Raw genomic sequence first — 57671 nt, forward strand, 5'->3', positions numbered from 1 at the left:
CCACTGGACCAGCCTGCTCGAGGCCCGGGTGGTGATCGGAGATTTCAAGACCGACCACAACCGGCGGCACCGGCATTCGGCGCTGGGCTACCGGACACCGGCCGAGTACGCTGCGGCCTGCACCCACACCCACCACCCGGTGGGATGCGGAACCAACTGAACACCGCACCAATATCACCTGACTCTATTCCCGGGTGGTCGCGTTATCGGGGACTGCTCACTCCCCTTCGGTCATGCGCGGAAAGTAACCGACGTAATCCCGATGCAGCGGGTCGTTAGTAATGGGCGAGTAGTAACCAAGCTTGAACCGAACAGCCATACAGGCCACTCCTCGTGTAGATCCAGTGCGGTCTCTAAAGTGTTCCATCAGTTCAAATCAGATTGCAAACGATGAATCGCAACAGCTAAAACCGGGTGCGTGCTGTTACGGTTGATTCGGCGAGAACCGGATTTGGGAGCAGGTTCGACCCGAACGACGGTTGTCGGAAAACGTTCGTTTGCCGACAACCTGATGTGAGCGGGAGAAACCCCAGGACGTGAGTGTCGGAAACCCGTGCCGGAAAACAATGTCGGCAAACCCGATTTCGGCTATTTTCGACACCATGTTGATCGGCTACGGGCGGGTGTCGACCGCCGACCAGAACCCTGCCCACCAGATCGACGCCTTGCGCCGCGCCGGCGTCGAACCCGCCGATGTCCATATCGATACTGCCAGTGGCGCCAAAGCTTCGCGACCGAAACTCGATCTCGTGCTCACCCTGGCGCGCCGCGGCGACACCATCGTCATCACCCGCCTCGACCGCCTCGGCCGGTCGGTGCTGCACCTGATCACCCTCGGCGCACAGCTGCGCGAGCGCGGGATCGGGTTGAAGGTCGTCGAGCAGGGCATCGACACCGACACCGCCGAAGGCCGCGCCATGTTCGGCATGCTCAGCGTGCTGGCGGAGTTGCAGCGGGAACTGATCCTCGCCAACACCCGCGACGGTCTCGAAGCCGCCCGCGCACGCGGCCGCACAGGCGGCCGGCGTCCGAAACTCACCGCCCACCAGGTCGAACAGGCCCAGCGGCTCTACGACGAGGGCCGCCACACGGTCCAGCAGATCGCCGACATCCTCGGCGTCAAACGCGGAACCCTCTACGGCCACCTCGACAAAACCCGTATCGGTACCCGGCCCCACTCCGGCCCCGCAACCAAAACACCAGCTGCTGCTGCGGTGGCGGTGAGCCCCGCAGGGCAGACCGCCGATGTTGTGCCGGTCCTCGATGACGCTGCGGCCTCGGTGTCGGTGATCTCCGAGCGGGAAACCCGAAGGGCCATCGGCGATCCGGACGACCTGTTCGATATCGCCCCGGCCGATCCCGAACCGGCGCCGGCCCACCCGAAACGTGCTGCCGTCACGGCCGTCGACAACGACGACGATGAACGGTACGAAACCAGCGACACCGCATCCGGTCTCGTTCGCGGGCGGCCGAATCTGGCGTGGCGGCTCAAGCAGACCGCGCACCGCAACCTGCCCGAGGCTCCGGCGGTGTGCCCGAACCCGATGTGCGGCTATACCAGCAGCGACACCTCCGAGCGGGGGCGGATGCTCGAAGACATCCAGGTCGTCTGGCTCGAACCGGCCGACGACGGTGGGTTGGTCGAGCGGCGCCACTGCCAGCGGTGCCGTCCTCGCGACGTGCCGGTCACCGACATCGAATGCGCGGCCTGCGACTGCGGCGGCCCCCTGCTGACCGGGCCCTACGCCACCGAACTCCTCGACACCGGGGAACTACCGATGCTGGTACGCCGATGGCTCGCGGTCCGCCGGTGGCGAAGCACCGCCGCCGGGGTGGTCTGCCCGGATCACCCCGGCCCCGAAGTGACCTACGCCGTAGATGTCGGTAGATGATCGGAGACCGGCTCGAACAGCCCGGGTTTGATCAGGTTCGACTCCATGTCCTTCCTCTCCTCCCAGCTGACCGATGGCGTGGAGGTGGGTGGCCGGTTTGGCGATGACCGCCGGCCGCGGCACATAGTGCGGGTCGAGGCCAACGCCGCCGAGCTACTGCGCCAGGCACACGAGCACCGTCGGTGAGTGTCACGGTCACGCTGCCGTCGAGGAATCGGGGCGCGGTGGTGGCTCCGTCGATGCCGGGCGGGCGGCGAGGCCGAGCGCGAACATCACGTCGGGATGTACCTCCAGCTCATTCACACCGGTACCGCGGTGGGTGGGGCCAGTGCGGTGGATCGCGATGCGCTGTCGGGCCAGCATGCCGGTGGGGTCGACGGTGTAGGCGTTGGTGGATTCCTCGTGCAGGCCGATGGAATCCGGGAAGGGTTCCAGGACTTTGTTGCGGACGAGTTTGACCAGCTCGACCGCCTCGTGCGGGCCCAGGGGCACCCGGCGCACGCGCTGGTCGGTGAAGGCCGCGCGCAGGTCGTCGGGCAACACTGCGGTGCGGATGAGCACGGTGAGCCGGTCGTCGGTGGCCACAACCCGCAACGCGGTCGGTTCGAGCTGGCGGGCGAGAACGGTCAGCGCCTGATCGAGGCGCCGCCGGGACCAGCCGCTGCGAGCCAGGAAATCCGCGATGCCGAGCCCGTCATGGATCACCAGCAGCGCCAGCACGCACCCCGCGTCATCGGCTTCACCGCAACCGCTGTCGGGCGGGAGCCGAACATTGGTTGGGTCGCCGTCGATGACCAGGTCGTCCAGCGGCATGTCCAGTATCCGGCGCAGCCGGTCGAGAACGGTCAGGCTCACCCCGCGCTGATCGCGGTCTTCTTCGAGTGTGTCGAGTCGGACTCCGAGGGCGGTGTCGAGTTCTTTCGCGGTCAGTCCCAGGTGCGCGGCCTTGCTGCGGATGGCGTCGTAGTGCAGCCGTGGCCCGCTTGCCGGAACACGGTGCTGGCCAGGTGCAGTCGGTGACCGGTCCGGGCGGGTCACTGCGGGTTCACCCATGGCTGCGGCCAACGGGTCTTCACGGTCCAGTCGGTCTCGCGGTGCAGGCTCGGCCCGACCCACCAGCCTTGAATTGTGATGTGCCAGTGGCGGTCGGCCGGCGCCGGTGGCGGCAGCGCGGTCCCACATGCCGCCGCGGTTCCGTTCAGATGCCGCGCCGCCGCGCCGACACCGGCGCTGAGCAGAGCACGATCCGGTGCGCCACCGCGCAGCTGGAGAAAGGTGCGGGCCGCGACCAGCAGCGCCCGGGCCGGCTCGGGGACGGCGAAAGCATGGCGTGTGCGGGCGCTGTCACCCCACTTCCGTGGTGCGCTATCCGTACCCAGGGCAAGTAGTGCGCCGTCATCGGACAGGGCACCGGTCGGGATCTGGGACAGATAGGCGGCCGGAAACCCGGTGAACAAGGCGGTTGCCAGTGCGGCAGCATGGACCGGGCTGGCAGTGCCCGACCGAATGCGGGCGATGACCGATTGCGTGACCGGGGCGCCGGTGAGCCCGGGACCGGCGGCGGTGAACAGGTCGCGGGGTAATTCGATCAGCAGTCCGTGCAGTAGGCATCCGGCTTGGGCTCCGCGCAGTAGCGTGATGGTGTGGCGGCGGGTGGGGCTGTCGCTCACCAGTTCGGTGAGAAATCGCTGCAATTCGAAGGTGTCGTCGAACCGTTGCGGTAGTCTCACCCGCTCTCGTCGGCGGCCCACGCACAGCAGCCCAGCGGCCAGTGTGCGCAGGTCATGAGCGGAGTAGCCGTTGACCAGCAGCTGTGTACCCAGCTTGGTTTCGTTCGCGGACAATCCGATGGGCAGCAGCGACCGCAGATACTCCGCCGGTTCCTCGTCCGCGGTGATCGGCCCGGGATCGGGCATCGCGTGCATCCACCGGCACGCGGCAGCCATCCCGGTCGTATAGACCGCATCCACGCGGGCGAACTCCGCGGCCGCCAGACTCCGATACGCCTCGGCCCGGAATCCTGTGACCTCACCATCAGGAATCGGCGGGAGCTCGGTCGGCGAATCCGGCGCCGCCCGCGCAGGCTTGGTGCGGCTCGTGGAACCGATCACTTCACCGACGTCTCTGATCACCTGATGCGCGGTCCCGGCCGGCAACCGCCGGACCAGCCGATACGGACCCTCACCGTGAATGACCAGCACCAGCCGGATTCCCGCGTAGAGTCGCAGATCGACCAGGCGCTCCAGGCCCGCCGCCGAGAGCCGGTGCGCGCGCGGCACGATCACCTGATCGATATGCAGCGCGGTGACCCAGGCTTTGACCGCCTGCCACGACGGAATCACTCCGGAAACCCGCTCCTGCGACGGCCGCTGCACCGCACACCCCAGCGCTGCCAGCAGATCATGGGCCAGCGGCGCGGCACCGGTGGTGGCCGGGGTCGGATGCACCGTGATCCGGCCCGCCACCGGGTCACTGAACTCCAGCAGGACCCGGGTCACTGCGGCATCGTCGTCGTGGTCGGACACGATCATCACCGGCGGCACCAGCCGGTCGGCCGTATATCCCACCGGAGGGTCGTCCCAATCGTCGACCGGCACACCCGCGTCCGCATCCGAGGCGCCGGTCATCCGGTGCGTCCGCTGAGCTTGGTGAACACCCAACCGAGCACATCATGGTCGACGGTGTCACGCTCCAGCCGCTGCAACGCCCGGTCCGCATGCCGATCTGCCCACCGAGATCCAGAATCTTTCCGGTACTGCGCCCGGCGTGCACAGACGTTACCGAGACTGGGTCGGGGAACGACTGGTGGCGGAGACATTGCTGGACGTCATGCGCTTCTTCGATCGCTGCGACCCGTCACTGACGCGCCGTTCCGAATCGGGAGACCTCCAGGGCTTTCCGCTCATCGACTTGGGGGCTCGGGATTATGACTGTCGCCACCCGTACTGGCTGCGGGAAAAAGAGCTCAGCGAGCAGTTGCTGGATCGCTTCATGACCATGGCGCCGACCGGGCTCGGCCGTCGTATTCACCGGGTGGTACCCCACGCTGGTACAGCCTTGCTCGTGGGTGTCACAGAACTGGGCCACTACGGAATGTCGTTCATCGAGTCGGCCGAGCAGATAGCCCGCGATATCGTGGGCGGGTACGTCTACACCGCAGTGACAAAGGACGGCGACATCGTTGTGACACACCGCGACGGCGTGCTGATGCTGGGGGGCAACGCACTTGCCGAGGTTGAGCTGACCGCAGGCCGCGATCAAGAGGCACTAGCGCAAGACGGCACCGACGATCACATCGGCGCCTGCTGGGAGGCACAGATGTCCGACGCATTCTGGTACCGCGAGCATCGACGCCCGGGTCCCTGAGCATGTCACCAGCGATGCCTCGCACACCGAGCGTTCGCCGCGTCGAGCGTATGAATCGAGTCGTGTTCGAGCAGTGCGGCTCCCGCCCATCTCGGGAGTGGAGTGGGCATCGGCATCATTCCCACCGGCAACAGGCCGCCCTTCCGGCAGGGGCAGCTTAGCGGCGAATTATTGCCCTACCGAGAGGCGGGCTTTTCCGCGAGCCATTCAGTTACTGCGTGCAGCAGGGGGGTCTCGCGTAGGCGGTGTGGAGTTCGATTCAGCGGTCTGTGTTGGTGGTGGCCTCGCGGTGATGACAGGTGATGACGCCGTCATCACCTGGATGGGATCCTGACGCGTTCTGCCTGGTAATGACGATGTCATCAGTTCGGTGGTAGATTCTGTAGCGAAATGTAACGACGTGTCGTGAAATAGCTGTTGATCAGCAGCGATGCAACAAGGCCAGCTTGCTGACCTGGGCGTTTAGGAGAAACTTTCCGGGGGTTCGATTCCCCTGAACCTCGCAACGATTGATTCGTTTTGCAATACTCGGCTTGCGCAGTCGTCAGTTTTGGCTGATTGGTTATCTAGGTTACATCGTGGAGATCGTGCGTAGGTTCGAACGCAAGCGATCTTGCTGGGCGCACTAGTCACCTACTATCTAGACCGTAAGAGTGGCTGTCCGTCAGCCGATCCGGTTCATGCAAGATATGGGCGGCATTGACCGGAATTGAGTGAAGCGCGTGTGTACCGCGCCGAACTCAAGTAGGAAGCTCAGCGGCCGTTGGGGTCCATCCGCACTGGTGAACCTTGCTCGCGCACAAATTCGTCCAGTGAAACTGGACCGGGCTGGACAGTTCGCCAGCCACGCTGTACCAAGCCGACGTCCGCCAGTCGAGTCAGCGCGCGGTAGCCAGCGGTACTACCGATCCCGATCGTCGCGAATATGTCGATCGGAGTGGTCATCCCGTGATCTACCACCTGCTGATGTACCAGTCGGCAGGAACGACCGAGGATTCGCCACGCATCGTGCACTGACGTGATCGATTCGGGGGCGGAGGGCGGATTCGTGGCGAAATCATCAAGGCTGACGGGTCCTACTTCTACGTACCCCGGCGCCCTGTTGATTAGACCGGCAGCGGCAAGCTTTGCCAGGGCTTCGTAGCCCCGACTACTCGTCAGACCCGCTGCCGCGATGGCAACGAGAGGGACGTTGAACCGATTCTCGGCGACTTGCGTGTAGACGGCTTTGCATCGTGGTCCCAGAACCTTCCATGCCGCGTGCTGCTCAGACGCGGGTGAACGCATCGGACGTCCTTGCGTGAAGAAGCGGGGGAGAGCCAGTTCGGCCGAAATATGGAGCGATGAAGCGCGTTTGTGCTGTTCACCGCTGCTTACGGACTGTTGCCTTTGCCGTCGCGAATCCTTACTTGCAGATGCGGTATGCGATGCAGCACCAGCTCGCTCACCAGGTGCGGATCGGCGACCACATCGTCGGCGAGGATGACCAGATCAGCTCGCCACGCCGCGCTCGCCGCGTCCGGTACCGCTCCCCGTGAGCGCGCCGGACGGATCGCCAGGCGGCGCAGGCCCGTGTTCAGGGCGTCGGAGAGCGGACCCAGTCCGTGTAGCCGCACCGATCTGACCTGCCGTTCGCGGGTTCGCGGGTGCACGAGCAGTCCGGCCTCATCGATTTCGGTGAGCAGCGCCACCGCGCGATCGGCGGCGATGCCGTTCTCCCCGGCCTGCCAGATGATCTGCGGGCGCGTCTGCAAGCCGTCCAGTAGTCGGATGAAGGCGAGTACCGTCGCGGTGTCGAGACCGGGCGGGTCGATCAGCAGAGCTTTTTCCGGATCCCAGCCCAACTGCACCACCCCCGACGGGCGGACGAGGACCGTCACCCGCGGATTCAGCATCGGTCCCCGCACAGGATTCGTTGTCATGCCGGAAGTATGCGGGTGCCCGGGTAGCGCGAAGGGGGTGAATCCTGGGGTTATCCACAGGAATTCGCGTTGTTCACAGGGCAATTCTCGGACGAGCGATTGTCCAGGTCGGTGTCCGCGATCCACACCGGCGATCCGACCGCGGCGACTACTCCTGGTAGAGCCGCTGGCACGGCAGCGGGCGCATTTCCCGGGTCACGCGATTGTCGACGCGCACCGCGCGGGCGGGCAGCAGTCTGCGCATCTCCGCGACGAAGGCGGCCGCCGCGGATTCCTCGGCCCGATAGTGCATCGTGGGTAGCCCCTCGATACCGGACTCGACAGCTATGTGGCGTTCCATCACTTCGACCTCTGACCGTCGTACGGGGTCCGTCGAGCCGGGCCGGTCGGGCATCGGTCGTCTCCGAGCGCCGTGGCTGAACGTGTCAGCGAGAGGTTCGGCATCACGCCTCCACATCGTCTGGTAGCTGGCTGGCTCTTACTTGTTCGCTACTGACGGTAACACGGTTACCAAACTCATGGGTAGCTTAAGCCTCGACAACCTGAAATGGACCACTGACCAGCACTTGGATCGAAATCCCGACTCGAAGCCGATCGAGCGGACTCCATGTGACGTGGTTGCCTGTTGGTTAGCTGGATTCGGTCACTCGCCGTCGTCGTCCTTCTTCTCGCGTGCCGCCCGCTCGGCGGCCTCGCGCGCCTCGGTCGCCGCCAACTGCGCCATCGGATCGTCGAAAGCGGTTGTGCCGCCGCCGATCACCGAATCGATGAAACCCGCGGGCGAATCGAGGTCGTCGGAGTTGGGCAGCAGGTCGGGATGTGCCCACACGCCGTCGCGGGCTTCCATTCCGGCGTCGGTGCTCAGACGCCGCCACAGCGCGGCGGCCTCACGCAATTTGCGTGGACGCAGTTCGAGACCGACGAGGGTGGCGAAGGTCTGTTCGGCGGGGCCGCCGGTGGCGCGGCGACGGCGCAGGGTTTCGGCGAGCGCGCCCGCGCCGGGCAGGCGTTCGCCGACGGCCTCGGTGACCACCACCTGCACCCAGCCCTCGATCAGTGCCAGCAGGGTCTCCAGCCGTTCGAGTGCCTGCTTCTGCTCTGGGGTGGTCTGCGGCTCGAAGGTGCCCTTGGACAGCAGTTCCTCGAGTTTCGACGGGTCGCCGAGCGTCATCGGGTCGATGCCCTGGGCCGCTTCCTCCAGCGCGGAGAAATCCATCTTGATTCCGCGCGCGTAGTCCTCCACCGCGCCGAGCACCTGCTGGCGCAGCCACGGCACATGCTGGAACAAGCGCTGGTGGGCGGCCTCACGGGCGGCCAGGAACACCATGATCTCGCTCTCCGGCTGTTCCAGGCCCGCGCTGAACTCGGAGATCGCGGCGGGCAGCAGCGCGGCGGTGCTGCTAGGACCGAGCGGCAGGCCGATATCGGTCGAGGTCAACACCTCTTTGGCGAGTTGGCCGAGCGCCTGGCCGAGTTGCGAACCGAAGGCGAGTCCGCCCATCTGGCCAAGCATCCCGACCATCGGTGCCGCGAATTCGCGTGCCTCCTCCGGCAACTGCGAGGTCCACATACCCGAGATCTGTTCGGCGACCGGATCGCACAGCCGTTTCCAGGTCGGCAGCGTCTCCTCGATCCAGTCGTTGGGCGTCCAGGCGACAGTTCGACCCGCGCCGGCGGGCAGGGTGGTCGCACCGTCGAGCCAGAGTTCGGCCAGGTGCGCGGCGTCCGCGATCGCCTTGGCCGTGGTCTCCGAGACGGGAGCCACCGACGAACCGAGCTGCTGGCGGGCCAATCTCTTGGCGACGTCGTAATTGACCGGACCGGCCTGCGCCGACCCCGGCTGGCCCATCCCGCTGAGCATCTGTCCCAGCTGGGTCAGCATTTGTCCCAGCTGCGACGGATCGAACCCGCCCGCACCACCCGTCGCGAACCCGAACGGGTTGTTCGGATCGGCACCGCTCGGCTCCTCGCCACGCTTGCGCGCGTCGTCGTCATCGCGGTTCGAGAATCCGAATGGGAGGTCAGTCATACAGCTAACGTTACGCGGGCGACAGGCACGAACAAGGGATGGTGGCGTGGCTCGCGCCGGTGTGAGCGCGATGTTCGCGAGGGGCGAACGGGCGGACGCGCGGAGGCCGGAAAATCTGCCTGGGCGGCCTGTACGCGCGGCCGATCACTATGGTGGGCCTGGTGAATCGTCGGATCATGACCCTGGTGGCCGCCCTCGTCCCGGTGCTGATACTCGGTGTGATCGGCACCGTGGTCACCGTGCCGTATGTCGCGCTCGGTCCAGGACCCACCTTCAACACACTCGGCGAGGTCGACGGCAAACAGGTCGTCGATGTGCAGGGCGCGGCCGTCGATCCGACGACGGGTCACCTCAATATGACGACGGTCTCGGTGCGCGACGGCCTGAACCTGTTCGAGGCCTTCGGGTTCTGGGCCAGCGGCCAGCACGGACTGGTGCCGCGCGCCGAGGTCTATCCGCCCGGGGTGCCGCGCGAGGAGATCGACAAGTCCAACCAGCAGGATTTCAAGGATTCCGAGGGCAACGCCGAGGTCGCCGCCCTGCATTTCCTGAATCTGCCGACGGTGGTGCTCATCCGCAAGGTCGGTGACGGACCGGCCGCGGGTGTACTCGAACCGGGTGACGAACTGATCAGCATCAACGGCGCGCCGATCGCCGCGCCCAAGGATGTGGTGACGGCGGTCTCGTCGCAGCCGCCGGGCAGTGAACTCACCGTGGCGTTCCGTCGCGGCGCGGGGGAGCAGACCGCCGAGATCGTGCTCGCCGCGCGCCCGGACGATCCGGCCAAGGGCTACCTGGGCGTCACCCCCGGCGAGGGCGCGCGCCCGCCGATGGAGGTCACCTTCAACCTCGCCGATATCGGCGGTCCGTCGGCGGGGCTCATGTTCAGCCTCGCGCTGATCGACAAACTCAGCCCGGGGGAACTGGACGGCGGCAAATTCGTGGCCGGTACCGGAACCATCGATCAGGACGGCAAGGTCGGGCCGATCGGCGGCATCCAGTACAAGATGATGGCCGCGCGCGAGGTCGGCGCGGAGACGTTCCTGGTCCCCGCCGCGAACTGCAACGAGGCCAGGCAGCGAACGCCGGAGGGATTGCGGCTGGTCAAGGTCGAGAATCTGGACGGCGCGGTGAAATCCCTCGACGACATCAGCGCGGGCCGCGAGACCGTGAGCTGCGGCTGAGGAACCCGGGCCGTCAGTCGAAGGTGTTGTGCAGCGCCTCGACCAGGTTGGGCGCGAGGTTGGGATAGGTGAGCAGGTCGAGGTCGGCGAATTCCTCGTCGTCCTCGGGACGCAGTTGCAGCAGGCACAGCGACGCGCCCTCGCGCAGTACCGCCGCGAGCAGTCGCGCCTCCCTGCGTTCGGGATGTGATTCGGCCGCCGCGCGGGCCGCGGCGTCGGCGGCGTCGTGATCGGCGAGCAGCGGGGCGAGCGCGTCGTCGAGGGTGCTCTCGGCGTCCGGTGGCAGCACGACGATCTCCTGGACCAGCACACAGCCCTGCACCGCGGGCGGCCATGTCGTGGTCGCGAGGAATTCGTCCAACGCCATCGATCCGCCCGTGATGTCCTCGGGGAACGCTTCCTGAGCGATCGGGGTGAGTTCGTTGCCCTGATCGAGCTGATCGATCAGACCGGGTTCGGCGGCGACCAGATCGGTCGTCGGTACCAGCGCGAACATCTGCGGGGGGTTGCCCCAGCCTTCGGCGTCGGCGAATTCCGCCACCTCACGGACGGAGCGGGCGAGGACGAGTTCGGCGTGCAGGTCAGCGGTCACGCAAACATCCTCGCATCACCTCGGGACCGGCCGTGGCGGGACTCGGTGACTCGGCCGCCCGCCGCCCCGATGACGCGCGCGGAATCGTATTTCCGATGCTGAACAAGGTCACCGAGCCCATTCGATGTCCGTTTCCGTAGAGTGGGCGCCAGATGGTCCGAACAGGATCACCCGCATCAATCGGACTGCGGTGCATCGCCCGGCAACGGAGCGGACGCCGCCGGACCTTGGAGAGTGGCATCGTGGGCATGCGGCCCCCCACCGGCTTACCTTCGTTGTCCCGCCGCAGCCGAGTGCTGCTCGTGGCAGCCGTCGTCATCGCGGCATTGCTGCTGCTGGGACCGCGGCTGACCGACGCCTATACCAATTGGTTGTGGTTCGGCGAGGTCGGCTTTCGAAATGTCTATCTGACGGTCGTGCGCAGTCGCGTCATCCTGTTCGCGGCGGTGGCGATCTTCGTCGGCCTCGTGGTGTGGCTGGCGTTGCTGCTCGCCTACCGGACCCGGCCGGTCTTCATCCCGGTCGCCGGGCCGAACGATCCGATCGCCCGCTACCGGACCACCGTCATGAGCAGGCTGCGCCTGTTCGGCATCGGTATCCCGGTGGTCATCGGCGTGCTGTCCGGCCTGGTCGCGCAGTCGAACTGGGTCGTACTGCAACTGTTCCTCAACGGCGGGGATTTCGGCCAGCAGGATCCGCAGTTCCACCTCGACGTCGGCTTCTACGCCTTCGACCTGCCGTTCTACCGCATGGTGCTGAACTGGCTGTTCGTTTCGATCGTCATCGCGTTCTTCGCGAATCTGGTCACCCACTACATCTTCGGCGGACTGCGCCTGAGCGGTCGCGAGGGCACGCTGACCCGGCCAGCGCGCATCCAGCTCGCGGTGCTCGCCGGGACGTTCGTGCTGCTCAAGGCGGTCGCCTACTGGTTCGACCGCTACGACCTGCTGATGAGCAGCCGCAAGGAGCCGACCTTCACCGGTGGTTCGTTCACCGATATCAACGCGGTGCTCCCGGGCAAGCTGATCCTGCTGTCCATCGCGGTCATCTGCGCCATCGCGTTCTTCGCGGGCATCGTGCTGCGTGATCTGCGGGTGCCCGCCATGGCGGCGGCGCTGCTGGTGCTCTCCTCGATCCTGGTCGGCGCGGTGTATCCGCTGATCGTCGAACAGTTCTCGGTGCGCCCGAACGCCGCGGACAAGGAAAGCGACTACATCGAGCGCAATATCGCCGCGACCAGGCAGGCGTACGGGATCACCGACGACAAGATCGAATACAAGGACTACCGGGGCGAGAGCCGCAAATCCCCGCTGGAGATCCCGGTCGACGCGGCCACCATCGGCAACGCCAGGCTGCTCGACCCGAATATCCTGTCGCCGACGTTCACCCAGTTGCAGCAGCTGAAGAACTTCTACGGCTTCCCCGAGTCGCTCGACATCGACCGCTACACCCTCAACGGCGACGTGCAGGATTTCATCGTCGCGGCGCGCGAACTGCATCCCGCGGCGTTGAGCGGCAACCAGACCGACTGGATCAACAAGCACACCGTCTACACCCACGGCAACGGTTTCGTCGCCGCGCCCGCCAACCGCGTCAACAAGCCGCAGTCGGAAGATCCGAACGCGACCGGCGGCAGCAGTGACAGCGGCTACCCGATCTTCATGGTCAGCGATCTGTCGACCGCCGCGGACCGGCAGCGGATCAAGGTCGAACAGCCGCGCGTCTACTACGGCGAGCTGATCTCGCAGTCGAATCCCGACTACGCGATCGTCGGCGCCGTCGACGGCCAGAACCCCCGCGAGTACGACTCCGACACCGCGTCCTACACCTACGAGGGTGCGGGCGGCGTCTCGATCGGCAACTGGTTCAACCGGCTCGCCTTCGCCGCGAAGTACGCCGAGCGCAACATTCTGTTCTCCTCGGCCATCGGTGACGATTCCAAGATCATCTTCAATCGCAGCCCGAAGGAGCGCGTGGAGAAGGTGGCGCCGTGGCTGACCACCGACGGCAATGCCTACCCCGCAGTGGTCAGCGGGCGGATCGTCTGGATCGTGGACGCCTACACCACGCTGGACAACTACCCGTACGCGCAGACCACCTCGCTCGACAACACCGTCGAGGACAGCATCGACAAGAAGACCGGCAGGCTGCTGCCGCGCAAGGAAGTCAGCTACATCCGCAACTCGGTCAAGGCCACGGTCGACGCCTACGACGGCACGGTGACCCTCTACGAGACCGATTCCTCCGATCCGGTGTTGCAGGCGTGGCGCGGGGTGTTCCCCGGAGCGGTCAAGCCCGAAAGCGACATCTCGCCCGAGTTGCGCGCGCACTTCCGGTATCCGGAGGATCTGTTCAAGGTCCAGCGCGAGATGTTGACGAAGTACCACGTGGACAACCCGCGCGAGTTCTTCACCAACAACGCGTTCTGGTCGGTGCCCGCCGATCCCACCGTCGAGGCCCAGGGCGGCGGCACGTTCAACCAGCCGCCGTACTACGTGCTGCTCGGCGACGCCGCGACGAACAAACCGGTGTTCAACCTGACCAGCGCGATGGTCGGCTACAACCGGCAGTTCCTCTCCGCGTACATCTCGGTGCGGTCCGACCCCGACGGGTACGGCAAGTTCACGATTCTGCAATTGCCGACCGACACCCAGACCCAGGGGCCACAGCAGACGCAGAACAGTATGACGACCGCGGATCAGGTGTCCCGCGAGAAAACCCTGCTGTCCAATTCCAACAAGATCAAATACGGCAATCTGCTGACCCTGCCGATCGCCGACGGCGGCATCCTCTATGTGGAGCCGTTCTACAACGAACGCAATACCGGCCCGACCACGTCCACCTTCCCGCAGTTGCTTCGCGTGCTCGTCAGCTATCGCGACGAGGCGGGCAGTGTGAAGGTCGGCTATGCTGCGACACTCGCCGAGGCGCTGAACCAGTTGCTCCCCGGTGCGGGGGCGTTGGCGACTCCGTTCGGCGGCGATCCGGCGACCAGGCCGAAACCGGGGACCGTGCCGCAGGTCACCGAACCCACCCAGCCGCCACAGTCGGGCGGTACCCCGCCGACGGCCGGTACCGTCACTCCGCCGACCGGTTCGTCACCGGCGAAGGACGCGGCGGCGGCCGAGCTGAACAGGAAACTGGAGGCGGTGCGCACCGCGATGCGCACCGGTAACTTCCAGGACTTCGGTAAGGCGCTCGACGAGCTGGAGGCCGCGGTCAAGGCCTACCAGGAGGCCGGTCGCTGATCCGGAGGATCCTCTAGGAGACACAGAACGGCGCCGCTATCTCCCAGTGATAGCGGCGCCGTTCTGTAGACGCTGTGTCGCTGACGGGGTCGGCGTCAGCGGCCCAGCGAGTCGATGAGCGCGCTGTTCTGCTCGAGGACGTCCTGGTACTGCGATTCGAGGCCGTACTGCTTCGCCAGGTCGGCGCCGGCGCTCTTGGCCTGGTCGACGGCGGAGACCGCGCTGCTCGGGAGTTCGGCGGGCAGTTCGGACAGGATCTCCGGTTCGGGCTCCGGGGTGGGCTCCGCGGTGCGCAGGTACTGTCCGCAGACCGGCCAGGCGCCGACGCCCTGCGTGGCGAGCACGTTCTCCGCGACGCGGATCTGCTCTTCCTTGCTGGCGCCGTGGGCCGAGCCCTGTCCACCGTTGGCCGACCACGTGCTCGGCGAGAACTGCAGGCCGCCGTAGTAGCCGTTACCGGTGTTGATCCCCCAGTTGCCGCCGCTCTCGCACTGCGCGACGCCGTCCCAGTTGTGGGCGGGCGCGGCCGATGCGGTCGCGGTGGAGAGTGCGAACGGGACGGCAACAAGGGCGCCGGTGACGGCTGCGAAGCCGAGGGCGCGCGCGCTGAACTTCCGGTTCTCAGACATATGATTTTCCCTCCCTGTACACACCGACTCGGCGTGGATTTCGCCGGTCCCTGTCCCCAGGAAGTCGGGGTTCTCGCACCACGGGACAGGGTTTCCGGTGGTCGACGGTGCGAGCTGGAGCCCATCCGCGGATTGCCTCCGGGCCTGATTCGACGGTAACGAAGAAAACTCGGCAGATCACATCTTGATAACTCACGCATTGTCTGAAGCGAATAGCGAGTATATGTGTATTCATGCAGGTGGGAAACGCCCTGGGAAGCGTTTTCTGTAGTGCAGTTATAGAGCCGTGATGTGACCGAGATTACCATGAAATAGTGTTCCGGGTCACGTTTCGGTATCGCTCCCGGGGTGTAAGCGCGTCGGTATCCCGATGGGTGGGAATTTGAAACATCATTCCGTCGAATCATGTGCATCGCTGGGGCAGTCGTCGGGTGCCGGGTGCGTCACGTCACGGTGGGCCCTCGATGTGCAACGCGCCTCATATCGGGCCCGATCCGCCGCCTACAGCAGACTTTCGGTGGCGCTGACCTCGTCCGATGACATGCGACGGCGGTGATTTGCCTTCTGTGCGCCGACGTGTGTAATGTTGTGTTTACCGACGCGGGGTGGAGCAGCTCGGTAGCTCGCTGGGCTCATAACCCAGAGGTCGCAGGTTCAAATCCTGTCCCCGCTACAGAGGCTCAGGCCCGAGAGATTACGATCTCCCGGGCCTGAGCCATTTCTTCGTCTACACAACTCGTCGGATCGACGGTCTCGCATAATTCCGGGATCGGCGCGGGGGTCACGCGCGGATCGCCGGGTGCATCTTCCCGAGTGCATGACCGGCGGTCACCCTCCCGGCGTCACCAGTCCGTGTGTATGCGCGTACACGACGGCGTGAATCCGGTCGCGCACACCGAGTTTCGCCAGCACGCGGGAGACGTGCGTTTTGACCGTTTCCTCACCGACGCATAATTCGGCTGCGATTTCGGCGTTGCTGCGCGCGTCGGCGAGCAGCAGGAGGACCTGGCGTTCGCGGGCGGTCAGATGATCGACTTCGGGCGGGATCCGCGGGGGTGTCAGGGTGCCCGCGAAATTCGCGATGAGACGGCGGGTCATCGACGGGTCGATGAGGGCGTCGCCGCGGGCGGCGATACGGATGGCGGCCACCAGTTCCTCCGGTGGCAGGCTCTTCAACAGGAATCCGCTGGCACCGGCGCGCAGCGCGCGGTAGAGGTTGGCGTCGCTGTCGTAGGTGGTGAGAACCAGTACCCGGGTGCCGCCCGCGGCCACGATCGACTCGGTGGCGGCGAGGCCGTCCAGTTTGGGCATCCGCACATCCAGGATCGCGACATCCGGGTGCAGGCGGGCCGTTTCGGCGATGGCGCTGCGCCCGTCGCCGACCTCGGCCACGCATTCCAGATCCGCTTGGCTGTCGACCACGGCCCGCAGCCCGGACCGGAACATGCTGTGGTCGTCCGCGATCAGGACGCGCAGGGGGCTGGTCACGATTCTCCGATCGGTATCTCGACGTCGACGTGCCATTCGCGTCCGGTGGAATCGAGACCGTATCGCACCGTCCCGCCGAACAATTCGGCGCGGCGGCGAATACCGCCGAGACCTCGCGGTACCTCCGGCGACGAGACGGTCACGGCGGGAACGGGATTCGACGCGGCGATGGTCACTCGATCCCGCCGGTAGCCGATCACCAGACGCGCGTGACCGGGATCGCCGTGCCGCAGGGCGTTGGTGAGGATCTCCTGCACGATGCGGTAAAGGGTCAGGTCGAGGGAATCGGGCAGCGTCACGGGCGTGCCGTCGACGACGACCTCGACCTCGAGCCCGGCCGCCCCGACGTGATCGATCAGCCCGTCGATATCGGACAGGCCCGGCTGACGTTGGCTGTCGTCCTCGCGGCCGTGCAGCATGTCCAACTGCCTGCGCAGATCGACCATCGCCGCGCGACTGCTCGATTCGACCGCGCTCAGCGAGCGGGTCGCGGCGGTGTCGCCCGCGTCGGCCAGCGCGAGCCGCGCCGCACCCGCGTGGATCCCGATGGCGCTGACGTGGTGGGAGATGACGTCGTGCAGATCGCGGGCGATGGCGGCGCGTTCATCGGCGACGGCCCGCGCCAGCGCGGTGCGCTGTTCCTGCTCACGCAGGCTCGCCTGCTGTTCCAGATCGGCGATATAGGCGCCACGAGCCGCCGTGTAGCGCCCGACCAGCCACGGAACCACGCCGACGCTGACCGTGGTGGCGATCAGCAGTCGCCAATCGCCCGCGGTGGCGCTTCCGACCAGCAGATGCCCGGTGACGAAACCCGCGCACAGGATCGCGACGGTGAGAAACGAGCGAAGGCCGGTCAGCCACGCACCCGCGCGGTACCCGGCCACCAGATAGCCGACGTCGGCGAAACGCACGGTGAGTCCGTGCCGCATCATCAGCACCGACTCCGCCAGTCGGACCACGACCTGCGCGACGGCGACCACCGCGGCGGTGCGCGGGGGAGCGGCGAGGGCCAGATCGGCCGCCACGATGCCCGCCATGACCGCCAGGGTCTGCCACGGAGCTGTCGAGAACACCCCGCACAGCGCCAGAATCGTGGTGTCGACCACCGCCGCGGTGATCGCGACCACGAGGGATTGCCTGGCCAGCGATCTGGTCACGTCGAACAGTTCGCCACCACCTTTCGCACCGTCGGGCCGCCGCCGAGCCTACCCAGCGCGGCGCGCGCCACCGCGGACCCGCCGATGCCACCGTGTCCGTTGGGCGGCGCGGGCGCATCCCCCGCGTGGGGGATCGCGAATCCCCCGGCGGCGCGATGTATTGCCAGGTCAGCGGCCATAGTGTGAGAGGCGAACCCATTGGAGGGAGACCCCGTGAATAGTTCCCAGCTGTTCATCTACGCCGTACCCGCGTTCGCCGTGCTCATGCTCGTGGAGTGGATCGCCTACCGCCGTGATCCCGACCGCGCCGCCAACGGACAGTCCGGGCGTGACACGGCGTCCAATATCGCCACGTACACCATCGGCCGCGTGCTGCGGCCGCTGGCGCAGAATCTGGTGCCGTTCTCGGCGGTGATCGTCGTCGCCGCGCTGACGCCGCTGCACCTGTCACCGCAGCACTGGTGGGTGTGGGTGCTCGGATTCGTCGTCACCGACTTCTGCTACTACTGGGCCCATCGGGCCGACCATCGGATCCGGCTGATGTGGACCGCGCACAGCGTCCACCACTCCAGCCAGTACTTCAACCTCTCCACCGCGATCAGGTTGTCGTGGGTGCATCCGGTCGCCTCGACCATGCGCGGATTCGCGTGGGTGCCCGCCGCGCTGATCGGCCTGCCGCCGTGGATGATCTTCCTGCTCCAGGCCATCGGCCTGCTGTACCAGTTCCCGATCCACACCCAGCGCGTCGACACCCTGCCGCGCCCGATCGAATTCCTGTTCAACACCCCCGCCCACCACCGGATCCACCACGCCTCGAACCAGCCGTACATCGACAAGAACTACGGCGGCATCTTCATCGTCTGGGATCGCCTGTTCGGCAGCTTCGCCGAGAAGTCCGAGCCGATCCGCTACGGACTCACCAAGAACATCGAGACCGACAATCCGCTGAAGGTGAACTACCACGAGCTCGCCGCGATGATTCGCGATGTGCGCCATGCGAATTCGTGGCGGGGCAGGTTCGGGTACGTCTTCGGTCCGCCCGGATGGAGCGAGCGGACACCGGTTCCCTCCGAAACCGTTTCCGACGCCACGGCCACACTGTCGGCGGACGCGGACGCCACGCGCCAGTTGGTCGACGCCGTCGGCGCGCATCGGTCGGCGGACGTCATGAATACGTATCGGTCGGTGGAGGCCACGGCAGGGCGCCAGTCGGTGGACGCCGTCGGCGCGGACCGGGTGGGGGCCGTGAACGCGTACCGGTCGGTGCAGGCTACGGCAGAGCGCCAGTTGGTGGACGCCACGACCGCACCCCGGTCGGTGGAGACCACGACCGCACCCCGGTCGGCGGACGCTGCGACAGCAGCATGGTCCGTCCCGACGACGAAGCGGGGTGGCGCCGCGTCGGAACGACAGTCGGCGGAGGGCCCCAAGTCCCGACAGTCGGCCGCACCGCAACCGGTGCCCTGACAACCACGAACCACCGTGCGGCCGTGTGTGATCCGATCAGTACAGGGTCACCCCGGCCGCACGGTTGCAGTCCAGCCACAGTCGCCAGACCTCCCCGGAGGAATAGCGGGTGCGGCGCAGTCGGTGTTCGGGACGTTGCCGTCGGTCGTGCCAGAAATGTCCGGACGGCGGCGGCGGTTGCGTCGCGGCCAGCCAGACGGCGGTATCGGCGCCCTCTGCGGGAGTTCGCAGCAGCGGTCCGACGAGACGATGGAAGCCTGGCAGCGCGTCGGTGATGCCGGGGGTGTCGACCCAGCCCGGATGCATGGAGTGCGCCGAAATTCCCTGCGGCGCATATCGTTCGGCGATGATCGGGGTGAACGCCACCTGCATGCGTTTGGTCCGCGCGTACGCCGTCGCGCCGCGATATCCGCCGCGCAGGTATTCGGGATCGTCGACGGCCAGCGGCTGGGTGTACATCCCGCCCGACGACACGAAGATCACCCGGCCCGCCCCGGTGGCGGCGAGCAGCGGCGCGAGCCGGTCGGTAAGGCGCAGCGGCCCGAGTATGTGGGTGGCCAGACTCAGTTCGTGTCCGTCGGACGATTCGGTGCGTTTCGGCGGCAGCACGCCCGCGTTGTGGATCAGCACGTTCAGCCTGGTCAGTTGGTCGGCGAGCCGGTCCGCGCAGGCGGTGACCGAATCCGGATCGGCGATATCGCATTCGGTGACGAGTACGTCGGCGCCCGGACGCGCGGCCAGTATCCGGTCGCGTGCCCGTTCGCCGCGTTCCCGGTTGCGTACCGCCAGCACCACCGACGCGTCGAGTGCGGCCAGCGCGTCCGCGATCGCCAGGCCGATACCGGAATTGGATCCCGTCACCAGTGCCGTCGCGCCGCGCAGCGCGTGCGGCGCCGGATCGGCGGGCCAGTGTTTGCGGCGTAGCGCGATGCCGAGGCGGGTGAAGCCGGGAACGATGGTCCGGTCGAGGAGGGTGTCCAGTCGAGGCGTGGCACCGGGTGCATCGGTCATCGGCCCATTCTTCTAGAGATTCCGGCGAATCGCGACGGAACGATGCATGAACGTTGCGCGAGAGTGAATCGTGGTTAGAGTCGGGGGATGGGCATCGAGTGTTCGAGTGTCGTCGCCGCACCCCGATCCGAGGTGTTCGCGTGGTATTCCCGCCCCGGTGCGTTCGCCCGGCTCGCGCCGCCGTGGCAGCCGGTGACCCCGGTCGCCGAGGCGGATTCGTTGCGTGACGGCCGCGCGGTCCTCGGTCTGCCCGGTGGACTGCGCTGGGTGGCGCGCCACGATCCGGCCGAATACGACCCGCCGCACCGGTTCGTCGACGATCTGGTCGTCGACGGACTCGCTTCGATGCCCGCCGGATTGCTGTTGCGCTGGCGGCACACCCACGAATTCGAGGTCGTCGACGAGGCGGGTACCCGCGTGGTGGATCGGGTGGACTCCCCGGTTCCCGCCTTCGCGTTGCGTCCGATGTTCGACTACCGCTATCGGCAGTTGGCCGACGATCTGGCCGCGCACGGTCGGGCGTCCGCGCACGGCTACGCGCCCTCGACGATCGCCGTCACCGGGAGTTCGGGTCTGATCGGGTCGGCGTTGACCGCGTTCCTGACCACCGGCGGACACCGGGTGTTGCGCCTGGTCAGGCATCAGCCGGTCGGTGCGGACGAAAGGCAGTGGCACCCCGACGATCCCGCGCCGGATCTGCTCGACGGCGTCGACGCGGTCGTCCATCTGGCGGGCGCGTCGATCGCCGGACGTTTCACCGCGGGCCACAAGCGCGCGATGACCGAGAGCAGGATCGGTCCGACCCGCAGGCTCGCCGAACGCGCGGCCGCCACCGGGATCGGCGCGTTCGTCTGCGCCTCGGCCATCGGCTACTACGGATACGACCGCGGCGACGAGGTGCTGGACGAGAACGCGACGCGCGGTGACGGTTTCCTCGCCGATCTCGTCTCCGACTGGGAGGCGGCCACACTCGTCGCGGCCGAAGCCGGAGTGCGGGTGGCCCGGATTCGCACCGGTATCGTGCAATCGCCGCGCGGTGGCACGCTGAAACTGTTGCGCCCGCTGTTCACGACCGGGCTCGGCGGCCGGATCGGTGACGGCAGCCAATGGCTGTCCTGGATCGGGATCGACGATCTCGTCGATGTGTACCATCGCGCGCTGTGGGACAGCGATCTCGTCGGACCGGTGAACGCCGTTGCCCCGCAACCGGTTCGGAATACCGATTACACCAAGACATTGGCCGGGGTGCTGAATCGGCCCGCGTTATTGCCCGTTCCGGAATTCGGTCCGGGACTGCTGCTCGGTGCGCAGGGGTCCAAGGAATTGGCCGCGGCGAGCCAGCGTGTCGCCCCGGCGCGACTGTTACGCGCCGGGCACACGTTCCGCCGACCCGAACTGGAATCGACGCTGCGTCACCTGCTCGGCCGGACCGGCTGATCCGCTCTGGTCAGCAGGAACTGACGCACATCGAGGTAGCCGCACCGGAATCCGGCCTCGGAATAGGCCAGGTACAGCCGCCACATCTCGATGAAGACCGGATCGAACCCGAGCGCGGCCACTTCCTCGAGTCGCGCCTCGAAGCGCTGACGCCACAACCGGAGGGTATGGGCGTAGTGCGGCCCCATCGAGAAGTCGTCGCGGACGACGAGTGAGCTGTCGCTGCGCACGGTTCGCTCGATCAAGCGGGTCGATGGCAGGAAACCTCCGGGAAAGATGTATTTGTGCACCCAGGTGTAGGTGTCGCGGGTGGCGAGCATCCGCTCGTGCGGCATGGTGATGGATTGCACGACCACGCGCCCGTCGTCCGCCAGGACACCGTCGATGGTCGCGAAGAACGTCCCGAGATATTCGTAGCCGACGGCCTCGATCATCTCGACCGACACCACCGCGTCGTAGGTGCCCTCCACCTTGCGGTAGTCGAGCAGATCGACGCGCACCCGGTCGCCGAGTCCGGCCGCGGCGATCCGGTCCACGGCGAGCGCGCGCTGTTCGGTGGACAGCGTCACCGACCGCACCACCGCGCCCCTCGCGGCCGCGCGCAGGGCCAATTCGCCCCAGCCGGTGCCGATTTCGAGAACGCGGGTACCCGGCCCGACCCGTGCGGCGTCCAACATCCGATCGATCTTGGCGTGCTGGGCCGCGGCGAGATCCTCCCAGCGCGGCGGCGGGGAGAGCTGTCCGAACAGCGCGCTGGAATAGGTGAGCGTCTGGTCGAGGAAGAGCGCGAAGAACTCGTTGGACAGGTCGTAGTGCCTGGCGATGTTGTCCCTGGTGTTGTCCGGGCTGTTGCGTTCGTCCGCGGGATGGGTGGCGACATACAGTCGGCGCAACCGTTGCAGGGACGCGGGGATCAGCGTCTCGATGCGGGCGGCGAAGACCTCGAGGGTCGCCGCGAGATCGGGTGCCGACCAGTCACCGGCCATATACGACTCGCCGAAACCGATCAGCCCGCCCGCCCCGATGCGGGCGAAGAAGTCACGCGGGCGGCGCAGGATCATTCGCGGATCGTCGCGATCGCCGTCGCCGTACCTCGTGCCGTCGGGCAGTTCGACCAGTACCGGCAGGTCGCGGACCGCGCGCCGGAACAGGTATTCGGCCACCGGCGCCGCGACGGCGGTTCGGATGCCCGTGGGGACTGTGTCGACGTCGGGCCACGCCGCTCTGCTCGGGGTGGGACGGGTGCCGGGTTCGGCGTGGAATTCGATACTCACCGCAGCGGCTCCTGGGGCGAAACGGAGGGTCGGGCGACGACGGGCAGGCGGCGGGCCCACAGGCGCACGCCCTGCCAGCGGATACGCGCCGAGACCAGTAGTGGAGCGAGGGGTACGGCAATGATCGCGCGCAGAATCGTCGGGAGGGTGGCCGTTCGGCAACGACCTGTCATCGAAGCGGCGAAGATCGGCGCTCCGTATTCGAGCACGATGGATACCCGCAGCTCGTCGTCCGGTTCGGGGACTCGCATCCGGTATTCGCCGCTGACCTCGTTGAACGGTGACACGTAGAACTGCTTCTCGGTGCGCGCCCGCCCGTTCTCGTCGGGGCGGAGCAGATAGCGGTGCCTGCCGCCGTAGGTGTTGTGCACCTCGGCGATCACGCAGACCGGGGTGTCGGTCTCGTCGCGGCACCAGTACAGCGTGAGCGGATTGAAGACATGCCCGAGGACACGGGCATTGGCGAGCATCAGCACCCGGCCGCCACGCAGGCCGATGCCGTGTTCGGCCAGGTAATCGTCGACATTGCGGCGCAGCGACAGGCCGGGATCGCCGAGATGGTCGGCGGCGCGGAAATCGGCGAACGGACGCAGCCACCCGGGCAGCCTCGGCATATCGTCGAGATCGACCAGCCAGCTGTAGCTGCGATATCGGAACTCGTGGCGCAGCGGGGCCATTCGCGCGTGATGGATACGGGTACGGACGATTCGCGCGTTCATGACGCGTGCACGACCCGTGGCTCGTCCGCCCATCGAGAGCCGAGCCGTCGCGCCGCGCGCAGACCGGACGCCGCCCCGTCCTCGTGAAAACCCCAGCCGTGATAGGCGCCCGCGAATGCCACGCGATCGTCGCCGATCTCGCCGAGCCTGCGCTGCGCGGCGACCGAATCCGGTGTGTAGATCGGATGCTCGTAGACCATTCGATCCAGAATCCGCTCCGCCGCGACCCGGTCGCCGTCGCCGAGGGTGACGAGGAAACGGCGGTCGTCGGTGCGGTCGAGGCGCTGCAATCGGGTCAGGTCGTAGCTGACGAGCACCCGGTCGGCGCGGGTATCGCACGCGGGTAGCCGATAGTTCCACGAGGCGCGGGCCCGCGTGGCCTTCGGGAGTACGGATTCGTCGGTGTGCAGGACGGTGTGGTTCACCGAATACGGCATCGCCGACAGGATCGAGCGTTCGGCGTCGGTGGGTTCGGCGAGTAGGGCAAGGGCCTGGTCGGGGTGGGTAGCGACCACGACGGCGTCGAAACGCGCGACCGCGTCGGCGTCGTCCCGTACGGCGACGCCGTCGGCGGTCCGGTGCACCGCGCGCACGGGGGTGGCCACGCGCACGGCGTCCAATCGCTCGGCGACCGCGCCGACGTAATTCGCGGACCCGCCGACCACGGTGCGCCAGGTCGGCGAGCCGAATACCGTCAGCATGCCGTGATGGTGCAGGAAGGTGAACAGGTACCTGGCCGGGTAGCGCAGCGCGGTGGTCGGATCACACGACCACACCGCCGATACCAGCGGCGTCACGAAATGCGTGACGAAGTAGTCGGAAAACGCCGCCGCCCTGACGAATTCGCCCAACGTCCGGCCCTCGGACCCGGCATTGTCGAGTTCCGCGCGGGCGAGGCGGTGGAAACGCGGTACTTCGGTGAGCAGTCGCAGGTAGCGTCCGCGGGTCACCGATCGCGGTGTGGCGAACAGTCCGGCGAGACCGCGGGCTCCCGCGTACTCGAGTCCGCAGCCGTCACATCGCACCGACATGCTCATATCGGATTCCTGTGTCGCGACGCCGAGTTCGTCGAACAGGCGCAGCAGCGTCGGGTACGTGCGGTCGTTGTGGACGATGAAACCGGTGTCGACGCCGATCGACGCGCCCGTCGTCGCGGTGATGCGGTGGGTGTCGGCGTGTCCGCCGAGCCTGGCCTGCGCCTCGTACAGGGTGACCTCCGACGAATGGGCCAGGGCCAACGCCGCGGTCAGTCCGGACACTCCGCCGCCGATGACGGCGACGTGCCGGGTGCGGTCCTGCGTGCGGTCGACCATAACTCTCCTTCGGACTCACTGTGCATCAATTATGCATCGTTTCGCGTGAGTGAGCCACTCGTGCCGGGAGGTATTCGCCGTGCGCGCCGTGTCGGATCGGTCGATTCGGGTTCCGACCGGGGTGAATCCGAACACCGAGAGTTTCGGGGTATGTGATCCGAGGGCCGTTTCGGCCGGGAGCGACGGGTCGGGATGGACCGCACTATCGTCGGCGCCGACATCCCCTGTCCGCGGCCCATGTCGATGAACGCGGGATCGACCCGCTGATAGCCGAGGATCGTATTCCGCGGGAGACCGTCGCACGGTCTCGGCAACACGTTCGGGACATGCGTGCCGGACGTGTTCGCGTGGGTGCCGACCGTTCCGTTCGCGCGGGACGCGAAGCCGTTTCAGGCCAGCAGGTCGACGGCGTCGGTCAGGCTGCGCACCCGGTGCACCGTGTCGGGCAGGATGACCTCTTCCCAGCCCGGGCCGCCGACGAAGATCCCCGCGCCCGCGTGCGCGCAGGCGCGGACCGCGGAGGTCAGCGCCGTGGATTCCTGCTGCGACCACAGCACCACCGACGCCGGAACGTCGTGCCGGGCGATCGCGTCGGTCAGTGCGGTCGTCGGCACATCGGCGCCGAGCATCCTGGCCCCGACGCCGCGTTCGGCGAGTGCGGCCCGCAGCACCTCGAGGGGGAGCGCGTGTGTCTCACCGCTGGTGCAGGCCAACAGGATCGATCGCGCCGCTGTATTCGAGGCCGTATTCGGCGCGGCCTTCTTCTCCGGTGGGGGATTGGTGCGGTGCATGATCGAGGTGATGCACCAGGAGAGCAGGTGTTCGACGTCGATGCAGCCCTCGCCGTCGTCTTGGCGGGCGATGATGTCGGCGAAGGCGGGACGGCACAGTTCGTCCCAGGTCGCGATCACCCCGTAATCGCGCATGTGGACGCCGAGCAGGCCGGACACCGCCGTGGCGTCGAGTGCGAAGGCCGCGTCCAGCAGGGTGATCCGGTCGCCGCGTACCGGGAGCGGCCCGCGTACCGAGGCGGCCGCGCCCGCGGGCGTCGCGCCGTCGCGGATGAGCGCGACCATCTGGCCGAGCAGTGCGATATCCCGCTCCGAGTACAGACGGTGCTTACCCGGGCGATCCTGCGGGGGCCCGATGTCGTACCGGCGATTCCAGCTTCGCAGCGTCGCGGTCGGAATGCCGAGACGCTCGGCGACCGCGCGCACCGTGTATCCGGCCGCGTCGGAGACTGGAGCTGAACCGGCGGGCATCGCCTCATTCTGCCCTTTCCGGTCTCGGCGTGTCGTCACGGCCCGGCGCCCCGGTGTCCGGGGCGGTGCGCGAAACCCGGCTGTGGCCTCACGGGCTTGATGTTCGCGTCGTCGCGATCGCGGTGGCGGCGCACAGCAGGCCCCAGCCCGCCGTGACCGCGACGGCCTTGGCGCGCTGTGGTCTACCGCGCAGCGCGAGCCCGAGTACCGCCGTGTCGCCGAGGTCCGAGCACACCCTGACAGCGATGGCGAGGCGCATGGATCGGGCATCGGGCGCCGCGATCATGGCGAGTCCGGAGGCGGTGTCGCGTAATCCGACCATCCTGGTCAGCGCGCGCACGGCCGGGGGCTCGTCGGACCAGCCGCACGGCCCGAGCAGGATCGCGGGGCGCGCGGCGACCGCGATGCCGTAGGCGGCGGTCGCGATTCCGGCCGCGCGGGGGAGCCAGTCGTACCGCATTCGACCTCCTGCGTGATCCGTGCCGGTCGCGAACCGCACCGACGCATCAATTATGCATCGTTCTGGGTTAAGGTGGAAGAGTCGTCGACCCGAGGAGTTCCCGTGTTCCCCCATCGAATGGTTCATCGTTGCGCGGCCGTTCTCGCCGCCGCCCTCATCGTCGCCCCGTTGAGCGCGGGTATCGCGTCCGCCGCGCCGCGACCGGTCGCCGCACCCGCCCCGGTGCCGTCGCTCGAACTCGACCGATACCTCGGCACCTGGTACCAACTCGCCGCGGTGCCGCAGTTCTTCAATCTGGTCTGCGCGCGCGACACCACCGCCACCTACGCCCTCGACCCGCAGGGCAATGTCTCGGTCCGCAACCGCTGCACCACCTGGTCGAACACCCTCAACGAGATCAGCGGCACCGCGACGGTGAACGACCGGGCGACCGGCGCCCAACTGCACGTCAGTTTTCCCGGCGTTCCCACCCAGGAAAGCCTGGAAGGGCCGACCAACTACATCGTCACCGCCCTCGGCGCGGATTACTCCTGGGCGCTGGTCACCGACCCGACCCGGGTGTCCGGATTCGTCCTGTCGCGCACGCCCGCGTTGGACGCCGCGCAGTGGCAGCAGGTCGGGACGGCGATCGACGCGGTCGGGCAGAGCCGGTGCGTGTACCTGACCTCGCCCACGACCGGCGGTCTGTCGCAGATCGCACCGCTGTGCACGGTGTGAGGACGGCGGTAGTGCGCCCAGTAAGCTGACGGCTCCACATCGGCTCGGGAAAGAGATCATGTCGCAGTTCGAGAACGTCAGCGTGACGAAGAAGGCCAACGTCTACTTCGACGGCAAATGCGTCAGCCACAACATCGTGCTGGCCGACGGCACGGCCAAATCGGTCGGCGTCATCCTGCCCTCGGCGCTCACCTTCAGCACCGGCGCACCGGAGATCATGGAATTGATCGAGGGTGAATGCAAGGTCACCCTCCCCGGCGCGTCCGAGGCCGTCACCTTCCGCGGCGGCGAATCGTTCAGCGTGCCCGGCGACAGTTCGTTCGATATCGAGGTCGTCGAAACCCTGCACTACGTCTGCCATTTCGGCTGAGACCGGCTTCGCGCGATCCCGGGCCCGCCGCGTCGCGCGGTGATCGGACGTCCGGTCAGCACGCGGGCGACCAGTGCCGCGAAGCGAAGATGGCCGACGATTTCGCGCGTCGTCCAGGCGATCGACCAGACCGTCTCCGTGCGGTCGGGTGGCAGGTCGAGACCGTCGAATCGGTCCGCCACCCAGTTCATCGTTGCCGGGACGCCCAGGTAGAGCAGCGCCAGGTGCAGGCTGAGACGGTCGCGCAGGTAGCGCACGTGGGCCCCCGCTTCGCGATAGCGCCGCACGTGCCCGTCGACGTCGGCGACGGCGATCAGTTCGTCGTGCACGCCCTGGATGACGAGCAGGGGCATCGCGGGCGCGCACTGTCCCGGCCGGATGTCGTCGAGTACGCGCCGCACCGCCGGTCGAGCCAGGATGTCGGCGAATCCGGTGGTGCTGTAGCGGTCCATGTTCTTACCCGCGAAACGGGCCAGCAGCGCCAGCGTGGTGCGTGATTCCGCGTCGGCGAGCAGCGTGTGGAATTCCGCGGTCCCGAATTCGCACAATGCCCGGTCCAGTGCCGGATACGCCCGTCGCAACGCCGCGACGCAGACCGTCGAGAACCCCGACATCAGCGATCCGTTGAGCCGGATGAAGGCCGCCGCCGGATCGCCGACCGGCGATCCGGCCACCGCGCCGACGATATCGAGTTCCGGCGCGTATTCGGCGGCGACCTCGGCCGCCCACGCCGTCGCGAGCCCGCCCCCCGAATAGCCCCAGAGCGCCACCGAGGTCCCGGGGCGCAGCCCGAGCGGCGCGAAATCCAGTGCGGCCCTTATTGCGTCGAGCGCGCGATACCCGGGTTCGCGCGCCACTCCGAAATGACCGCCCATGCCGCCGTGATCGGGTACCGTCACCGCCCAGCCGCGGGCGAGCGCCTCGGCGATCACCGGCAGTTCCAGTTGCGGTATCGCGCCGAGCGCGCGAGCGCCCCTGCGCAGCGCGTAGGAGGGGAAACAGCGCGAGCTCACACCGTCGATGGCGCATTGGAACGCGACAAGTCGCCGATCGGCGCCCGGTTCGGCGCCCAGGGGCAGCGCGACGGTGGTCACCGCCGCCTCCGCGACGCCGTCGATGCCGTTGGTGCGGTAGAGCAACTGCCACGCCGTCACCCGCTGTGGAATCCGGCCGAACAGCGCGAGTTCGACGCTGCGGGCACGCAGGATCGTTCCGGCCGGGAGCAGTGCGAAATCATCGGGTGGGCAGTAGAATTCGTCGTCCTCGGGAAGTCGCGCGGCGGTGGAAACCGCAAGGGGCACCGCGTTCGGTGCGACCGGCGCCGATTCGGCGGGCATGCTCACTGCTGTCCATCCTCTCGAATCGCGCCGCGGGCGCGTCACGCCGTGGCGGGCGCGGGAAGCCGGTCGTCGGATTCGGAGAACGGCGAACTGGTCCGTCGAATCTAACAATTCCGGACCCCCGAATTAATTGTCGGCGAGCACAAGTGATGTCCGGGATTTTCTCCCATGGGTGCAGTGACCGACGGCCGTGTCGGAGGGTGGTGATCCGGTCGGACGATCCGGCCAAATTTGATACTTGCGTTGCCCTGTGTATCAGGCATAACCTTGTCGAAACTTGCACTGCTAGTTTCGGAGGTTCCCATGGGCTGCGAGTCGCGGACGGCGCATATCGCACGCTCCAGGAGGGAATCGGCCGGTCGTTCGCGCGATCCGCGACGTCACGGATCCGGTGACCAGCACCATTCGGCCACCTCGTCGATGACGTCGCCCGTGTCGCCGTCGCGTGCGGTGGCGAACCCCCGCGGCGTCCGGTGCGCCGGACCCCTCCGACGAACCCGGTAGCCCGTCGGCGGGCGCACCGCGTCCGCGGACCCGATCGAGCCGACCGGAGATCGCGGCCGGGCGACGGCACGTGTCGCTCGTGACAGCGCGGTCATCGATAGAACAGGAGTACTCCCCATGAATGCGACACTGTCGCTCGCCAGCGTCCTCGCCGAGCAGGCCAAGCGTCGGCCGGATCGGGTCGCGCTGATCGAGGGCGAGCACCGGATCACCTTCGGCGAACTGTGGGAACAGGCGCGAGGTCAGGCCGCGGCGCTGATCGCGCTCGGAATCCGCCCCGGTGATCGGGTCGCGCTCATGTGCCCCAACACGGCCGAATTCCCGCGCGCCTACTACGCGACCCTCGCGGCAGGCGCGGTGGTGGTGCCGGTGCACCTGCTGCTGACCGCGCGCGAGGCCGCGCACGTCCTGCGTGACAGCGGGGTCACCCTGATGGTGTGCCACCCGATGTTCGCCCCGGTCGGCGAGGCGGCGGCCTCGATCGCCGAGATTCCCTGCGTCGCACCGGATTCGCTGTCGGGAGAACCGATTCCGGCGTTCGTGTCGCGGGCTCCGGAGGATCCGGCGGTGATCTTCTACACCAGCGGCACCACGGGAACGCCGAAGGGGGCCGAGCTGAGCCACCTGAATCTGGTCATGAACGCGACGGTCAACGCCTTCGACGCGAACGACGTCCGTCCCGAACACGTGACCCTCGGCGCGTTGCCACTGTTCCACGTCTTCGGCCAGACGGTGTCGATGAATTCGACCTGGCGTGCGGGCGCGGCACTGGTATTGCAGCCCAGATTCGATGCGGCCGAAGCGATTCGGTTGATGGTCGCCGAGAACGTCGACACCTTCCACGGCGTGCCGACCATGTACATCGGCCTGATCGAGGCCGCGGCGAAGGCCGAGCGGCTACCCGCGCTGCGCCTGTGCGTCTCCGGTGGCGCGGCGCTGCCCGGCGCGGTGCTCGAAGCCTTCGAGGCGACCTTCGGCGCGCAGATCCTCGAGGGGTACGGCCTGTCGGAGACCTCGCCGTCGGCCGCGGTCAACCAACCCGATTTCGGTTCGCGCGCGGGCACCGTCGGCCATCCGGTCTGGGGTGTCGACGTGGAGATCGCCGATCCGGACCTGGGCCGCGCGATCTCGCTGCTGCCGACCGGGGAACTGGGCGAGGTCGTGGTTCGCGGACACAATGTGTTCAACGGGTATATCGGCAATCCGGCGGCGACCGCGGAGACCGTCGTCGACGGCTGGTTCCGCACCGGTGATCTCGGCGTCAAGGACGAGGACGGTTTCATCCGGATCGTCGACCGCACCAAGGATCTGATCATCCGCGGCGGTTTCAACGTGTATCCGACCGAGGTCGAAGCCGCGCTGTTGCGTCATCCCGGTATCGCGCAGGTGGCGGTGATCGGGGTTCCCGACCCCACCTACGGCGAGGAGATCTGCGCGGTGGTCGTGCCGACGGAATCCACACTCCCCGACGCCGATACCGCCGCGGGCATCATCGAATACGGTCGCGAACAACTGGCCAAGCACAAGTACCCGCGCCGGGTGGAATTCCTGAACGAACTGCCACTGGGTCCGAGCCACAAGGTGCTCAAGCGAGAGTTGCGGCTGCGATACGCGGTCGCACGCAGCGATTCCTGATCTTTATTGCGCCCGACCGGCGTGCGGGGGTGCCCCACCCACCTACCTCCCTCGCACGCCGGTCGATGACTTCGGCTGCGTGCTCGCCGCGCGGAAAATATGATCGGGGACGACACTGTCGGTGGACCGCCGACGCGGTCGATGCCGAGGAGGAGCCGTGCAGACGATCAACGGTCTACCCGCCCACGTCCTGTTGGTCCACGCCGTGGTGGTACTCGTTCCGCTGACCGCGTCGCTGGCGGTGCTCGCCGCCGTATGGCCGTCGGCGCGGCGTGCGCTGATCTGGCTGGCCACCGTGCTCGCCGCGGTCACGATGGTGCTGACCCCGATCACGGTGGACGCGGGCGAGACGTTCGCCCGGAACTTCGGCCCCTCCGAGACATTGCGAACCCACGCCGATCTCGGCTCGACGATGACGTGGTTCGTCGTTCCGCTCGTTGTGCTGACGGTGGCGCTGCTCGTCGTCCACCTGCGCGAACGGCGCGGCAAGCCACTCGCGCGGGTCTTCGTCGCGGGCCTGGCTCTACTCGTGATCGTCGCCGGGGTCGCGGCCACCGTTCAGGTCTTCCGGGTCGGCGAATCCGGTGCGCGCGCCGTGTGGGGCGCGTCGTCCGAGCCGTAGCGTGCTTGCTCAGATCACATAGGGAATTAAGGCTTTTCGCTCGGCCGGGTAGTCGGCGAACCGTTCGCGGTACCACCGGTGGGTCGCGAACGCGCGCGGCACCAGATTGCCCGCGGTGATCAGCAAGATCACCACTCCGGCCAGTGACCAGCTGAGCAGTGCGAAACCCGCCCACGCGATCAGTTCGCCGAGATAGGCGGGGCTGGTGACGTACCGGAACCCGAAGCCGTACGGAATCCGGTATTCCGTCGACTGCGCGGAACTCGGATCGGCCTTGTCGCGCAGGTTGCGCACGATGGACTCCGAGCGGACGAGCAGGGTGAACCCGCACAGGTAGATCACCACGCCGACGAGGAAGCGCGGATCGGTGAACCAGTCGGTGTCGTACTGATTCCGGTAGTCGTGACTGAAGAACGCCCCGTTCAGGTAGCCGTGCACGGCGGTCACGAACATGCCCATCGCCAGGACCGAGATATTGAAGCTGCCGCGTTTACCGGGCACCTGCCGGATGGACAGCGGGAAGAACCAGCCGCGGTTTCCGTAGTGCAGCAGCCAGATCGCCGCGAGTACCAGCGGAACGGGCTCGAATCGCTGCGGGCCGCCGAGGTAGAACACCGCGAACACCACCGTCGCCGGAATCTCCATCAGCCACCAGCCGAGTTTCGGCGGAAGGTTGAATCCGAGTTTCGCCGTCGCGAACCGCCCGTAGGGACTCTGCGTGAACAGGCCTCCTACCAGCACGAACGCGGCGAATGCGAAGGCGACAGCGAGTACGGTGTCATAGGCGGAATCGCCGGTGTACCAATCCATCGAGGTCCTTTGTCGAGCGGGTGCGCGGCCGACGGCCTGCGCCAAAATTAGAACATGTTCTAACATAGGCGTACCCGTCGTTCGACCGTGACCATGGAGGAACCCGTCATGCCGCTGGATTCGACCGCGGACGATCTGCTCGCCGCCGTACTCGCGTCACCGCGTGCCGTCGCGGCGCACGACAAGGCTGCGTGGGTCGATCTGTTCGGCGAGGACGCCGCGGTCAACGATCCGGTCGGCTCCCGTCCGCACGTCGGCAAGGTCGCGATCGGGCGCTTCTACGACACCTTCATCGGGCCCAACACCATCGCCTTCGACGTGCGGCGCGATCTCGTCGCGGGTCCGACGGTGGTGCGCGATCTGTCGATCTCCATCACCATGTCGACCGGGGCGACGGTCACCGTGCCGATGCACCTGCGCTACGACCTGGCCGAGGTCGGCGCGACGTGGAAGATCGCCCGGCTGGCGGCGCATTGGGAACTGGCCCCGATGATCGGGCAACTGCTGCGCACCGGCCCGCGCGGTATCGGTGCGGCTGTGCGGCTGGGCCCGCAGTTGGTCCGCAACCAGGGTGTCGGCGGCGCCATCGGCATGATGCGGGCGCTGTCCAGCATCGGACGCGCGGGTAAGCGCCGCGTCGACGCGCTGTTCACCGCCGCCGCTGCCGGCGACATCACCGGGGTGGGCGATCTGCTCGGCGGACACGCCGAACTCGAACTGCGGACCGGCACGCCGGTCTCGGTGGCCGATTTCGTCGGTCGCGCGCGAAATATGCGCTGGGACAAGGTGATCGCGGCCGGACGCGCGGTCACCGTCTCGGTCGATCTCGGCGACGCGCGTGGCGTGGCGATCATCGACTTCGATCGGCACGACGTCGCTATCCGGCGGATCGTTCTGTTCCTCGACACCGACGTGTAGCGGCATCGGGTTCCGGGTCCGCGTCCGCGCCGCGCTGTCTAGGATCCGGAGGGGAGCGCCCGGGCGCCCCCGTGACCTGCCGCCGACGAAAGGGCCGGACGATGGCGTTCGCCGACTACCAGAACGAGATCTACTTCGCCGCGCTCGGCGGCAACCTGCCCGAGTTCCCGATGGACTACGCCACGCTGGAGGCCAAGGCCGCGGCGGCGCTGCCCACCTCGTTGCATTCCTATATCGCGGGCGGCGCGGGCGACGAACTGACCCAGCGGCGCAATGCCGAGGCATTCGAGGACTGGGGGCTGATACCGCGCATGCTCGTCGGCGCGACCGAGCGCGATCTGTCGGTGACCGCGTGGGGCCAGACCTTCGCGAGTCCGGTGTTCATGGCACCGGTCGGCGTCATCGGATTGGTCACCGGCGACAAACACGGTGATATCGCGGTCGCGCAGGCCTCCGCGGCCACCGGCGTCCCCGCGATCTTCTCCACGCTGATGGAGGATCCGCTCGAGGACGTCATCCCGCACGCCGGGAGTACGCCGGGCTTCTTCCAGCTCTACACGCCCAAGAACCGCGATCTCGCCGCGAGCCTGGTGAGCCGGGCCGAACGCGCGGGTTATCGGGGTATCGCGGTCACGCTCGACACCTGGATTCCGGGATGGCGTCCGCGCGACCTGTCGACCGGCAACTTCCCGCAGCTGCGCGGACATGTGCTGAAGAACTACACCAGCGATCCGGTCTTTCGGCAGATGGCGGGCACCGATGACCCCAAGATGATCGTGCTGCACTGGATCGGCACCTTCGGCAACGCCCTGACCTGGGACGACCTGGAATGGCTTCGTTCGCTGACCGATCTGCCGATCATGCTCAAGGGGATCTCCCATCCCGAGGATGCCCGCCGCGCGCTCGACCACGGCGTCGACGGCATCTACTGCTCCAATCACGGTGGACGACAGGCCAACGGCGGACTCAGCGCCCTGGAGACGCTGCCGGACATCGTCGCCGCGGTCGACGACCGGGTGCCGGTGCTCTTCGACTCGGGGGTGCGGTCGGGTTCGGATGTGATCAAGGCCATCGGTCTCGGCGCGACCATGGTCGGTCTCGGCCGCCCCTATGTCTACGGGCTGGCACTCGGTGGGGTGCCCGGCCTGGTGCACCTGCTGCGCATGATCCTGGCCGAGGCCGACCTGCTGATGGCGGTCAACGGCTACCGCGATATCGCCGCGATCCGCGAGAACATCCGCCCGACGACGAAAGGCCGTGCGGCACACTAGATCATGGCGGGGTCCGGCAGCGCGCCCTCGGCCGTTCGCAGCCGTTCGCTGAGCTGGGTGAGCAACTCGATCGACTCGTCCGACAGTCCGACGGTGGTCCGCACCAATCGGCGCAACTGTTTACCGGAGATCTGGCACGCCAGCACATCGTCGGTGGCGCGGTATCGGACGAGATCGAGATCCACTGCGGTACTCACAATCTGACAACTCGGGGCCCTGGACATACAGGCAAGAGGCAGACCTTCGCGGGTCCACCGTCGCACACAGGTTCCTTCGCTGCGATGTCGCTGAATATCTCACACGGCCCGCCTGAGCGGGTCGCGCGGCGATTCGATCACGGGTCGGACTCCGGCGCTACGTGTCTGTTGTACCGGAAGACAGCGTCGAATTGTCGCAAGACCCCGTATTCGCGGTCCCGTGGTGTCGAGCCGCTATGGAAATCCGCGAGGGTAGCGGGGAGTCCGCTGGTTCGGAAACCAGTTAGGGCGCGTCCATCCGGAAGCGAACGGGCCGACCGGTATGTGTCGGAATCCACTTCCGACACATACCCGCCGACCCGGTCCGTCAGTACTCGCCGCGCGCGGACGAGACGATCAGCGTCGCCACGCCTCGCCGCGCTCGCGCGCCGCTTCGGCCAGCAGTGCCCGGCGCTCACGCGCGGTCGCCGCGATCTCTGGTGCGCGATGCTTGGCGGTCTCGGTGAACTCGGTGCCGCGCTCGCGTGCCGTCTCCGCCAGCTCCGCGCCGCGGTCGCGGGCAACCTCCGCCAGTTCCGCGCCGCGCTCGCGCGCGACCTCGGCCAGTTCGGCCGCGCGGACCCGTGCCGCACCGGCCAGTTCGGCCCCACGTCCACGGGCGACCTCGGCGAAATCGGTGCCACGTTCGCGGGCCACCTCGGCGAAATCGCTTCCGCGTTCCCGAGCGACGCCTGCCAGTTCGGCACCGCGCTCGCGGGCGACCTCGGCGGCGTCGGCCCCGCGATGACGGGCGATCTCGGCGGCGTCCGACCCGCGCTCCCGCGCTGCCTCGGCGAGTACCGCGCCACGAACTCTGGCGACTTCCGCGATCTCGGCGCCGTGCTCCTTGGCGGCCTTGGTGAAGCGCGATTTGCGAACCTTGGTCGCCACCTCGGGGGCCTTTTCCTTGGCGAGATCGACCAACTCCGCGCCGTGCGTCTGCGCCGATCCGGCCAGTTCGGCGCCCTTGCTCGCGGCGACCCCGCCCAGTTCACGGGCACGCAGCGCCGCGTCGTGGGCCTGTCCGCGCAGTGCGGACGCGGTGGAGGAATCCGACGAACCGATCGGCAGGGCGGCCGAGACCGCCGCTGCCGCGCCCTGCGCCGCGCGCCGACCACGCCAGCCCAGCGACGGCTTGCCCGCGGTGTCGGCGCTGGCGATCATCAGGCCGCCGAGCAGGCTGATGTCCTTGAGGAAGGCATTGCGCTTGGCGATCTTGCGGTCCGGATCCGATTCGGCCCAGAAATCCTGTTCGGTGACCGTCGCGGGGATGACGGTGGCGGCCAGCACCAGCGAGGCCAGACGCGGTGCGCGGCCGAGCGCCAGCAGCGTTCCGGCCGAGACCTGCGCGATCGCGTTGACCCGGACGATCGTGCCGGGATCGGCGGGCAGTTTGGCGGCGACATTGTTCGGCAGAGATCGTTCACCCTGCTGGACCAGCGCGGCGGCCGCCTTGGCGCGAGGCTGTGGATGAATCAGCGTATCGACACCGTCGGCGATGAACGCGGTCGCGAGCAGTGGTCGGGCAAGCCGGCGCAGCAACATGGTGACAACCCTTTCTCGGTGGCTTATGGGTCGGATTCCCGGGAACCTCGTGGTCAAACACCAAGATCAGCTGAGCACCGCCGAAGCGATGACCTGGGCAATCGTATCGGTCGAGTCGGGAAGGCGGGGTTGTCGGCGCGGCGGGCTATCCGGTCGGCGCGTCGGTGGCCAGCGCGTCGACGATCCCGGCGCGCATCACCTTGCCGGTGGCATTGCGGGTCAACGCGGTGGTGGTGATCCGCCATCGGACGGGCACCTTGTAGTACGCCAGCCGCGCGCGGGTGAACTCGGTGAGATCCTCGGAGCTGACCGCCGTCGCGTCGTCGACGACGACGACGAGCGCGGCCACCCGCTGACCGAGATCGGCGTCCGGGATACCGACCACGGCGCATTCGCGGACGGCGGGATGTTCTTCGAGGCACTGCTCGACCTCGGTGGGGTAGATGTTCTCGCCGCCGCGCAGGATGAGATCCGAACGTCTGCCCGACAGTCGCAATCTGCCCTGTTCCAGGACACCGATATCACCGGTGCGCAGCCAGCGGTCCGGGGTGATGGCCGCGGCGGTGGCGGCCTCGTCCCGCCAGTAGCCGAGCATGACGTACGGGCCGCGCACCCAGATCTCGCCTTCGGCCCCGTCGCCGACCGGTTCGCCCGCCTCGTCGCGGATCTCCAGCGCGACCCCGATGACCGGCCTGCCGACGGTGTCGGGGAACGCGGCGAGTTCGGCCGGTGCGGCCAGTGTGGCCGCGGTACTGCATTCGGTCATGCCGTAACTGGTCGCCAGCACCGTGCGGGTGACCGGAAGGCGTTGTCGCAGTTGCTCTTGCAGCGTGTGGGAGGACGGCGCGGAATTGAGGGAGAACGCGGCGAGGGAGGACAGGTCGTAGCGCGACAGGTCGGCCGCGAGCAGGCGCGAGGCCATCGTCGGCATCGCGCCCCAGTTGGTGACCCGCTCGCGCTCGATGAGCGAGAGGACGCGGTCGGCGTCGAAACCGCCCTGGTGGATGATCGCGGTGTCGCCGGTGACCATGCGCGGAATCACCAGGTTGTGCAGGCTCGCGATGTGGAACAGCGGGGAGGTCAACAGGAATCGCCTGCCCTTGGGCGCGCCGTCGTCGTCCTCGCCACGGAAGGCGGCGGCGAGCGCGTCGTTGAATCGGTGATAGTCGATGACGGCCAGCAGGTTTCGCTGTGTGTGCACCGCGCCCTTCGGTCGACCGCTGGTCCCGCTGGTGTAGAGGATGATCGCCGGATCGTCCTCGTCGACGGGGGCCCGGGGGAGTTCACCGCCGCCGAATTCCGCGATCAGGGCGGGCAGGTCGGTTTCCATCGTCAGCACCGGGACGTCGAGGTCGAGTTCGGCCAGTCGCGCCGCCCGTTCGGCATCGGCGATCAGCACCGACGGCGTGGTGTGTCCGATGCCGAAGGCGATTTCCCTCGGCACCCACCAGGCGTTGTAGCCGACGGCGATCGCTCCCAGACATTGCGCCGCCCAGAACGTCATCACCCACTCCGGCGTGTTCGCCGCCAGAATGCCGACCCGATCGCCTTTGCCGATGCCGTAGCGGTCCCGCAGCGCGCGAGCCAGCGCGCCGACCGCCGCGGCGTGCTCGGCGTAGGTGATCCGCCGGTCCGCGGTGACCAGGTACTCGCGTTCGCCGAGCGCGACCGAGCCCGCGAGGATCTCGCTCAGTGCGCGGGCGCGATGGCGGACCACCGGAATCGGCGTGCCGAGCACGTCTTCGACGGCCATCTCGAACGGGCCGCCCGGCCCGGTCAGCCGTCCCGCCACTTCCGCGGCGCGTGCGCGAGGGTCGACGGATTGCGTCATATGTGGTGTCCTCGGTGCCGGATCCGACGGGATGGAACGGTTGTCGTTCAGGGCACCAGTACCGCGCGGCCCTGGATCAGACCGCGGTCGAGGCGATCCAATGCCTCGCGCCCATCGGCGAGATCGAAACGTTCCACTTCGACGCGCAATTTACCCGATTTGGCCAATTCCACCGAGTTGATCAGATCGGATCTGTTGCCGCCGTACGACTTTCGCACCGAGGCGCCCCATGGCCAGCCCGGGCCGCCCGAGGGCGCCGCCGTGATCTCCGGCGCGCCGCCGCCGAGTCCGATCATCCGGTAGGCCCCGTTGGGAGCCACCGATTCGACCGCGAGGCGGGCCGTGCTGTCGATGCCGACGAAATCGAAGACGGCGTCCGCGCCGCGACCGTCGGTGCGGTCGAGGATGACGCGCGCGGTGTCGGCGTCGCCGATCAGTCCGGTGTCCGCGCCGCAGCGCGCGGCGAGCGCCAACTTCTCCTCGCTGACGTCGACCGCGATGATCCGGGTCGCTGTGGTGGCGGCGAGGATCTGCACCGCCACGTGACCGAGTCCGCCGACCCCGATGACCACCGAGGTCGATCCCGGTCGCAGCCGCGACCGCGTGCCCTCGATGGCGTGATAGCTCGACAGCGCGGCGTCGGCGAGCGGTGCCGCCTCCAGGAAGTCCAGGTCACCGATGGGCACGAACGAACTCGCGGGGATACGCACGTATTCCGCCATGCCGCCGTCGGGACCGAGGCCGGGACAGGGCGGCATGGCGGTACGGCCCGCCGCGAGACAGACGTTCTCGTTGCCGCTCACGCATTCCCGGCACACCCCGCAGGACCAGCAGAGGTAGACGACGCCGCGTTCGCCGGTGACGCGACCGTCCACCTCCGATCCCAGCGCCTCGATGGTGCCGGAGATCTCGTGTCCCATGGTGAGCGGATCGTCGCGCATCTTGAACGGTATGTGCAGCACGTGCAGGTCGGAGTGGCAGATGCCTGCCGCCGCGACCTTCAGCAGCAGGTCGGTCGGCCCGATCTCGGGGACGGGGACCTCGCGCAGTTCGAGGGTTTCCGGCCCGGTCAGTTGCAGTGCTCGCATCGTTGGACTCCTGTGTGACGTGGACAACAAATTAACACTGGCTGGACTGGGTGTCCAGTGAATGACATGATGTCCAGCAAGGGTGCGTCCGCCACGGTGGACCGCCGGGTCCGTTCGCGGGAAGTCGCGCGTGAGAACAGTTTTCGAGGAGGTGGCCCGAATGTCGACCGAGTCGTCCCGCGTGCCACCCGAGGCGAACGTCGCCGCGCGGAGTCTGCGCGACGAGCAGAAGCGCCGCACGCGGGCCGCGCTGGTCGACGGCGCGAGGCGGTTGTTCGGCGACCGGGGTTACGCCTCGGTGCGGGTGGACGATATCGCCGCCGCCGTCGGGTGCAGCCGCGCGACGTTCTACCTGCATTTCGCCTCCAAATCGGCGGTGCTGCGCGCGGTCGCCGAGGCGGCGGGCACCGAGCCCACCGCGGTGCGGTTCTACGAGGATCTGGATCGCGTGCTCGACACCGGTTCGCGCGCCGAGTTCGTCGGCTGGGTGGCCCGCGCGATCGAGTGGTTCGACGAGTATCGGGACCTGCTGTCGGCGTGGGACGAGGCCACCGCGCTGGAGCCGGAGTTCCGCGAGGTCGCCAGGCAGGGCATACTCGCGCTCCCCAACGCCATGCCGTCGTATCTGTCGCGCTGGCCGCGGGATCGGCGCGACGAGGCGGTGCTGCGCGTGGAACTGCTTGTCGCCCAGTTGGAACGCTTCTTCACCCGGTGGGCGATGCAGCGCACCATCGACGTCTCGGCGGAGCGGGCGGCGGAGGTTCTCGCCGAGATCTGGTACCCCGCGCTGCGGGCGCCGCGATGACGACGGTCCGTGCGTTGCTGGTTGTTCGCTGAAATCTCGGAACCGGGCGAGGGCGCCCCGATTCGGTGACGCGGTGTGAATCTGTCGGTGCGGTGCGGCATCATCTGTGCACGCAGCCATCCACGAAGACCGCTCGGAGTGCACCATGCCGTCGCCAAGAAGCAGACCCAAACCATTGTCGGACACAGAGATCGAGCAGATAGCTACCGAGATCGCGGGTGGCCGCCCGCCGATGGTGTGGTTCACCGCCGCCGCCGTCGGCGTCGCGGAGGGCAGGTCCGGGAAGGTGGTCGCGCTCGGCGACCCGACCGACGGTGATTTCCTGCAGGTCCGGCCCACCGGGTCCAAGGATGTACTGTCCTTCTCTCCGACCGAAGTGACATTGACCAAGCCGCCGCGCCCGGCGCCCCCCGCTCAGAAGAGCGCCGCCGCGCCGAAGACGACTACCAGGAAGGATCCACCCGTGACCCAGCCGTCGACCGTGACGAGCGTTGCGACACCGTCCACCCCGCCGAGCGTCGTCACCGCGAACGCCGCGGCCGACAGCGCCGATTCGGCCGCCAAGGCCGCCGCGGCGAAACCGGCGGGCCCAGCGGGAACGGCGGGGACGGCCGGGACGGCGGCGCCCAAACCGGCCAAGGCGCCCGCCGCGCGCAAGCGGACCGCGCCGGAGGTCACCGTGACACTCACGGGAACCCCCGACGGCGAATGGGCGGTCGACGTCGTCAACGGCAAGAAGCGCACGATCCGCGGCCTGCCGGTCACCAGCGCGGCCGTCGCGCAGGCGGCCAAGGTGCTGCATCCGGAGGTGGCCGAGGTGGTCGCGGGCATACTCGAAGCCGCTCGCGGTGTGCAGCAGGCCAAGGTCGCCCAGTTGCAGGCCGAACTCGAGGAGGCACGCAAACTGCTCGAGGAGCTGTCCGAATAGTGGGAGGCTCTGCGTAGTGGTCGAAGATTCGGCGGTGCCCGCCGAGGGACGTGTCCTGGTGCGCTGGAACGATTTCGCCGAAAGACACAGGTTGACGCGCGATGCCGTCCTCGGCTCGTCGCGGGGCAGGCTGCTCGAGGCGATCGTGGCCTCGGTCGAGGACAAGGGTTACGCGGCGACGACGCTGGCCGATATCGTCGGCCGCGCGCGGGTGTCGCGCAGCACGTTCTACGAGCATTTCGACACCAAACAGCAGTGCTTCCTCGAAGCGCTGCGGGTGGCGCAGGCCATGCTGGCGCGCCGGGTCGTGGATGAACTGGCGGCGCTCGGCGAGGCGAACGCGCGGGCGAGAATCGCGACGATGGTCACCACCTTCTGCGAGGTGGTCGCCGCCGAGCCCGGTTTCGCGCGGGTGATGATCGTGGAATCGCTGTGCGTCGACCGGGCGGCCGTGATGATCCGCGACTACGCGGTCGATCTCTCGGGGGAGATGTATCGCGAGTTCTACGAACAGGCCGGACGCGAGAACCCGGGGTTACCGCGGCGGTCGGAGGCGTTGATCGCCTGGATTCCCGACGCGATCGTCGAGCGCGCCAGGCGGGTGATCGTCGAGGAAGGCGCCCCGGCGCTGCCCGCGCACGCGCCGCGGATCATCGAGTTCGTGCACGCGGTACTCGGGCTGCCCGGCCCCGAATGAGGTGAGCGCGCCCGATCCCGCTCAGACGGCGGTCTCGCGACGGCGGCCCAACCGTGACGCGGGGCATTCGGGCGCGCTCGGCGCCGGAGGACGGGTTCCGCTCAGCGGACCGTGGCGCAACTCGTCGTGGAACGCGTAGCCGAGCGCGTACTCCTTGGCGTTGTACATGGCCGAATCGGCATCGCGGATCAGGTCGTAGATGCTGGCCTCGCAGTCGCGTGGACCGACGCAGGCGATGCCGACGCTGGCCGTGATGGGCACCTCGCCCGCGCTCAGTTCGAACGGGCGCACGAACGCGTTCAGTAGTCGTTCGGCCAGCGTCGCCGCCTCCTGCCTGCCCAGCGGCGCGAGGACGACGAATTCGTCGCCGCCGTAGCGGGCGACCGCGTCGTCGCGGCGCACCATCCGCCGGATGCGGGCGGCGGCGTTGGCGATGAGTTCGTCGCCGACGGCGTGGCCGTAGCTGTCGTTGACCATCTTGAAGCCGTCGAGATCGATGAAGAGCAGCGTCAGCGGTTTTCCGGTCCAGTGGTCGCTGTCGCGGTTGGGCGCGCGCAGCAGGGCCGAGCGGTTCAGCAGGCCGGTGAGCATGTCGTGATCGGCCTGGTACTGCGCCCGCCGCTCACTGCGACCCGAGCGCTGGATCGCGCGTTCGCTGCGCACGAGTACTCCGATCAGCAACAGCGCGAACAGCGACGAGACCACCACGCGGTCGACGGTGTCCAGAGTCGAGCCGACCACCGGCACCAGGGACGCGACGATCAGGGCCACCGCGATGAAACTCGCGCGCTGGCGGGATCGGTGCGGGTGGATGCGCCGGGGTGTGCCCAGCGCCGTCATCGTCGGATGCAGCGCGGCGATGCCGACGGTCGCGTAGGCGACGAGCAGCGGGGTCAGCAGCAGTTCGTGCTCGATCGTGGTGGTGCCCGCGCTCTCCAGGCTGTAGCCGAGATCGCCGAGCAGTACCGCGATCAGTCCGAGATGCACCAGTCGCAGCGAGGTCTCCGAACGCGCCGAGGTCGCCACCGAATGCGCGAGCAGGGTCAGCAGGAGGGCGTCGAGCACCGGGTAGGTCGCGGCGAGCACCGTCCTCGGTGTGGTGGCCCCGGTCTGGAGTATCGGGGAGATGAGGAAGGTCCACGAGGCGAGCAGCGCGCCGAGCCCGATGAGCCCCGAATCGAGGAGCAGGTCGTAGTCGCGCCCGACACGGCGCGGGCGCAGCCACAGCGTCGCGGCCAGTCCGAGCGCCAAATATCCTGCGACAGTGAAGATGTCGTCCCACGGACAGGTGTGCGCCGGGGTGAAATCGCGGAGCACGGTGCCGGTGGCGAACGACACCGCCGAGGCCGAGAGCAGATACCAGGGCAGCGGTTGGGCGGGCCGGTGCCTGCGCAGCCCGGTGCCGATCATGACGAGCGCGCCGCTGACCACCGTGAGCATGACCCCGAGGGCGAGCGAGTGGGAGTGGATGAGCAGCGGTAGGGAGATCAGTACCGCCCACCCGGTGAGAAGCAGTACGCACCAGATATTTCCGGTGCAGGACCACCGTCGCGTCGACTGCTCTTCGCTGACTGCCATCAGCCCCCCTTGGTCGCTCCGTCCTCGGTGAACTGTGCGGTGTAGTACGTCTGTGAATCCTCCACCGCGACTTCGACATTCGCCTGCTCATCGAGCACCGCGCGGATACTGTCGGCGAACGAGAGCTGAGTGTTGTTGTACGAGCAGATGTCCCAACCGACCGCAGCGCGTTCGGCCACCAAAACCTGGACAACTGATTTGATCATGGCATGGAACGCCGCCCCCTGTCGCGCACTTGGGGCAACAAGGGTGAATCCCGCATAGTAGATGGCGTTGCGGGCCGCGTGCTCGGGATATCGCGCGGCGAAGTAGTGCGGGCTTATCCACGGCACCGTTTCCAGATGCCTGGTCAGTGTGGTCACGCCGATCGGTTCGCCGTCCGAGGTCCGCGCGACGTATTTCAGGACGCGCGGATCGATCATCTCCTCGCGGAATTCCGCACGATGCAGAACCTGTCGGGCGATCGCCTTCGTGCGCAACGGACCGAAGGCCTCCTCGTAGAGCCGATGGAAGACCTCGATCCCGGCATCGGGGATCGAGGTCTCGACGGTCACGCTGACCTCGGGTTCGCCGCTCACGGCGGATGTCGTCCGCGCACGCGATGTCTCGGTCACGGGCACCGCCCCCACGGGGTGGTGTGGAACGCGGCGAGCACGAGGGCGCAGGTCGGGTCGCCCTCGCATTCGGTCGCGGCCACCATCGAATGCACGGGGCCGAACCCCGCGGGACGATTCCGGGTCATATCGGTCAGGCTGGATCGGATGAGGTGTTCGACGTGCTCCGCGTCCTCGCCGTCGTGCTCGACGAAAAGTCCTGCGCCGGAATCGTCGTCGCGCAGGACCCAGCCGACGCCCGCCGCGGCCGTATCGCCCGGATCGGTCGCACAGCCCTTCGCGTAGACGCAGTAGAGCCGATCACCCCAGGGAATCTGCTTGCGCACCCGTTCGCCGCGCTCCAGAACGGCGCGCGGCGGGATCACCGAAGAAAGGCGAATCAAGTTGGCATCACCCACTCCCAGTTCGCGCAGCGCCGCGTCGAAAGCCGAAACGGCGGTCGGGCCCACCCCGGTAGCGGCGCCGATCTCGATCGTCAATGGTGCGCCGGCGTCATGTCTCGAACTCGCGACGCGCGGTCGGCCCAGCGGTGGGCGAAGTCGATCGATCCACTGCAGCCCGAGTAGGCCGCCGTATGGGGTGCTGTGAATCATAATGCCCTCCCGAAACCACCGACCCGATTTGTAGGCCGTATTTGCCTCAAATTCGACTGTGCGTCAGGATCTTCGATCGCGCACGCCCGGCACGCGTATGCCGAGTTCGGTCGGCGTGTCTCGGACGGCTGTCCGAAGCGGTGCCGACGAGGGTGCGCGGTGCGTGCTCTCGCGCGGCGATCGAACTCGCGGTGCATGCCGGGCGGGAGAACCGATCCCGGCGTTCGTGTCGCGGCTCGGGGGATCCGGCGGCGATCTTCTCCACCGCGCGACGCCGTCGGTGACGGAATTCGGCCGCGTAGGTCGGGTGTCGGCGCGCCGGGCATCGAATGATCCGCCGCCATCCGGAAAGAATTGCTGAAAAGTTGCGACAGGGCGGGGAATCGAGCGCGGCGAGCCTATCCACGTACTGACCCGTCGGGCTGATCCGGGTGCGGCAGGGGGTGCCGTCGACCAGGGCCGTGATGGACCTCGGCGAACTCCCCTTGCGCGCTCAGCGACCGCGTAGCTCCGCGTCAGCGGGTCGGACCCGTCGACGTTCACGGGCGAGTCCGCCACGTGCCCGCGGTCGGCTCACCCGATGCCAGCGGATCATCGCCCGGGGATGCGCCGCGTCGAGCGAGTTCGCGGCACGGCCGAGCAGTCGGGTGGCCGGATCCCTGCGGCCGGTGCCGAGCGCGTCGGCGGCCAACCCGGGTCGTGCGGTAGGAGTCCGACGCCCGCCGCCACGGCGCGCGCGTGGCCGCGACCGGATTCGGCGGCAGCGCGACCCCGCCGATCCGCGGGGGTCGGCCCCGGCGGAGCATCCGATCCACGCGAGATCGTCGCGCACGCTCGGTATTCGCGCCGACGCGCGCGGTCCTCGCCGCGCCGTGGCCCGTCGCGCACGAGCCGGACTGAGCAACTGTCCAGGTTTTATGCGTGATTGTGCCGCGAGGTTGGGGCACAATCACGCACAGTAGAGGTGGGCGATGGTTGGTCGCCGCCACGCACGACCAAGCTCGACGCCCGGTTTCACCGCCTGGAGGGACGACGCTGTGCCGCTTGCCGATTCACTCGTTCTGACCTCGACGCTGCCGCTCGCGCAGGTGCGCGTCGAGGCGGCGTCGACCCTGCGCCTGGACGCCGAGCCGGTCGACTTCGCGCTGGTCGCGCTGTATTTCGTGTTCGTGATGGGCATCGGGATCATGGCGCGCCAGCGGGTTTCGTCGAGTATCGACTTCTTCCTGTCCGGGCGATCGCTACCCGCTTGGGTGACGGGTCTGGCGTTCATCTCCGCCAACCTCGGCGCGGTCGAGATCATGGGGATGTCGGCCAACGGCGCCGAATACGGATTCCCGACCTTCCACTACTTCTGGATCGGCGCCGTACCGGCCATGCTGTTCCTCGGCGTGGTGATGATGCCGTTCTACTACGGCTCCAAGGTGCGCAGTGTGCCGGAATTCATGCGCAGGCGTTTCGGCACCGGCGCGCATCTGGTCAACGCGTTGAGTTTCGCGGTGGCGCAGGTGCTGATCGCCGGGGTGAACCTCTATCTACTCGGCTCCATCCTCAATGTGCTGCTCGGCTGGCCGCTGTGGGTGTCGGTGATCGTGGCCGCGGTGATCGTGCTGTCCTACATCACCCTCGGCGGACTCTCGGCCGCGATCTACAACGAGGTGCTCCAGTTCTTCGTCATCGTCGCCGCGCTGCTGCCGCTCACGCTGGTCGGCCTGCACAAGGTCGGCGGCTGGGACGGCTTCCGCGACAAGGTGACCGCGTCGCCCGGCGGCGCGGAACAACTGGAATCCTGGCCAGGTAACGCGCTCAGCGGTTTCACCAACAACTTCGCCTCGGTCCTCGGTATCGTGTTCGGCCTCGGATTCGTGCTGTCGTTCGGTTACTGGACCACCAATTTCGTGGAAGTCCAGCGCGCGTTGGCGACCCATTCCATCTCCGCGGCCAGGCGCACCCCGATCATCGGCGCGTACCCGAAGATGTTCATTCCGCTGATCGTCGTGATCCCCGGCATGATCAGCGCGGTACTCGTACCGGAGATGATCGAATACAAACAGGCGGTGACCGCCGATCCCGACTACTCCGGCGACACCACCTACAACCAGGCCCTGCTGTATCTGATGAAGGACGTGCTGCCCAACGGTCTGCTCGGCGTCGGCCTCGCCGGTCTGCTCGCCGCGTTCATGGCCGGTATGGCGGCCAATATCTCGGCGTTCAACACCGTGTTCAGCTACGACCTGTGGCAGCAGTACGCGGTCAAGGATCGCGGCGACGACTACTACCTCAAGATCGGGCGTCTCGCCACCGTCGGCGCGACGGTCGGGGCGATATTCACCGCGTTCATCGCGGGCAATTTCAGCAACATCATGGACTACCTGCAAACCCTGTTCAGTTTCTTCAACGCGCCGCTGTTCGCGACATTCATTCTCGGCATGTTCTGGAAGCGGATGACCCCGACCGCGGGTTGGCTGGGCCTGGTCTGCGGAACCGCCTCGGCCATCTTCGTTTTCATCCTGCACGAGACCGAGGTCTTCCAGCTCTCCGGCCAGGGCGCCAGCTTCGTCGCCGCCGGTGCGGCTTTCGTGGTCGATATCGTCGTCAGCGTCGCCGTGACCCAGGTGACCCAGCCCAAACCCGCCGCCGAACTCGTCGGCCTCGTCTACTCCGAGACCCCGAGGGAAATGCGCACCGACCCCGAGGAGGCGACGCTGCCCTGGTACCAGCGTCCGGTCCTGCTCGCCGGTATCGCCCTGGTCATGGTCATCGCCCTCAATATCGTCTTCGGATAAGGAAGCCGCCCATGCTTTTCGACATCCGCACCATTGTCGGCACCCTGCTCGGCTGCTACGGCGTCGTCCTCGTCATCACCGGCCTGGTCAACGACACCGCCGCCGAACAAGCCAAGACCGGCGGTATCAACGTCAACATCTGGGCCGGAATCGGCATGGTCGCCGTGAGCATCGCCTTCCTCTCCTGGGCTCGTTTGCGCCCGGTGGTGCCGCCCGCCGCGGACACACCGGTCATCGACGGCGACGCGCCTACCGAATAGTCTTTCGCACGAATCGAATCCTCATCCACCGACAGCGCCGCCTCCTGCGCGGGCCGGTCGGCGACAGCTCCGCTCACCGAGTGAGTGGAGCTGTCGCGTCCTCGGGGTGAACTACTTGGCCGGGGCCACGAAAGGCTGGTTGGTGGTGACGGCGTACTGGATGGCCGCGCCGATGGCGACGGGGGCGGTCACGAGGATCTGGCCGAGCAGGGTGCCCAGTGCGCCCACGGCGACGATGCCGCCGACACATCCGACGAGCGCGGCGGGGATGAAGGGGCCGAACAGGCCGACGATGGTGGCCGAGGCGACCGTCGCGCCCGCGATTCCGCCGAGGACGCAACCCAGCGCGCCGCCGCCCAGGCCACCGACGAGGGTGCCGAGGGTCGCGCCCATGCCGATGGTGCTGGTCATCCGGCTCCACGCCGCCTGTTCGCGGTCGTACTCGGATTTCCAGGGCGCCTTGTCCTCGTAGGGCAGGGCGACGGGTTTGTACACCGCCCGGTCCATGGACAGCTGCGGGGTGAGTGTCGCCTCGCGGCCGGAGATCTCGGCGGCGATGGGGAATTCGAAATCCTCGATGCGCAGGGTCAGTGGTGTGCCCGCGACCACCACACCGTCGGCGGATTCGATCTTCAGCGCGCCGTCCTGCACGACGAGCGATCCGGAGTCGATCGAGATGATCGATCGGGCTTCGGTGGCGTGCGCGGAGAACCCGATGCTCTCGGGTGCCGACTCCGCCGCGTGACTCGCACCCGACGCGACGGCAACGGCCGTGGTCATGAACGCGGTGGTCAGGGCGAATTTGGTGATCTTCATTATGGAGAAATCCGTTCGAATCGACGAGGTTGATGAAAGTCGCGCGACCGATCGCGGGCGCGACTGTGAGACAGCCGTGCCGCCGGTGTATGTCGTTGCGGCACAGCGTTATCGGCTGGTGCTCGGGCTGTAGTGGAGGTCGGTCGGATGTCGTTGGCGCATGGGTCGGCAGCGCTCGAGGTAGAGCCCGAACCGCACTGAGGCGGACCCGGGGCGAACCGAAGCGATGTTGCCGACCCGGTTGCGGCTCGGTTCCACGACGCGGGGTTGCCCGGTTCACCGGCCCGACACGCCTGCCGACCAGGCCAAGCCGCCTGCCGACTACGTTGCCGACCGGCTTGCGGCTCGGTTCCCCGCCGCCGGACTGCCCGGGTGCCCCGGTTGCCCGACTACGCCTGTCGTGAAGACCGGTTGCCCGACAACGCCTGTCGTAGAAGGCTATGCAGGTCGCCCAGCATCGCCTGCCGCCAGGCTCGGCCGGTTGCCCGACCGCGCTACCGACCGGCTTGCCGAATGTTCCGCGTCGCCGAAGTCCACCCGAGCGAGCACACCGAGTACCGAGGTCAGGTGCCCGGCGGTCCACACGGTGCCGAGGGGTCAGGTGACCGGCGCGTCCTCCACTTCGACCGTATTTCGGAACAATCCGGCGACCACGTCGATCACGAGGAAGGCGAGCAGGCTGAGTCCGACCAGCGGCGCGAACCATCCGACCACCAGTGCGGCGGCCAGCAACGGCACCGCCACGAGCCAGGAGCTCTTGCGCAGCGCGCCGCGCCGCGGTGCCCGGCCGGGAACGAACCGCGAGCCCGCGCGGACCGGTCGCCGCTGCCACCACATGCGATAGCCGAGCACGATCACCACGATCAGACCGATCATGGCGGCGAGCAGCAGCAACTGGTTGAGCAGACCGAACATCAGACCCATGTGGAACTGGATTCCCCAGTTCGTCATTTTGGCCATGAGCGGCCAGTCGGCGTAGTCCAGCTGCGCGGTGACCGAACCGGACGCGCCGTCGACGGCGACCGCGTCCACGGTGTACGTGCCGGACATCCGCCGTTCCTTCACCAGGAATGCCTGATCGGCGTCGGCCGGAACGGTGATCTCCACCGCCTGGGTGACACCCGTCTCGCGGGCCGCGTCGTAGACGCGATCGAGCGACGCGATCTGCGTCGTCGGATCCGCGGGCCTGGTCTCGGCCGCGTGGCCGCCGTGGTGATCACCGGTGGGCGCCGGCGCCGGTGACTCGGCACCGGGCAGGGCGGTGCTCACCGACGGCGTGGTCCAACTGAGTTGGGTGCGCAGGTCGGCGATATTCGCGCCCGCGTAGGCGGACCAGGTCATCCCGGTCACCGAGAGCAGCAACAGCAGCGGAAGTACCCAGATGCCGATGGCGCCGTGCCAGTTCATGTTCCGCAGACGACCCGGGCGGGACCGGTCGGCCGCGAGCAGCCAGCCCGCCGAATTCCTGGCACGACGGCTGCGGACCCGGCGCACCCACAGCACCAGCCCGGCGAGTCCGATGATCCACAGCCAGGACGCGGCGAGTTCACTGTAGAGCCGGCCGGTCTCACCGAGGTGCAGATCGCGGTGCAAGCGGTCGATCCAGGTACGCATCGGCAGTGCGCCGGAGCTGCCGTAGATCACGGACTCGCCGACCGGCCGCGCGGTGTACGGGTCGACGAAGACCGCGCGCCGTTCGTCGGAGAGCGAGGGATCGTCGAAGATCACCCGGGTGGTGTCGTCGGCTTCCTGCGCCGGTGCGACGGCGACCAGTGCCAGTTCGGGGCGGGTGGCCACGGCGGCGTCGACCTGTTCGGACAGCGGTCGCCGCGCGTCGCCTGCTTCGACCGTCAGCAGATCGTGCGAGACGATCCGCTCCAGCGTCGGTGAGATCGCGTACAGCGCGCCGGTGACGGCCGCGATCAGGATGAACGGGGCGACGAAGACGCCCGCGTAGAAGTGCAGGCGCATGGCGAGTGCCTGGAGGCCGCTGTCGGATCTACGCCGTGGCGGTTGTGGTGACGGCGTGGCGTCCACGACGTCGGGAGTGATGGATTCTGTTGTGCTCACGATCGTTTCGATTCTGAGGTTCGGAACCCGGGCACGGCCGTCGGCCGACGGGTCGACGCCACATGGGCGCGCGCGTGACTGTCGAGCGCGGGCGGCGAACGTGACGCGATGCGTTCACGAAAGCGGCCTTCGCGCGTGGATCCCCGCGCTCCGACAGAGCGCGGCGGCAGCTCACGACGACGCGCGAACCGTGCGGTTCGAGCACCGGGTAGAGGATGAGATCAGAAGGAAACGGCGAGCGGTGGCCCGCGCGTGCGCAGTGTCGCGGCCGCGAGAATCCGCAGGATGACCCGGTCGCGATACGCGGTGCGCAGCGGCGCGGGCTCGGCGATGACGGGCGCGCGATGACGAATCGGAAGAACACGGGCCAGGACGGTGGTCCCGATCCGGTACGCGGCCTCCGCGCCGCGAATGAGCGCGGCGGCCACGAACGCGGCGACGATATGCGCGGCGATCATCCGAGGTGTCGGCGTGAGGTCATCGTGATGCATCCGCGCGGAATCGAGCCCCAAGGTGAGGTGGCCGAGCAGTTGGCCGCCGATCAGCGCGGCGACCAGTCCGTGGGAGGTGTCGCGCAGTGGCGCGAGCCCGGCGACCAGCGCGCCGATCACGGCCGACGCGGCGACGAGCAGTACGAGTGTGGCGCTCTCCGGCGCCATGCCGTCGGAGGCCCAGCCGTGCGCGGCCAGCGAGAGAGCCCCCGAGATCGCCCCGGCCGAGCCACCGCGCAACTGCGCGACGGCGCCGCGGAACCCCGCGGCAGGCCGGACGAACTCGATACTCACCCGCTGATGATAGCCGAGCCGTATGCGGTGTGCTCCCGGCCTTACCGGGCCGCCGCGGCGATCGTCCTGGTGGGTGGCCGAGGCGGATTCGAATCGGGCCGACCCGAATGGGCGGGCCCGAATTCGTCGAACGCGGTGCGGCGGTTCAGCCGTCGATATCCATCTCGATCAGCGGTTTGCGCAGCAGTTTGCCGGTCGCGTTGCGCGGCAGTTCGTCGAGGAAGATCACCTCGCGTGGCACCTTGTACCTGGCGAGATTCGCCTTGACGTATTCCTTGATCTCCTGTGGATCACGCGCGGATTCCGGTCCCGGGACGACGAAGGCGCGCAGGCGTTTGCCGAATTCACGGTCGTCGACGCCGACGACGGCGGCCTCGAACACGTCGTCGCGGCCCGCGATCAGGTTCTCCACCTCGAGGGGGAAGACGTTCTCGCCGCCGGAGACGATCATGTCGTCGTCGCGCCCGTCGATGTAGAGCAGGCCGTCGGCGTCGAAATGCCCGACGTCGCCGCTGGACATCATGCCGTCGACCATTTCCTTGGTGCGCCCGTCGGTGTAACCGGTGAAGGCGAAACCGTTGTCGACGAAGATGGTGCCGGTGATGTTCGGCTCGGTGATCCGCTTGCGGTCCTCGTCCAGCAGCACGATCCTGATGCCGACCGGGGCCTTACCCGCCGTGGTCGGCGCCTTGCGCAGATCCTCGGGTGTCGCGACGGTCATGACCGCGCATTCGGTGGAGCCGTAGAGGTTGTAGAGGCTGTCGTTGAAGTAGTCCAGGGTCCGGGTGACGACGTCGGGTGCGATGGCCGATCCCGCGGCGAAGATCACCTTGATACCGCTGGGGTCGTATTTCGCGAGCACGTCCTGGCCCAGGTCGAGAATGCGTTGCAGCATCGTCGGCACCACGACGAGCGAATCCGCCTTGTACCGTTCGATATTCACCAGCGTCAGTTCCGGATCGAAGCGGCGCTGCTGGAAGACCACGCGATTGCCGAGGGCGAGACCGAGGGTGAACTGCGACAGCCCGGTGCCGTGGAAGATCGGGGCGGCCATGATCATGGTCCCGTTGTTGGGAAGCGGCACCCGGTCGACGAACTGCGCGGAGGCGAACGGGCTCACCCGGTCGCGCGGGGCGCCCTTGGGGGTGCCGGTAGTGCCGCTGGTCAGAATGACGAGCCCGCCCGGCTTGTCGGGGGCGTGCAGCGGCGAGGTCGAGTGACCCTCCGATACCGATTCCAGGGCCGGAATCGACGGGTCCGCGCCGTCCTTCTCGTCGACCCAGGTGAGAATTCGGGGGATATCGGCGGGGATCGCGCTCATCAGGTCGAGGAATTCGCTGTCGTGCAGCACCGCCTTGACCTTCTCGCGCGTGGCGACGTCGGCGAACTGCGGTTTCGCGAACCCGGTGTTCATCAGTACCGCGCGCACCCCGAGTTTGCCTGCCGCGAGCAGACTCAGCACCATGCCGCGGTGATCGCGAGCGAGCAGCGCGATCACGTCGCCCGGCTCGATTCCGCGCGCTTGGAGTCCGCGCGCGAGCGCGCTGGATTGTTCGTTGAGTTCGCCGAAGGTCAGCTCACCGCGTTCGTCCACGATGGCCGCCGCGTGCGGCCTGGTCTGCGCGGCGTGCATGACCACGCCGGCGAAAGGGCCGAATTTCAGCACGTTGAACGCCGACCGGGCGGCGTGGTCGGGGCGCAACGGATTGAACAGCCGCCGTTTCACCATGACATTCACGCCTAGGGCGGCATCGGCGGCTTTGCGCGCGGTGCCACCCAGGGCAGGGAAGGAAAGAGACGCCATCGACAACAACCTTCCGCGATCCACCCACGAAAGACTGGGGGTGAAGTGAACCGCAACCTCGGGATCCAGTGTGGTGCCGACAATAGCAAGCGACTCTGGAGCCCGGCGGTCGTCGTCTCAGACACCGGGTTGTTTTCTACGCCTTCACCTCGTATTCGACGAGTACGCGCCGCAGCAGTTTCCCGGTCGTGTTGCGGGGGAGGTCATCGAGGAAGACGACCTCGCGTGGCACCTTGTAGCGGGCCAGAGTCTCCTTGACGTAGGCCTTGATCTCGTCGGCGTCGGGCGAGTGGCCCGGTTCGGCGACGACGAACGCGCGCAGGCGTTTTCCGAATTCGGCGTCGTCGACCCCGACGACCGCCGCGTCGAAGACATCGGGCCGTTCCAGCAGCAGGTTCTCGACCTCCTGCGGGAAGACGTTCTCGCCGCCGGAGACGATCATGTCGTCGTCACGGCCGTCGACCATGAGCAGGCCGTGCTCTTCGAAATGGCCGACATCGCCGCTGGACATGTAGCCGTCGATGATCTGCTTGTGGCGGCCGTCGGTGTAGCCCTCGAAGGGCGCGCCGCTGCGAATGAAGATCCGCGCCGTCACGCCCACGTCGGTGACGCGTTTGCCGTTGTCGTCGTAGAGTCGCACCTCGCAGGTGATGGGCGCGCGCCCGACCGTTCCGGGCGCCAGCGCCAGATCCCGCGGCGAGGCGACGGTGGCGACCGCGCATTCGGTCGACCCGTACAGGTTGTAGACGACCGGCCCGAACACCTCCGCGGCCTTGGTGCTGAGTTCGGGGGACAGCGCCGAACCGGCGAGCACGATCGATGTCAGCGAAGACAGGTCGTAGGCGGCGCGGACCTCGGCGGGCAGTTCGGTCATCCGGTGCAGCATCGTCGGCACCGCGACCAGCATCTCGGCCTTGTTGTCGGCGATCATCTTCAGCGTCGCCTCGGCGTCGAAGCGGCGGCGCAGCACCACCTTGTTGCCGAGCGTCGCGCCGACGAGCCAGGTCGCCAGCCCGGTGCTGTGGAAGATCGGCGACACGATGACCTGGGTTCCGCCCTTCGGGAAGGGGAGCAGGTCGACCAGTTGCGCGGTCGCCAGCGGAGAGGTCTTGCTGCGCGGCGCGCCCTTGGGCAGTCCGGTGGTGCCGCTGGTCAGAATGATGAAACCGCCCGGCTTGGACGGGTTGGGCAGCGGTTCGGTGGAATTGGCCGCGATCAGATCGTCGAGGGACTGCTCGCCCTCGGGGATGTCGGCGCCCTCGTCCACCCAGGTCAGATAGCGCGGTAGCTCCGGGGGTAGCGCGTCGAGCAGGCCGAGGAATTCGCTGTCGTGCAGCATCGCCTCGACATGTTCGCGCTCGCACACCGCGGCGAACTGCGGTTTGGCGAAGCCGGTGTTCATCAGGGCGACCCGCACGCCGAGTTTTCCCGCGGCGACCATCGTCAGGATCAGGCCGCGATGGTCGCGGCACAGCACGCCGATCACGGTGCCCTGGGTGATGCCCGCCGCGCGCAACCCGCGGGCGATCGCGGTGGACTGTTCGTCCAGTTGGCGATAGGTCAGCTCGCCGCGTTCGTCGACGAGTGCGGGAGCGTCCGGGGTGACCCTGGCCGAATGCCGGACCGAGGTCGCCTGCGGGCCGAAGACCTGGGACTCCTTGATGGTGCGCAATGTCTCCAGTGGTTTACGAGGATCGGTGACCCCCCGGGTGCGAAGTAGTCCTATGGCCTTGACGGCCTCGACCGCGTGCGCAACCTTCATTGGCGGAAACCTCCACAGCGAACTCACCGAGCCTTCGGCCGAGCGAGACCGAACGGCATGTTCGCTCACGGTAGCAAGGTGTGTCCCGGGTCACAGTAGAAGCGACAATATGGGATATCGAAGCGTTGTGAATTGTCCGGAATCGTGAGCCCGGAAGGTGGATCCGCGGGTTCTCCGGGCAGGATTACAGTCGGCGACAAGAGTGTTCGGCCGGGTATTCGACCTGGTCGAGGCCGAAATCGGGTCGGCCGGGTCGCGGTCAGCGTCTGGCGCTGGCCAACGCCACCATCAGCGGAACGACGCGGCCCTTCGGCACCTCGAATCGTCCGCGGCCCGCCGTCTGCAACCAGCCGACAGCGGCCAGTTGCCGCAAGTGGTGGTAGATCTGCGCCGAGGTGCCGACGCCGTCGAGTTCCGCGAGATCGGAGGCGGTGCGACGTCCGGCGAGGATCGCTCGCAGCAACCGCAGTCGCACCGGACTGCTCAGTGCGGCAAGACATTCCGCCGCGCCGTCGGCGTCGTCGAGCAGCAGGTCGTCGGTGGTGAACGCCATCTGCCACCCGTACTCGTCCCCGGCCCGGCGGGCAACCGCCCCGAGCCGGTCACCAGCACGCCGCCGTTGGTCACACCGGAACCGGAGAATTCGGCGCGCAACCGGTTCACCGCCCAGAGTTCGTCCCCGGGTGCGGTGGTATCGGCCTGCGCGGGTGTCGCACGGCCGCCTTCGAGCGCCGCGATTCTGCGCTCCAGTTCCGCGACGCGTCCTTCCAGATCCACGCGACCGAGACTAGGGAGTGTCGCCTCCGCCTGCAACGGCTGGCGGCCGTCGACCGCGCCGGCCGTCCCCGATGTCGTCAATTCTTCGCGCCCCCTTACCTATTCGTGACCGGATCGGGATGTGCCGCCACCTGTCGTGACGTCGCGCCGGGGAAGCTAGGGTGCACGCATGCGTATCGCGGCCTTGGCGGCTCTGGTTCTTCTCGCGGCGGCCTGCTCGTCGTCGACCGATCATTCCTCGCACGAAACGCCCACGTCGACGCCCGCGGCGACCGTCGCGCCGTCCACGTCGGCGGCGGCGAAAGCCGCACCCGGCAGCGGCGCTCCGATCAAGGAAGTGGTGTCGTGGGTGAACGAGGGTTCCGAGGTCAGCGGTACGAAATACGCGGCAGCGACCACCGATGACGGTGTGAGCACCGAACTCGACAGCGGCGACCGGGCATTCACCAGCCCGACCGGCAAGATCAAATGCATGAGCGACGGTCACGAGGGCCGACACAGCCTGGTCTGCCTGGTCGACCTGAAGAATCCGCCCGCGCAGCCGTCGGATCGTCAGGGCAACTGGGTCGGCGGCTGGGTGGAATTCTCCGGACAGACCTTGACGGTGGGCGGATTGCACGGCGACCCCGGACCGTTCCTGCGCGGATACGGCAGCCAACTGCCCTACGGCTCCCGGATCAGCCTGCACGGCAACCGGTGCCGGATGGATTCGAGCGGCCTGCTGTGCGTGAACGCCGACGCCGGAACAGGTTTCCGAGTCAGCGACGCGGGCGTGATTCCCTTCGGTTGTCTCTCGGAGGAATCGGTGCCGCGCGAAGTGAACGCGGGCGAATACTTCACCTGCTGAACCCGATTGCCCGCGGCCGAGTTGTTCCGGCATGCACGCGGTATGGTGCGCGCCGAGACAGCCGGGAAATGACGCAGAAAATCCAGTCGACGCATAGCCGGTCTCCTCGAAGAGTTACCGGGCGCAGTTTGCTGAAATCCATCCGCCGAAATCCCCCGAACATCGGCGGCGCCTGCGCGTTCGAAGGCCGGGCGTCGCCGTTCGGTGGCCCCATCGGTAGGTGAGGGTATCGGTGTCGGCGCGAATCCCGGTGAATCAGGGCACGCCGCGCGTGTATCGGGCGGAATCGGCGGTGAACGTGAGTAGGGTCGCGGTGTGCAACTAGTCAAGCCGTTCACGGCGCAACAGTTCGAAGAAGGCCTCCGTTCGTGGAAATGGATAGGCCTCGACGACAAGACACCCCTGTGCGCATCGCTTTTCGGCGATGTCTTCTTCGAAGCCGAAGACGGACTGTGGTGGCTGGACACACTCAACGGTGAACTCACCCGCCCGTGGGAAACTCCGGACGAACTCGAAGCCGAACTCGACACCCCCGACGGCATGGAGCAATATCTGCTGGCCGGCCTCGCCGTCGCGGCGGCCGAAAGTGGTCTCGTCCCCGACGAAGACGCCGTCTACGACTTCAATCACCCCCCGATCCTCGGCGGCGAACTCTCCATCGAGAACCTCCGCGTCCTCGATTTCGCGGTCAGCCTCAACATCTCCGGCCAGATCCACCAGCAGGTGGCGACGCTGCCGCCCGGCGCGGAAGTCGACATCGATATCCGATAGCCGAAACCGGTCCGGCCGGGGTTGTATCGCGGGGACGTTCCACGATTCAGGGGATTCATGATCACCACCGCGTACCTCCAAGGCCAAGGCCCGCGCTGGCTTCGACACGAGGAGCGGTTGCTGGCCGAGGGGTTGGGCCGCCTCGGCATACCGATCCGGTTCTACGTCCTGAAACGAATTCAACGCAGGCAACTTCCACTCGGCCCTGAAACGATGGTGGCGGGCGACATGGACGCGATGCACGGCGCCATGAGCCAACTGCGAATTCCGATACCGCACGCCGACGACTACCCGGCGAGCCTGCGGGAATATCTCCGGCGAACGGTGTGGACGTCGACGCTGGGCGAGGTCGAACGCGCGCTGGAGGCGGGAATGGCACCCACCTTCGTCAAACCCGCACGGCGGAGAAAGAACTTCACCGGCACCGTCTGCTATTCCGAG

At 67.6% G+C, this 57671-nt stretch carries 52 protein-coding genes, 1 tRNA gene and 1 pseudogene (1 of these 54 running past the window's edge); 23 read left to right on the top strand and 31 right to left on the bottom strand.

Features of this window, described 5'->3' with window-relative positions:
* The first annotated feature begins 13 nt into the window (after positions 1-13).
* Both JZ792_RS11085 and JZ792_RS11090 read left to right on the top strand, forming a co-directional pair.
* Positions 14-160 (top strand): hypothetical protein, encoded by a 147-nt coding sequence (locus JZ792_RS11085; RefSeq protein WP_438804326.1) that lies wholly within the window; start codon positions 14-16, stop codon positions 158-160.
* Between the two features lie 442 nt (positions 161-602).
* Positions 603-1892: a recombinase family protein gene (locus JZ792_RS11090; protein ID WP_216909617.1), complete on the top strand. Its 1290-nt coding sequence runs from the start codon at positions 603-605 to the stop codon at positions 1890-1892.
* Positions 1893-2087: 195 nt separating this feature from the next.
* On the opposite strand, the gene JZ792_RS11095 is transcribed toward JZ792_RS11090, so the two are convergent.
* Positions 2088-2945, bottom strand: a complete 858-nt coding sequence (locus JZ792_RS11095; protein WP_033247013.1) for a hypothetical protein — start codon at positions 2943-2945, stop codon at positions 2088-2090.
* Positions 2927-4519: a hypothetical protein gene (locus tag JZ792_RS11100; RefSeq protein ID WP_216909619.1), complete on the bottom strand. Its 1593-nt coding sequence runs from the start codon at positions 4517-4519 to the stop codon at positions 2927-2929. Before JZ792_RS11100 ends, JZ792_RS11095 begins: the two co-directional genes overlap by 19 nt.
* Positions 4520-4697: 178 nt before the next feature.
* Between JZ792_RS11100 and JZ792_RS11105 the strand changes: the two genes are divergently transcribed.
* Positions 4698-5258 (top strand): hypothetical protein, encoded by a 561-nt coding sequence (locus tag JZ792_RS11105; protein WP_216909621.1) that lies wholly within the window; start codon positions 4698-4700, stop codon positions 5256-5258.
* A 1373-nt stretch (positions 5259-6631) separates the two neighbouring features.
* Here JZ792_RS11105 and JZ792_RS11110 read toward each other — a convergent pair.
* The 3 genes from JZ792_RS11110 to JZ792_RS11120 form a co-directional block, all read right to left on the bottom strand.
* Complete coding sequence (locus tag JZ792_RS11110; protein ID WP_216909623.1) at positions 6632-7180, bottom strand: hypothetical protein; 549 nt, start codon at positions 7178-7180, stop codon at positions 6632-6634.
* 148 nt (positions 7181-7328) lie between these two features.
* Complete coding sequence (locus tag JZ792_RS11115; RefSeq protein WP_216909625.1) at positions 7329-7520, bottom strand: hypothetical protein; 192 nt, start codon at positions 7518-7520, stop codon at positions 7329-7331.
* Positions 7521-7823: 303 nt separating this feature from the next.
* Positions 7824-9209: a zinc-dependent metalloprotease gene (locus JZ792_RS11120; protein WP_216909627.1), complete on the bottom strand. Its 1386-nt coding sequence runs from the start codon at positions 9207-9209 to the stop codon at positions 7824-7826.
* Between the two features lie 161 nt (positions 9210-9370).
* On the opposite strand from JZ792_RS11120, the gene JZ792_RS11125 reads away from it, so the two are divergent.
* Positions 9371-10393, top strand: a complete 1023-nt coding sequence (locus tag JZ792_RS11125) for a YlbL family protein (protein WP_216909629.1) — start codon at positions 9371-9373, stop codon at positions 10391-10393.
* A 13-nt stretch (positions 10394-10406) separates the two neighbouring features.
* Here JZ792_RS11125 and JZ792_RS11130 read toward each other — a convergent pair whose 3' ends face one another.
* Positions 10407-10985 (bottom strand): PPA1309 family protein, encoded by a 579-nt coding sequence (locus JZ792_RS11130; RefSeq protein WP_216909631.1) that lies wholly within the window; start codon positions 10983-10985, stop codon positions 10407-10409.
* Between the two features lie 242 nt (positions 10986-11227).
* Between JZ792_RS11130 and JZ792_RS11135 the strand changes: the two genes are divergently transcribed.
* On the top strand, positions 11228-14233 hold the full coding sequence (locus tag JZ792_RS11135; protein WP_216909633.1) for a UPF0182 family protein: 3006 nt from the start codon (positions 11228-11230) through the stop codon (positions 14231-14233).
* 95 nt (positions 14234-14328) lie between these two features.
* Here the strand turns inward: JZ792_RS11135 and JZ792_RS11140 are convergent, their stop codons facing one another.
* Positions 14329-14862 carry a transglycosylase family protein gene (locus JZ792_RS11140; RefSeq protein ID WP_216909635.1) on the bottom strand — a complete coding sequence of 178 codons (534 nt, stop codon included), beginning with the start codon at positions 14860-14862 and terminating at the stop codon, positions 14329-14331.
* 599 nt (positions 14863-15461) lie between these two features.
* Between JZ792_RS11140 and JZ792_RS11145 the strand changes: the two genes are divergently transcribed.
* Positions 15462-15535 (top strand) — tRNA-Met (locus JZ792_RS11145).
* Between the two features lie 155 nt (positions 15536-15690).
* On the opposite strand, the gene JZ792_RS11150 is transcribed toward JZ792_RS11145, so the two are convergent.
* Together JZ792_RS11150 and JZ792_RS11155 are read right to left on the bottom strand one after the other, a co-directional pair.
* Positions 15691-16350 (bottom strand): response regulator, encoded by a 660-nt coding sequence (locus JZ792_RS11150; protein ID WP_216909637.1) that lies wholly within the window; start codon positions 16348-16350, stop codon positions 15691-15693.
* Entirely contained in the window at positions 16347-17507 is a 1161-nt protein-coding gene (locus JZ792_RS11155) for a sensor histidine kinase (protein WP_308165247.1), read from the bottom strand. The genes JZ792_RS11150 and JZ792_RS11155 overlap by 4 nt, the downstream gene beginning before the upstream one ends.
* Before the next feature lie 264 nt (positions 17508-17771).
* On the opposite strand from JZ792_RS11155, the pseudogene JZ792_RS11160 reads away from it, so the two are divergent.
* Positions 17772-18590, top strand: a pseudogene (locus JZ792_RS11160) (sterol desaturase family protein); the annotation flags it as partial.
* Between the two features lie 420 nt (positions 18591-19010).
* Here the strand turns inward: JZ792_RS11160 and JZ792_RS11165 are convergent.
* On the bottom strand, positions 19011-19985 hold the full coding sequence (locus JZ792_RS11165) for an SDR family NAD(P)-dependent oxidoreductase (protein WP_216909639.1): 975 nt from the start codon (positions 19983-19985) through the stop codon (positions 19011-19013).
* An 87-nt stretch (positions 19986-20072) separates the two neighbouring features.
* On the opposite strand from JZ792_RS11165, the gene JZ792_RS11170 reads away from it, so the two are divergent.
* Positions 20073-21422 carry a TIGR01777 family oxidoreductase gene (locus JZ792_RS11170; protein ID WP_216909641.1) on the top strand — a complete coding sequence of 450 codons (1350 nt, stop codon included), beginning with the start codon at positions 20073-20075 and terminating at the stop codon, positions 21420-21422.
* On the opposite strand, the gene JZ792_RS11175 is transcribed toward JZ792_RS11170, so the two are convergent.
* The 5 genes from JZ792_RS11175 to JZ792_RS11195 form a co-directional block, all read right to left on the bottom strand.
* Positions 21398-22696: a class I SAM-dependent methyltransferase gene (locus tag JZ792_RS11175; RefSeq protein WP_308165249.1), complete on the bottom strand. Its 1299-nt coding sequence runs from the start codon at positions 22694-22696 to the stop codon at positions 21398-21400. The two genes, JZ792_RS11170 and JZ792_RS11175, sit on opposite strands and share 25 nt — an antisense overlap.
* Entirely contained in the window at positions 22693-23415 is a 723-nt protein-coding gene (locus JZ792_RS11180) for a DUF1365 domain-containing protein (protein WP_216909643.1), read from the bottom strand. The genes JZ792_RS11175 and JZ792_RS11180 overlap by 4 nt, the downstream gene beginning before the upstream one ends.
* Complete coding sequence (locus JZ792_RS11185; RefSeq protein ID WP_216909646.1) at positions 23412-24728, bottom strand: NAD(P)/FAD-dependent oxidoreductase; 1317 nt, start codon at positions 24726-24728, stop codon at positions 23412-23414. Before JZ792_RS11185 ends, JZ792_RS11180 begins: the two co-directional genes overlap by 4 nt.
* Positions 24729-25117: 389 nt before the next feature.
* Positions 25118-25990: a MerR family transcriptional regulator gene (locus JZ792_RS11190; RefSeq protein ID WP_216909648.1), complete on the bottom strand. Its 873-nt coding sequence runs from the start codon at positions 25988-25990 to the stop codon at positions 25118-25120.
* Between the two features lie 88 nt (positions 25991-26078).
* Positions 26079-26450, bottom strand: coding sequence for a hypothetical protein (locus tag JZ792_RS11195; protein ID WP_216909650.1), 372 nt, complete (start codon positions 26448-26450; stop codon positions 26079-26081).
* A 117-nt stretch (positions 26451-26567) separates the two neighbouring features.
* On the opposite strand from JZ792_RS11195, the gene JZ792_RS11200 reads away from it, so the two are divergent.
* Positions 26568-27167, top strand: coding sequence for a lipocalin family protein (locus tag JZ792_RS11200; RefSeq protein ID WP_216909810.1), 600 nt, complete (start codon positions 26568-26570; stop codon positions 27165-27167).
* Between the two features lie 58 nt (positions 27168-27225).
* Positions 27226-27537, top strand: coding sequence for a pyrimidine/purine nucleoside phosphorylase (ppnP, locus tag JZ792_RS11205; protein ID WP_216909652.1), 312 nt, complete (start codon positions 27226-27228; stop codon positions 27535-27537).
* Here the strand turns inward: ppnP and JZ792_RS11210 are convergent.
* Positions 27516-28874 carry a lipase family protein gene (locus JZ792_RS11210; RefSeq protein WP_216909812.1) on the bottom strand — a complete coding sequence of 453 codons (1359 nt, stop codon included), beginning with the start codon at positions 28872-28874 and terminating at the stop codon, positions 27516-27518. The two genes, ppnP and JZ792_RS11210, sit on opposite strands and share 22 nt — an antisense overlap.
* Positions 28875-29498: 624 nt before the next feature.
* Here JZ792_RS11210 and JZ792_RS11215 point away from each other — a divergent pair.
* Entirely contained in the window at positions 29499-31016 is a 1518-nt protein-coding gene (locus JZ792_RS11215; protein WP_216909654.1) for a long-chain-fatty-acid--CoA ligase, read from the top strand.
* Positions 31017-31173: 157 nt separating this feature from the next.
* Positions 31174-31638, top strand: coding sequence for a DUF2231 domain-containing protein (locus tag JZ792_RS11220; RefSeq protein WP_216909656.1), 465 nt, complete (start codon positions 31174-31176; stop codon positions 31636-31638).
* 9 nt (positions 31639-31647) lie between these two features.
* On the opposite strand, the gene JZ792_RS11225 is transcribed toward JZ792_RS11220, so the two are convergent.
* Positions 31648-32448, bottom strand: coding sequence for a phosphatidylethanolamine N-methyltransferase family domain-containing protein (locus tag JZ792_RS11225; protein WP_216909658.1), 801 nt, complete (start codon positions 32446-32448; stop codon positions 31648-31650).
* 108 nt (positions 32449-32556) lie between these two features.
* Here JZ792_RS11225 and JZ792_RS11230 point away from each other — a divergent pair, with 108 nt between their 5' ends.
* Positions 32557-33366 (top strand): nuclear transport factor 2 family protein, encoded by an 810-nt coding sequence (locus JZ792_RS11230; protein WP_216909660.1) that lies wholly within the window; start codon positions 32557-32559, stop codon positions 33364-33366.
* A 101-nt stretch (positions 33367-33467) separates the two neighbouring features.
* Positions 33468-34637, top strand: a complete 1170-nt coding sequence (locus JZ792_RS11235; RefSeq protein ID WP_216909662.1) for an alpha-hydroxy-acid oxidizing protein — start codon at positions 33468-33470, stop codon at positions 34635-34637.
* Here JZ792_RS11235 and JZ792_RS11240 read toward each other — a convergent pair.
* From JZ792_RS11240 to JZ792_RS11255, 4 genes are all read right to left on the bottom strand, one after another.
* Positions 34634-34834 (bottom strand): hypothetical protein, encoded by a 201-nt coding sequence (locus tag JZ792_RS11240; protein WP_157978785.1) that lies wholly within the window; start codon positions 34832-34834, stop codon positions 34634-34636. The genes JZ792_RS11235 and JZ792_RS11240 overlap by 4 nt on opposite strands.
* Positions 34835-35230: 396 nt before the next feature.
* Positions 35231-36418 carry a DoxX family membrane protein gene (locus tag JZ792_RS11245; protein WP_216909664.1) on the bottom strand — a complete coding sequence of 396 codons (1188 nt, stop codon included), beginning with the start codon at positions 36416-36418 and terminating at the stop codon, positions 35231-35233.
* Between the two features lie 145 nt (positions 36419-36563).
* Entirely contained in the window at positions 36564-38249 is a 1686-nt protein-coding gene (gene casG / locus JZ792_RS11250) for a steroid-24-oyl-CoA synthetase (protein ID WP_216909666.1), read from the bottom strand.
* A 47-nt stretch (positions 38250-38296) separates the two neighbouring features.
* Entirely contained in the window at positions 38297-39337 is a 1041-nt protein-coding gene (locus JZ792_RS11255; protein WP_216909668.1) for an NAD(P)-dependent alcohol dehydrogenase, read from the bottom strand.
* A 160-nt stretch (positions 39338-39497) separates the two neighbouring features.
* Between JZ792_RS11255 and JZ792_RS11260 the strand changes: the two genes are divergently transcribed.
* From JZ792_RS11260 to JZ792_RS11270, 3 genes are all read left to right on the top strand, one after another.
* Positions 39498-40142 (top strand): TetR/AcrR family transcriptional regulator, encoded by a 645-nt coding sequence (locus tag JZ792_RS11260; protein ID WP_216909670.1) that lies wholly within the window; start codon positions 39498-39500, stop codon positions 40140-40142.
* A 175-nt stretch (positions 40143-40317) separates the two neighbouring features.
* Entirely contained in the window at positions 40318-41070 is a 753-nt protein-coding gene (locus JZ792_RS11265) for a DUF6319 family protein (RefSeq protein WP_254189647.1), read from the top strand.
* 16 nt (positions 41071-41086) lie between these two features.
* Complete coding sequence (locus JZ792_RS11270) at positions 41087-41767, top strand: TetR/AcrR family transcriptional regulator (protein WP_308165251.1); 681 nt, start codon at positions 41087-41089, stop codon at positions 41765-41767.
* Positions 41768-41788: 21 nt separating this feature from the next.
* Here the strand turns inward: JZ792_RS11270 and JZ792_RS11275 are convergent, their stop codons facing one another.
* The 4 genes from JZ792_RS11275 to JZ792_RS11290 form a co-directional block, all read right to left on the bottom strand.
* Entirely contained in the window at positions 41789-43345 is a 1557-nt protein-coding gene (locus JZ792_RS11275; RefSeq protein WP_216909673.1) for a GGDEF domain-containing protein, read from the bottom strand.
* A complete protein-coding gene (locus JZ792_RS11280) occupies positions 43345-43923 on the bottom strand; it encodes a hypothetical protein (protein WP_216909675.1) in 579 nt (192 codons plus the stop codon). Before JZ792_RS11280 ends, JZ792_RS11275 begins: the two co-directional genes overlap by 1 nt.
* 32 nt (positions 43924-43955) lie before the next feature.
* The gene (locus tag JZ792_RS11285) at positions 43956-44438 is read right to left on the bottom strand and encodes a pyruvoyl-dependent arginine decarboxylase (protein ID WP_216909677.1); all 483 of its coding nucleotides are present in this window, start codon (positions 44436-44438) and stop codon (positions 43956-43958) included.
* A 607-nt stretch (positions 44439-45045) separates the two neighbouring features.
* Positions 45046-45243 carry a hypothetical protein gene (locus JZ792_RS11290; protein WP_216909862.1) on the bottom strand — a complete coding sequence of 66 codons (198 nt, stop codon included), beginning with the start codon at positions 45241-45243 and terminating at the stop codon, positions 45046-45048.
* 397 nt (positions 45244-45640) lie between these two features.
* Between JZ792_RS11290 and JZ792_RS11295 the strand changes: the two genes are divergently transcribed.
* Complete coding sequence (locus JZ792_RS11295; protein ID WP_308165256.1) at positions 45641-47338, top strand: sodium:solute symporter family protein; 1698 nt, start codon at positions 45641-45643, stop codon at positions 47336-47338.
* An 11-nt stretch (positions 47339-47349) separates the two neighbouring features.
* A complete protein-coding gene (locus tag JZ792_RS11300) occupies positions 47350-47598 on the top strand; it encodes a hypothetical protein (protein ID WP_216909681.1) in 249 nt (82 codons plus the stop codon).
* Positions 47599-47709: 111 nt separating this feature from the next.
* Here JZ792_RS11300 and JZ792_RS11305 read toward each other — a convergent pair whose 3' ends face one another.
* Positions 47710-48414, bottom strand: coding sequence for a DUF8020 domain-containing protein (locus JZ792_RS11305; RefSeq protein WP_216909683.1), 705 nt, complete (start codon positions 48412-48414; stop codon positions 47710-47712).
* Between JZ792_RS11305 and JZ792_RS11310 the strand changes: the two genes are divergently transcribed.
* Positions 48404-48547, top strand: coding sequence for a hypothetical protein (locus JZ792_RS11310; RefSeq protein WP_216909685.1), 144 nt, complete (start codon positions 48404-48406; stop codon positions 48545-48547). The two genes, JZ792_RS11305 and JZ792_RS11310, sit on opposite strands and share 11 nt — an antisense overlap.
* A 464-nt stretch (positions 48548-49011) precedes the next feature.
* Here the strand turns inward: JZ792_RS11310 and JZ792_RS11315 are convergent, their stop codons facing one another.
* The 5 genes from JZ792_RS11315 to JZ792_RS41945 form a co-directional block, all read right to left on the bottom strand.
* Positions 49012-50484 (bottom strand): PepSY-associated TM helix domain-containing protein, encoded by a 1473-nt coding sequence (locus tag JZ792_RS11315; RefSeq protein WP_216909687.1) that lies wholly within the window; start codon positions 50482-50484, stop codon positions 49012-49014.
* A 221-nt stretch (positions 50485-50705) separates the two neighbouring features.
* Entirely contained in the window at positions 50706-51269 is a 564-nt protein-coding gene (locus JZ792_RS11320; protein WP_216909689.1) for a hypothetical protein, read from the bottom strand.
* Positions 51270-51414: 145 nt separating this feature from the next.
* Complete coding sequence (locus tag JZ792_RS11325; RefSeq protein ID WP_216909691.1) at positions 51415-53073, bottom strand: acyl-CoA synthetase; 1659 nt, start codon at positions 53071-53073, stop codon at positions 51415-51417.
* 136 nt (positions 53074-53209) lie between these two features.
* Positions 53210-54835 (bottom strand): acyl-CoA synthetase, encoded by a 1626-nt coding sequence (locus JZ792_RS11330; protein WP_216909693.1) that lies wholly within the window; start codon positions 54833-54835, stop codon positions 53210-53212.
* 259 nt (positions 54836-55094) lie between these two features.
* On the bottom strand, positions 55095-55388 hold the full coding sequence (locus JZ792_RS41945) for an ArsR/SmtB family transcription factor (protein WP_254189648.1): 294 nt from the start codon (positions 55386-55388) through the stop codon (positions 55095-55097).
* 393 nt (positions 55389-55781) lie between these two features.
* Between JZ792_RS41945 and JZ792_RS11340 the strand changes: the two genes are divergently transcribed.
* The 3 genes from JZ792_RS11340 to JZ792_RS11350 all read left to right on the top strand — a co-directional run.
* On the top strand, positions 55782-56459 hold the full coding sequence (locus tag JZ792_RS11340) for a hypothetical protein (RefSeq protein WP_216909695.1): 678 nt from the start codon (positions 55782-55784) through the stop codon (positions 56457-56459).
* A 315-nt stretch (positions 56460-56774) separates the two neighbouring features.
* On the top strand, positions 56775-57230 hold the full coding sequence (locus tag JZ792_RS41950) for a T6SS immunity protein Tdi1 domain-containing protein (protein ID WP_216909697.1): 456 nt from the start codon (positions 56775-56777) through the stop codon (positions 57228-57230).
* A gap of 57 nt (positions 57231-57287) precedes the next feature.
* Positions 57288-57671 carry the 5' portion of an ATP-grasp domain-containing protein gene (locus JZ792_RS11350; protein ID WP_216909699.1) on the top strand. The gene runs 369 nt beyond the window's last position, so only the first 384 of its 753 coding nucleotides appear in the window; the start codon lies at positions 57288-57290; the stop codon falls past the right edge of the window.

The organism is Nocardia noduli, from assembly GCF_019038455.1.
GTDB classification, from domain to species: domain Bacteria; phylum Actinomycetota; class Actinomycetes; order Mycobacteriales; family Mycobacteriaceae; genus Nocardia; species Nocardia noduli.

Excerpts from the sequence above, each read along its gene's own strand:
- JZ792_RS11255 (WP_216909668.1), bottom strand. The coding sequence starts at position 39,337 with ATGCGAGCACTGCAACTGACCGGGCCGGAAACCCTCGAACTGCGCGAG.
- JZ792_RS11095 (WP_033247013.1), bottom strand. The coding sequence starts at position 2,945 with ATGGGTGAACCCGCAGTGACCCGCCCGGACCGGTCACCGACTGCACCT.
- JZ792_RS11170 (WP_216909641.1), top strand. The coding sequence starts at position 20,073 with ATGGGCATCGAGTGTTCGAGTGTCGTCGCCGCACCCCGATCCGAGGTG.
- JZ792_RS11190 (WP_216909648.1), bottom strand. The coding sequence starts at position 25,990 with ATGCCCGCCGGTTCAGCTCCAGTCTCCGACGCGGCCGGATACACGGTG.
- JZ792_RS11185 (WP_216909646.1), bottom strand. The coding sequence starts at position 24,728 with ATGGTCGACCGCACGCAGGACCGCACCCGGCACGTCGCCGTCATCGGC.
- JZ792_RS11300 (WP_216909681.1), top strand. The coding sequence starts at position 47,350 with ATGCTTTTCGACATCCGCACCATTGTCGGCACCCTGCTCGGCTGCTAC.
- ppnP (WP_216909652.1), top strand. The coding sequence starts at position 27,226 with ATGTCGCAGTTCGAGAACGTCAGCGTGACGAAGAAGGCCAACGTCTAC.
- JZ792_RS11260 (WP_216909670.1), top strand. The coding sequence starts at position 39,498 with ATGTCGACCGAGTCGTCCCGCGTGCCACCCGAGGCGAACGTCGCCGCG.
- JZ792_RS11340 (WP_216909695.1), top strand. The coding sequence starts at position 55,782 with ATGCGTATCGCGGCCTTGGCGGCTCTGGTTCTTCTCGCGGCGGCCTGC.
- JZ792_RS11235 (WP_216909662.1), top strand. The coding sequence starts at position 33,468 with ATGGCGTTCGCCGACTACCAGAACGAGATCTACTTCGCCGCGCTCGGC.
- JZ792_RS11180 (WP_216909643.1), bottom strand. The coding sequence starts at position 23,415 with ATGAACGCGCGAATCGTCCGTACCCGTATCCATCACGCGCGAATGGCC.
- JZ792_RS11210 (WP_216909812.1), bottom strand. The coding sequence starts at position 28,874 with ATGCCCGCCGAATCGGCGCCGGTCGCACCGAACGCGGTGCCCCTTGCG.
- JZ792_RS41945 (WP_254189648.1), bottom strand. The coding sequence starts at position 55,388 with ATGGCGTTCACCACCGACGACCTGCTGCTCGACGACGCCGACGGCGCG.
- JZ792_RS11090 (WP_216909617.1), top strand. The coding sequence starts at position 603 with ATGTTGATCGGCTACGGGCGGGTGTCGACCGCCGACCAGAACCCTGCC.
- JZ792_RS11100 (WP_216909619.1), bottom strand. The coding sequence starts at position 4,519 with ATGACCGGCGCCTCGGATGCGGACGCGGGTGTGCCGGTCGACGATTGG.
- JZ792_RS11305 (WP_216909683.1), bottom strand. The coding sequence starts at position 48,414 with ATGAAGATCACCAAATTCGCCCTGACCACCGCGTTCATGACCACGGCC.
- JZ792_RS11165 (WP_216909639.1), bottom strand. The coding sequence starts at position 19,985 with ATGACCGATGCACCCGGTGCCACGCCTCGACTGGACACCCTCCTCGAC.
- JZ792_RS11110 (WP_216909623.1), bottom strand. The coding sequence starts at position 7,180 with ATGACAACGAATCCTGTGCGGGGACCGATGCTGAATCCGCGGGTGACG.
- JZ792_RS11330 (WP_216909693.1), bottom strand. The coding sequence starts at position 54,835 with ATGAAGGTTGCGCACGCGGTCGAGGCCGTCAAGGCCATAGGACTACTT.
- JZ792_RS11120 (WP_216909627.1), bottom strand. The coding sequence starts at position 9,209 with ATGACTGACCTCCCATTCGGATTCTCGAACCGCGATGACGACGACGCG.
- JZ792_RS11230 (WP_216909660.1), top strand. The coding sequence starts at position 32,557 with ATGCCGCTGGATTCGACCGCGGACGATCTGCTCGCCGCCGTACTCGCG.
- JZ792_RS11115 (WP_216909625.1), bottom strand. The coding sequence starts at position 7,520 with ATGGAACGCCACATAGCTGTCGAGTCCGGTATCGAGGGGCTACCCACG.
- JZ792_RS11325 (WP_216909691.1), bottom strand. The coding sequence starts at position 53,073 with ATGGCGTCTCTTTCCTTCCCTGCCCTGGGTGGCACCGCGCGCAAAGCC.
- JZ792_RS11140 (WP_216909635.1), bottom strand. The coding sequence starts at position 14,862 with ATGTCTGAGAACCGGAAGTTCAGCGCGCGCGCCCTCGGCTTCGCAGCC.
- JZ792_RS11215 (WP_216909654.1), top strand. The coding sequence starts at position 29,499 with ATGAATGCGACACTGTCGCTCGCCAGCGTCCTCGCCGAGCAGGCCAAG.
- JZ792_RS11245 (WP_216909664.1), bottom strand. The coding sequence starts at position 36,418 with ATGTTGCTGCGCCGGCTTGCCCGACCACTGCTCGCGACCGCGTTCATC.
- JZ792_RS11195 (WP_216909650.1), bottom strand. The coding sequence starts at position 26,450 with ATGCGGTACGACTGGCTCCCCCGCGCGGCCGGAATCGCGACCGCCGCC.
- casG (WP_216909666.1), bottom strand. The coding sequence starts at position 38,249 with ATGACGCAATCCGTCGACCCTCGCGCACGCGCCGCGGAAGTGGCGGGA.
- JZ792_RS11200 (WP_216909810.1), top strand. The coding sequence starts at position 26,568 with ATGGTTCATCGTTGCGCGGCCGTTCTCGCCGCCGCCCTCATCGTCGCC.
- JZ792_RS11275 (WP_216909673.1), bottom strand. The coding sequence starts at position 43,345 with ATGGCAGTCAGCGAAGAGCAGTCGACGCGACGGTGGTCCTGCACCGGA.
- JZ792_RS11225 (WP_216909658.1), bottom strand. The coding sequence starts at position 32,448 with ATGGATTGGTACACCGGCGATTCCGCCTATGACACCGTACTCGCTGTC.